Here is a 57671-nt window from a genome sequence, read left to right as displayed (position 1 = left end):
ATATGATACTGAAAACGATATTTATCTTATTGCGCGCGATCATATGGGAATCTGTCCGCTTTATCAGGGCTGGGACAAAAACGGAAATTATTACGTTGCTTCAGAATTAAAAGCACTTGAAGGCATCTGTAAAAAAATAGAAACATTCCTGCCTGGCCATTTTGTTTACAGCAAAGACGGCGCTGAGCTTCAGCAATGGTATGCAAGAGACTGGGACAGCTTTGATCATGTAAAAGACAATGAGACCGATATCTCAAAACTGAGAAAAGGTCTTGAAGATGCCGTTCACAGACAGCTGATGAGTGATGTTCCTTATGGAGTGCTTCTTTCAGGAGGTTTAGATTCATCTGTCATTTCTGCCATCACAGCGAAATTTGCCCGTCAGAGAATAGAAAGCGGCGATACACAGGAAGCCTGGTATCCGAGACTTCACAGTTTTGCAGTAGGATTGGTGGGTTCTCCGGATCTTGCAGCGGCTCAAAAAGCTGCAGAACACATTGGATCTGTTCACCATGAGGTTAACTTTACTGTTCAGGAAGGTCTGGATGCCGTACGTGATGTAATTTATCATCTCGAAACTTATGATGTAACCACCATAAGAGCATCCACCCCGATGTATCTTTTAGCAAGAGTCATCAAATCTATGGGAATTAAAATGGTTCTTTCAGGAGAAGGTTCTGATGAATTGTTCGGAGGTTATCTATATTTCCATAAAGCTCCTGATGCAAAAGAATTCCACGATGAAACAGTGAGAAAACTGGGCAAACTTCACCTTTATGATTGCTTAAGAGCTAACAAAGCCTTGATGAGCTGGGGAATTGAAGGAAGAGTACCATTCCTTGACAAAGAGTTTATGGATATTGCGATGACCATTAACCCTCAGGATAAAATGATCAATACGGCTGAAGGAAAAATTGAAAAATGGGTCTTAAGAAAGGCTTTTGAAGATGTTCTTCCGGATTCTATTGTATGGAGACAGAAAGAACAGTTCTCTGATGGTGTAGGATATTCATGGATCGACACTTTAAAAGAAGTAGCCGAAAAAGAAGTAACGGATGAAATGATGGCGAATGCAAGATTCAGATTCCCGCTGAACACTCCTCAGAATAAAGAAGAATACCGATACAGAACTATTTTTGAAGAACATTTTCCAAGTGAAACTGCTGCCGCCACTGTTCCGTCTGTTCCATCTGTGGCATGCTCCACACCTATTGCTTTGGAATGGGACGAAGCCTTCAAAAAAATGAACGATCCAAGCGGAAGAGCAGTGAAGGTGCATGAAACTTCGTATTAGAAAGGAAAACTGATGAATAGTCAATCCGCTGCGCTTGTGAATTTGTTGCGGGATTCGGGTTTTCGAGATTATGAGTTTAATATTCACATACGAAGCAAAAATTCACTATTGACCATTCACTTGTAAAGCAAAATTCGTTATTAACATGTATATTTTTCACATTTAAACATCTAACTCTCTCAGTTATAATTTATCAATCCTGTAGCAATACAGGATTTTTTCTTGAATTAACAATAACAATATGGCATAATTTAACTCACAATCCAAAATAATATCTAATAAATAATTATATTTGGAAAACGAAAATATCAATTATAAAAAAATGAGAAGAAACCTTACTGTTTTATTTGCCTTATTAGCCATAAGTTTTGCTTTTGGACAGGGAAAATATGGCAAATATCTGAATTCAAAGAAGCTTGCTTTGGCTTATAAGAGTGTGAAAGACCAAGATAAGGATGACTACTATCAACAATTCTACTGGCTGGTTAAAGCAGAGCAACTGAAAACTTATCCTCACCTTAAAGATATAAAGCCTGTCGTTTTATATGAATTTGTAAAATATGTAAACCCTCAGAACCCGACAAAAAAACTGGATGCAAGAGGTAAAGAGCTGAGAGCAACTGCCGAATTATCATTAAATCAATATTTTAAAAATAAAAAATTTGAAAATAATTCTGTTTTAATGTATAACCTTGAAACATATGTAGATCCTTCAAAAGGTCAGTATTATACTAAAGTAGATCCGGAAAAAATCAAGGAACTTGTACCGAAGGAATTATTTGCTTTCAACTCATTCAACAGAAATATAGGAGAAGAAAAAACATATTACCTTTGGATTGATAAGAAAAAGGATGATCTGAATATTGTAGATATCATCCCTAGCGAAAAAGAAGACAAAGCTTTCTACACAAGATTGAAACAATATCTTCCAAGCTATAAATTTTCAAAATACGTTCCTTCTGTAAAAAAAGGAAACAAATCTGATAAAACAGATATCGAATATTACTATATCATGCCATTTGAGCAGAATACCGATAACATCGAATATAAAACAAAGGATTTCAAAACTTTTACCTTAAGCCAGTATAGAAAAGCCGGTGATGAATGGAAAGGAGTAGAAAAACCTAGAAAATAAATCAAAAAGTCCTGTGAAATCTCGCAGGACTTTTTTAATTTTATATGGATTTCATGATCTAAGGATCAGACCGCTTAAAGCAAACAAGTTCTTCAAATAAAAATAAGCCTGGATATTTTCAATGTTCAGCCTATACAAAATGACAGAAACAAGCATACAACAGACATCCATAAAAAAAATACTTCCCCTGATTCTAGCCACTGCTATTTTTATGCAAATGCTGGATTCAACTATTCTGAACACTTCCCTGCCTGCTATTGCTAAAGACCTGAAAGAGTCTCCGCTTAACATGCAGAACGCCATCATCAGCTATGTTCTGACATTAGCCGTTTTTATGCCCGCCAGTGGATTTCTGGCAGACCGGTTTGGAACAAAAAAAGTATTTATCTTTTCATTAATCCTCTTCAGTTTAGGCTCACTATTTTGTTCCCTTTCTCAAAACCTCACCCATTTGGTTATTTCAAGAGTTGTTCAGGGAGTTGGAGGAAGCCTGATGACTCCTGTAGGAAAACTAGCATTGATCAAAACATTTGACAAAAATGAACTGCTCAAAGCCATGAATTTCGCTATCATCCCGGCACTTATCGGTCCTGTACTCGGTCCATTAGTAGGAGGTTATATGGTAGATTATCTTTCCTGGCACTGGATCTTTCTGATCAATATTCCAATTGGTTTTTTAGGAATTATTTTAGGATTGAAATTCATGCCCGATTACAAATCCGATGATGTTGATTTTGATTTAAAAGGTTTTCTGATTTTTGCAGCTGCTTCCCTCCTGCTTTCTGTCTCATTGGAACTCTTTGGAGACATGCAGAATATTACACCGGTCTTACTGGTGTTTATCATGGGATTTCTGTTTCTGTACTATTATTACAAACATGCAAAAAGAGGAGGAAATCCTATTTTCCCATTAAATCTTTTTCAGGTAAGAACTTTCCGTGTGGGTATTGTAGGAAACCTGGCCACCCGATTGGGAATCAGCTCTGTTCCGCTATTGCTTCCGCTGATGATTCAGGTTGCCTATAAACAGTCTGCAGTAACTTCGGGCTGGATCATTGCTCCCATGGCTTTAACGGCCATCTTCGGAAAATCCTCTGTTATAAAAATTTTAGATCAATACGGCTACCGTCAGACTTTAATGGTGAATACATTTATCATCGGAACATTAATATGTCTTCTCGCCATTCCGAACATTCATACTTCCCTATACTGGTTTGTTCCCATTATTGCGGTGTTAGGCTTTTTCAACTCGATACAGTTCACCTCCATGAACACCATTTCTATTGCTGATCTTCGAAATTTTCAGACCAGCAGCGGAAACTCATTAATTTCCGTTAATCAGCAATTAGCCATCGGTTTCGGAATTGCCTTTGGACTGATTGTTTTAAAACTATTTGAAAATACAGATCTGATTAAAGGAGAAATTCACAACGCATTCCGGTTAACCTTTCTCACGGTAGGAATACTGACAATTTTGTCCGGATTTGTTTTCAGAAGACTGCATATTTCGGATGGAAAGAATATGAAATCTAAGGAAGAATAGCCCCAATCCGACCTTTTACTTTTCATATTTTACTCCCCTACGAACTTAACACAGATCAATGCTTTTCGCATATAACAATGGTAATTTTGTTTACATAAATCAACAATGTGATGGCAACTAAAAAAATAGAAATCGTAGTATCTCCAAGACCTGCACACTTTGTAGGCGACGGATTCAGGGTTCATAATTTCATTCCTGGAATACCTGGATTGGATATGAAAAGAATGGATCCGTTTATTATGCTGGATTACAATTCAAAATTTCATTTCAACGGATCAGACAGGCCGAGAGGTGTCGGAGTGCATCCTCACAGAGGTTTTGAAACGGTAACCATAGCCTATAGCGGAAAGGTAGAACACCATGACAGCGCTGGCGGCGGCGGTATTATCGGTGAAGGTGATGTTCAATGGATGACAGCAGCCAAAGGAGTTCTTCACAAAGAATACCATGAAACAGAATGGGCAAAAGAAGGAGGAATCTTTCAGATGGTTCAGCTTTGGGTGAATCTTCCGGCAAAGGATAAAATGAGCTGCCCAAAATACCAGGCTATAGAAAACGCAGCAATGGAAAAAGTTGATCTGGGTGAAAATGGCTACGTAGAGGTAATTGCCGGAGAATATAATGGTCATAAAGGACCTGCAAGCACTTTTACTCCGCTCCACATGATGAATGCAAAGCTTAAGACAGGAGGAAAAGCGGAATTTAATTTCCCTGCCCATTTCAATACTGCAGCTTTGGTAATTGAAGGAAGTATTATCATTAATGGAGAAGAAACCGTTAAATCCGATCATTTTGCCTTGTTTAAAAATGAAGGTGAAACGTTTACCATTGAAGCGAAAGAAGATGCTGTTGTTTTAATCATCAGCGGAGAGCCTATCAATGAACCTATTTATCCTCATGGTCCTTTTGTGATGAATTCCAGAGAAGAAATCATGCAGGCTTTCGAGGATTTTAATACCGGAAAATTCGGATACCTGGAAGATTAAAAAGAATTAAATTTATCTTAATCTTTGATTATTCCTTTTTTTATTAACTTTATATAATGACAAACCTTATAGGTTTTATAAACCTGTAAGGTTTAATTGTTTTAATACGCAATTTCCTTCTATATAGGAAACATAGCATTTTTAGTACAAATATTATGAAACCAGAATTTGAAAATATACCTCTTGTAAAAGCCGAAAAAAGATTTGAAATAGAATTCAATGGGCATTATGCATTTATTGATTACCGTGAAACCATGCACCAGATTTCTTTAGTACATACAGAAGCAGAACCGGAACTGGCCGGAACAGGTGCAGCTGCTGCGGTAGTAGAGAAAACATTGAATTATATTGAAGAAAACGGAAAAAAGCTTCTTCCATTCTGTCCTTATGTTTTCGCTTTTATCAAAAAACATCCTGAATGGAAACGCATCGTGGATGAGAAATTTGAAGGCTATGATAAACTTTAAATCTTCATCAGAACTCATCAATTGATTAAAAAAACAATATCTTAAAAAGTATCACATTACCATGTCAAATATTGGACTTATTATTGAAGAAAAAGCAGCAGATATCGGAAATTTCCTGGTAGGAAGACTTCTTCCTTTCCGTGAGAAAAGAGCGGTTGGCCCTTTCGTGTTTATAGACCATATGGGCCCTTCAGAATTGAAAGAATATCAGAATCTTGATGTTCCGCCACACCCGCATATCGGATTATCTACATTAACTTACCTGCTGGAAGGTTCCATCTTTCACAGAGACAGTATTGGAAGTGCTATAGAAATAAAACCGGGTGCTGTTAACTGGATGACTGCCGGAAAAGGAGTTGTACATTCAGAAAGAACGCCTGAATATTTAAGACACAGTGATAAAAGACTTCACGGTTTTCAGATCTGGGTAGGTCTTCCGAAGCATCTTGAGCAGTCTGAACCTACTTTTCATCATATTGAAGCGGATGAAATTCCGGTTTGGGAAGAAGATGGTATTCAGTATAAATTAATTGCCGGCGAAGCGTTTGGAAGAACGTCTGCGGTTCCGGTGCACAGCAAATTATTTTTCCTTGAAATCAAGACAAAAGAGACGAAGAAAATAAGCATCGGGAAAGATCTTTACGGAGAAGCAGCTATGTATGTTCTGGATGGAACCGTAACTACTGATGGAAATTCTTATGGTTCAAAACAGCTGATGATCGCCAAAGATACCAAACTTTGCGAATTTGAGATGAGTGAAAACGGAACGGTATATCTTTTCGGTGGTGAACCATTTGATGAAGAGCGTTTTATATTCTGGAATTTTGTTAACTCTGATAAAGAATTAATTGAAAAGGCAAAAGTAAACTGGAATGACCAGAATCACGAAGCATTTCCTTTGGTTCCGGGTGATGAAAACGAATATGTTCCGCTTCCAAAGGCTATTTTAAACAGAAAATAATTTCAGCTCAGATTAACATGAAAATATTAGCATTTGCCGGAAGTACGTCTTCCACTTCTATCAACAGGGAACTGGTAAAATTTGTTCTGAAAGATTTTCAGGATGAGGAAATCAATCTGATCGACCTCAACGATTTCATCATGCCAGTATTCTCTGTAGACCTTGAAAAGAAGGGTTTTCCGGAGGAAGCCCACCAGTTTTTAAAAGCTATTGAGGAATGTGATGTGATCATCTGCTCGCTGGCGGAACACAACCGTTCTTACAGCGCCGCTTTTAAAAATGTCTTTGACTGGTCTTCGAGGATTAATGTAAAAGTATTCCAGAACAAGCCCATGCTGCTGATGAGCACCTCTCCCGGAGGTTATGGCGGCGGAAATGTAATGAATACGGCCAAAACGTTTTTCCCCCAGTTTGCAGCAGACATCAAGGATACTTTTTCACTGCCTAAATTTTACGAAAATTTCGATTTGGAAAGCGGTGTGATCAACCCCGATATGCTGAATGATCTGAAAAGTAAAATACAAAATTTTAAAAATCAAGTTAAAACGAATGACTAAAGGAAGACTTGAGGCTTTCAGTGACGGTGTTCTTGCTATTATCATCACTATTATGGTACTTGAACTTAAAGTACCGGAAGGAAACAGCTGGGCAGACCTCAAACCTCTCCTTCCTAAGTTTCTGGCCTATATTTTCAGTTTTATTTATGTAGGAATCTACTGGAACAATCATCATCACCTGTTTCAGACGGTAAAGAAAGTAAATGGAGCCGTCCTTTGGGCTAATCTTCACCTTCTGTTCTGGCTTTCTCTGATGCCTGTTGCTACGGAATGGATCGGGGCTACCGGTTTTGCAAAAAATCCTGTTGCGGTCTATGGTATCGGTCTCATTATGTCGGCTATTGCTTATACGATTCTGGAACATAGCATCATCAGGTTTGAAGGTGAAGAATCAAAGCTGAAAGAAGCTATTCATTCGAAATATAAAGAGTATATCTCCATTATATTTTATGTCCTTGGAATCGCAACTTCATTTTTTTATCCTTATATTGCCATAGGTTTTTATTATATCGTGGCTCTTATATGGCTGATTCCGGACCGAAGAATTGAAAAAATATTAAAAGAAAATTGATATGGAAACACACGAATATCCTAACGGTAACATTACCGTCATCTGGCAGCCTAAGAAATGTACTCACTCTGCCATATGCGTAAAAACACTTCCGAAAGTCTACAATCCTAAAGAAAGACCCTGGATAAAAGCAGAAAACGCCAATCCCGAAGAACTAAAAAATCAGATCGACTTATGCCCTTCCGGTGCATTAAGTTATAAATTCAATACAGAAAAATAATGGCGATAACCGTAAAAGCAAGTCTGGGAAAAACAAAATATTATACAGAAGTAACAGCCGGCGAAAATACAATCATTACGGATGAACCGATTGATAAAGGCGGACAGAACAAAGGTCTTAATCCTATGGAAATCCTGGCTACATCACTGGCAAGCTGTACAGCAGCTACCTTGAGAATGTATATTGAAAGAAAAGAATGGGACGTGGAAAACATTCATGTTGAAGTAGAGCTTGAAAATTTTCCATTAACAAAAAGAGCCGTATTCAAAAGAGACATAAGTTTTGAAGGTGTTCTGGATGATGAGCAGCTGAAAAGACTGCACACTATTGCGGACGCATGCCCTGTTCATAAAATATTAACCAACGACATAGAAATACTAACTAAATTCTCATAACATGATCGAAGTAAAACAAAACAACGACGAAAAACACGGAAGTTTTGAAGCTTTCACAGATGGAAGACGCGCAGGAATGATGACGTATACCTGGGCCGGAGAAGAAAGATTTATTATAGACCACACCGAGGTGGAAGAAGCCTACAACGGAAAAGGTGTGGGCAAGGAAATGCTTCTGGCTGCGGTAGATTTTGCCAGAAAAAATAATAAGAAAATTATTCCCCTCTGCCCTTTCGCTAAAGCAAGTTTTCAGAAAAGTGAGGAACTTCAGGATGTTTTAGTGAATTAGTCACTGTATTACACCCTTACAATACAACCCTTTCAGAACAGTCTCTGGAAGGGTTGTATTTTTAATAAAAAACATTGACTGAAAGCAAATTAACAATTGCAATCTGTTATGAAATGAACAGGATTTTAAATTCATGAGCCACGACTGATCTTTTTTATATATTTGCTAAAATTTAAAAATCAAGAATGAATCCAGGAACTATCCTTTTGTTATTTGTTTTCGTCTATTTTATCGGTCTTTTGGTGATTTCTTATTTCACCAGCCGGAATTCGGACAACCAGTCTTTTTTTATCGGTAACAAAAAGAGTAAATGGTGGCTCGTAGCATTCGGTATGATAGGAACCAGCTTAAGCGGGGTTACTTTTATTTCCGTTCCGGGAACAGTCGGAAAAATGACCGGCTCCGAATATATTTACGGAGGTTTTGAGTACTATATGATGGTGATCGGTTTCTTCATCGGATATTTTATTGTTGCAGCAATATTGCTCCCACTCTATTATAAGATGAATCTGACGTCTATTTACACGTATCTGGGAAAAAGATTCAATGTGGAGGCGCATAAAATAGGTTCTATCTTTTTTATTATTTCAAGAGCCATTGGAGCTACTGCAAGATTATATCTGGTAGTGAATGTTTTACAGATATTTTTACTTGAAGGATTGGGAGTTCCGTTCTGGGTAACTTCTCTTGTACTTCTGTTAATGGTACTTCTGTACACTTTTGAAGGCGGTGTAAAGACCATCGTTATTACAGATACGCTGCAGACTTCTTTTATGATCATCAGTCTTGTAGCATGTATTGTTTATATTTTATCCAATCTGAATCTATCTTTTGGGGAAGCGTATACCATTCTGGAACAGAAAAATTACACTCATTTCATCAATTTTGATCCTAATTCCAAAACTTTTTTCCTGAAAACAATTCTGGGTGGAATTTTCATTACCATTGCTATGACAGGATTAGATCAGGAAATGATGCAGAAAAATATATCTGTGGACAACCTTAAGAATTCAAAGAAAAACATGCTGACCTTTGCGGGGACGCTTCTTATTGTGAATCTTGCATTCTTATTTCTGGGAGGATTGTTATACCTTTTTGCACTGCAGCATGGTGCAGAATATGGAACTATAAACGGTGAAACAGTCACAAATATTTTCGGATTTAAAGATACTGCCGGAAACATTAAAAACGTAATGGGAGACGATCTTTTCCCGGCTTTATCACTTCAGGGATACTTCCCTATGGCTATTTCTGTTATTTTCATTATTGGATTAATTTCTGCTTTATTTCCGTCTGCAGACGGAGCTTTAACTGCTGTAACTAGTTCATATTGTGTAGATCTATTAAACCTTAATGAGGATAAAACCAAAACTGAAAAAGAGAAGAAACGTCTCCGTATGAAAGTACATTTAACATTCACTGTCGTTTTCTTCATCCTGATCATGGTTTTCAAAGCATTGAATGATAAATCTATTGTGTATCTGATCATGGAAATTGCAGGATATACCTATGGACCGCTTTTAGGGCTTTTCGCCTTTGGAATTTTCACAAAGTTCCAGATTTCAAGAAAATATTCAATTCTTGCGGTGACTATTTTAGCCCCAATTCTGACGTATTTAATCAATCTTGCTGTTACCACTTATACAGATTATAAAATTGGTGTAGAACTGATTGTTCTTAACGGATTGCTGACCTTCATCGGTCTGTGGCTGGTAAAAAACAAACAACATTTAAAAGTCGTTTAATACTTTATAAAGCATAAAAAAGGCTGTTTTCAATGAAGACAGCCTTTTCTTTTGATGGGAATCAATTGAAACAGATTATTCTTTAATCCACTTAATTGTTTTCTCCAAATTCTTAGATTTAACCTTGATCAGATAGTCGCCTTTAACCAAATGAGATAAGTCAAAAGTACCTTTCTTATCATGATTCAATTTATTATTTGCCTGAGTGAATACTAATTTACCGCTTACGTCGTATACTGTAATATCATATACTTCATTTGAACTGGTGAATTTCACATTCAGTAATCCTTTACTTGGATTAGGATATACTACAAACACATCTTTATTGGCAACAGTCTCGTTCACACCCAATGTCTGAGTGATAGTGAAGTTAACAGGATTAATATTATAGAAGACGTTCGTTTCTGCCGCCACCATAATTCTGGCCTGTGTAGTATTTACGTTTGGAATAGTGATTGTCTCAGAACCATCATTTGGAGTGGAAGCCAGGATCAGGATAGGATACGTAAGACCACCGTCTGTGGAAAGGTAAATATTAACAGTAGCTGCATTCACCGGAGATGCAGTTGTATTGGCTACATTCCATGTTACTGTCTGAGTAGAATTACCTATCCAGTTTACGGCTGTAGCAGGTGCAGTTACGTTAAAAGGCCCCGAATTTCCATCAACGGTAATAACAGCATCATCATTGGCTACTCCTGCACAACCCGCATTATTATCTCTTACAGTCAGCCTGAACTCCATCGTTCTGGCATAAGATGGTCTAACCTCTCCTTTGGAAACAGTACCATTAATTACATCGGTAAGTTTCGGGAAATATCTGTAAGGAACGGTTACAGGCATAAATGATCTGAATATAGCAGCATTTCCTGATGGCGTATTCCAGTCCCCTGCCGGCCCTGCATCATTCTGCTCCCAGCAATAGGTAAGTGGATTATTTTCAGTATCTGTTGCAGAGCCTGTTAACTTAAATGGGGTTCCTTTTGGGATTGTATAATCATTTCCTGCATTAACAGCAGGCGCAGTATTAGCCACTGCTGTTGTCACTTGACATGTGAGAGACTGAACTTCTGAAGTAATGGATTCAAACGAGTTCGTATGAAAAATAGGAATACTATTAGAGCCTAAATCATTGGTACTTCCACAAATCCCGGCATATGCCATAATCGTAATTCCACTTCCGGGTTCTACAGCATGGGAAGCCTCACGATTTCCTCCTCCACAGCTTTCTGTTGTTGCATTAAAAGTATGCGGAGCCCCAAACTGGTGTCCCATTTCATGGGCTACATAATCAATATCGTAAGGATCACCCACTGGGTTTTGTGAACCGGTAATTCCGTTGGCCTTGTATGAAGAATCACATATACCCGAACCAGCTAATCCACCACCTCCGGTACTAAAGGTATGTCCTATGTCATAATTAGCTGTTCCTATTATTGAGTCGATTACCGTTTGACTTTCATCAATTAGTATACCTGCATCATCATTTCCTGTGAAAGGATCATTTGTATTACTTACAAATATAATATTGTTTTCAGTAGGAATGAGGATCAATCTTACAGCAACCTCTTGTTCGTATACTCCATTTACCCTGTTTACAGTTGTTACAATAGCAGACAAAGTTTGTGCAATAGTAGGAGCAGCTGATCCTGTTGCTGCTTCTGCATATTCGTGCGTACAGGCTACCGCTAACCGAAAAATCCTAATTTGATTTCCTACGCCTGGAGCTATTGTTTTTTGGACATTTTTTTTTCCTGATTTAAAATTCTCATCTTTTGATCCACAGCCTCTTTGCTTTTTATCAATTAAATCACCTGTTTTGTAAATGATATAATTATTGATATCCTGTTTTGCGTAAGGATCAATGTAAGTATCTTCTGATACTATTGATTTTATCTGAGCGTGGAATCCTAACTCTGTAAAATCGAGTTTTATAGTAGCATATTGATCATCTACACCCTGCCCTGTCAGCGTGATAATTTGGGGAAACTTACCGGCTAACTCCGGAGCCATTACTGAGGATTTCCATATTCTGAATTTAGCTTTAGTTCCATCAGACATTGGCAAAACAATAATTGGGGCATTATCTTTACGTTCATTATCTCTCAGCTCTGGAATTGAAGCCAGATAGCTTTTCAAGCCAGCTACATCCAACTTATAGGTAAGAAATTTTTCGGGCTGTACCGTTCTGCTTTTAAATTCTGTTTTAAGTGTACGTTCACTGATTTCAGTAAAGAAATCCTGAGCTTTTCCTAGAGAAATTGATAAAATGAATATCCCTAAATAAAATAATTTTTCAATTTTCATATGATAATGTTTTAAAAAATTTAAATATAAGAATAAAAATCATAACACAATGAATAACAGTATTTTACAAGCAAAAACCTCTATAATCAACATAAAATATAGCAAATACTACGATTCGAAAAATAATTATCCATTAATTCACATTAATCATTAAAATCTTTTAAGCTTGTATTTTCTGAAAAGCCCCCAAAAACCAGATTTCCCCATGGGTTTCAATTCAAATAAAAAAGACTGCTTTCAATTGAAGGCAGTCTTTTTTACTTTGATCAAATGAAATAGATTATTCTTTAATCCATTTGATTGTTTTCTCCAGATTCTTAGATTTAACCTTAATCAGATAATCTCCCTGAACAAGGTGCGACAAGTCAAAAGTACCTGTCTTATCATGATTCAATTTATTATTTGCCTGAGTGAACACTAATTTACCGCTTACGTCGTAAACTGTAATATCATACACTTCATTTGAATTGGTAAATTTCACATTCAGAAGTCCTTTGCTTGGATTAGGATATACTACAAACACCTCTTTATTGGCCGCGGCCTCATTAACGCCCAATGTCTGAGTGATGGTAAAGTTGATTGGATTAATGTTGTAGAAAACATTCGTTTCTGCCGCCACCATAATTCTGGCCTGTGTAGTATTTACGTTTGGAATAGTAACAGCTTCAGAACCGTCATTGGGAGTAGAAGCCAGAATCAGGGTAGGATATGTAAGACCGCCATCTGTTGAAAGATAAATATTGACAGTAGCAGCATTCACAGGAAATGCAGTTGTATTGGCTACATCCCATGTTACTGTTTGCGTTGAATTACCCGCCCAGTTTACTGCCGTTGCAGGCGCAGTGACATTAAAAGGTCCGGAATTTCCATCAACGGTAATAATAGCATCATCATTGGCTACCCCAGCACAACCCGCATTATTATCTCTTACAGTCAGCCTGAACTCCATCGTTCTTGCATAAGATGGTCTAACCTCTCCTTTGGAAACAGTACCATTGATTACATCGGTAAGTTTTGGAAAATATCTGTAAGGAACGGTTACAGGTACATATGATCTGAAAAGAGGAGCATTTAATGTTGGAGCATTCCAGTCACCTGCCGGTCCTGTATCATTCTGTTCCCAGCTGTAAGTAAGTGGATTGTTATCAATATCCGCAGCAGATCCTTCTAATCTGAACGGTGTGCTTTTAGGAATGGTATAATCACCTCCCGCATTTACTGTAGGAGCGAAATTGTTGCTGGGAAGTGTTACCTGACATGTTGTTGACTGAACTTTTGTCGTAATAGATTGGTATGATTTGGTATGGAACGTAGGAATACTGTTAGCAGCTAAATTATTAGTACTTCCACAGATTCCTGCATACGCCATAATGGTAATTCCACTTCCTGGCTCTACTGCATTGGCAGCATTACGGTTTCCATTACAACTGCCTGTAACAGCATTAAAAGTATGAGGACCTCCAAACTGATGTCCCACCTCATGAGCAACATAATCAATATCATATGGATCTCCCACTGGATTAGGAGAACCGGTAATTCCTCTTCCTTTATTGGAGTTGTTACAGATTACTCCCAATCCAGCCAATCCGCCACCTCCGGTACTGAAGGTATGACCAATATCATAATTGGCATTTCCTATCAGTAAATCAATCTGAGTCTGGCTTTCGTTAATTAATGTTCCGGCATTATTATTTCCGTTAAATGGATCTGTAGCTGCATTGGTAAAGACTACATTGGCTTCGTTATCCACTAATATCAATCTTGAAGCTACTTCCTGTTCATATACTCCATTTACTCTGTTTACTGATGTTACAATGGCGGAAAGGGTCTGCGCAACAGTAGGTGTAGCTGAACCTGTTGCTGCTACCGCATATTCTCCTGTACAAGCCACCGCTAGTCTGAAAACTCTAATTTGCGTTCCTACGCTTGGAGCTGTGGTTTTCTGAGCGTTTTTTTTTCCGGCTGGGGTATCATATTCATCTTTTACTCCACATGATCTCGGATTTTTATCAATCAAATCACTTTTTTTGTAAATGATATAATTATTGATATCCTGTTTTGCATAAGGATCTATATAAGAATCACCAGCTACTATAGATTTTATCTGCGCATGAAAGCCCAATTCTGTAAAATCAAGTTTTAGAGTAGCATATCTGTCATCAATTCCCTGTCCTGTAAAAGTAACAATCTGAGGAAACTGGCTGGCTAATCCCGGAGCCATCACTGAAGATTTCCAGATTCTGAACTTTGCTTTCGTACCGTCAGGCATTGGTAGCACAATAATCGGGGCATTATCTTTACGATCACTGTCTTTCAATTCCGGAACTGAATTAAAATAACTTTTCATTCCCGCCACATCCAATGTATAGGTGAGTGACTTTTCCGGTTGTACGGTTCTGTTTTTAGGTTCAGCTTTAATAGATCTTTCATTAATTACCGTAAAAAAATCCTGTGCTTTTCCGAAGGAAACGGATATAATAAATATCCCCAAATAAAATAATTGTTTAATTTTCATATATAATGGTATGTAATTTTTATTAATTTAATCCTTAGAGCCAAAAGCTAAAGAATAATTAGTTAAAGATTTATAATTCAAACGCTATTGAATTATAAAATTAGTTAATTTTATCAAATATTACATACTAAAATTCAAAAAAAAATGATATTCCGTAGCAAAAAAACAACAATTAAGCTACCACAAAGCATTCAGCTCAATACGTAACTTTTCTTTATTAAAATAACCGGTTTTATAGACTTTTGTATTGTAGTTATCTTTGATCCGAATGATATAAACACAATCAAAAATTAAAGAAAAAGAAATTAAAAAACCATGAAAAAAATATCTTACTCTTCATTCACATTTACAGACATCAATACTCAGGAAAATTTGAAGTATCAACATTATGAATAGAACCGTTTAAAGTCTTTAAGCCAAAGGTTGAGGCTGAAAAAGCTGCAGAAACAAAACTTATGAGCTCTGGTAGAGAGAAGAAAAACATTATAAAGGCTGTTAAAGGCAGAAAAATTATCAGATCATATTCAATCCGGGTTTTTACATCCGGATTTTTGTATTTCCGTAAGCCGGCAAAAAATTGTAAATTCGCATGCAAATAAATCAGATATAATGAGTAAAAGTATTGAAGAGTTAAAAACTCTTACTACGCAGATCAGAAGAGACATTTTAAGAATGGTTCATGCTGTAAATTCAGGACACCCTGGTGGAAGCTTAGGTTGTACAGAATTCTTCACAGCCCTTTATGGCAGAGTGATGAACTATAAACTTCCTTTCACAATGGAAGGCAAAAATGAAGATCATTTTTATCTATCAAACGGACACATTTCTCCGGTATTCTACTCTACTTTAGCAAGATTTGGTTTCTTCCCTGTGGAAGAACTGAGTACTTTCAGAAAATTAGATTCAAGATTACAAGGGCATCCAACTACTCATGAAGGACTTCCGGGAATCAGAATCGCATCAGGATCTCTTGGACAAGGACTTTCTGTAGCTCTGGGAGTGGCTGATGGAAAGAAACTGGATGGTGATCAGTCTCTTGTTTACTCTCTTCACGGAGACGGTGAGCTTCAGGAAGGTCAGATCTGGGAAGCATTGATGTATGCAGCTGCCAAAAAAGTGGATAATATCATTTCTACAATTGACTATAACGGTCGCCAGATTGATGGTGATACAGATGATGTATTAAGCTTGGGAAATCTTCATGCTAAACTGGAAGCATTCGGATGGATTGTTCTGGAAGAAAAAAATGGTAATGATCTTGAAGCTGTGATTGCAATCCTTGAGAAGGCAAAAACAGAAACCGGAAAAGGAAAACCGGTAGCCATTCTTCTTCATACAGAAATGGGTTACGGAGTTGATTATATGATGGGATCTCATGCATGGCATGGTAAAGCTCCTAATGACGAACAGTTGGAAACAGCATTCAAGCAATTATACCTAGAAGCTCCGGCTGATTACTAATATCTTAACCTCTCTATTAATAAAATAAAAATGAAATATACATATACAGAAAAAAAGGATACTCGTTCAGGATTCGGGGCAGGATTAGCTGAACTGGCTGACAAAAATCCTAATGTAGTAGCACTTTGCGCAGACCTTATCGGTTCTTTGAAGATGGAGAAATTCATTGAGAAGGCTCCGGAAAGATTCTTTCAGATTGGTATTGCAGAAGCAAACATGATGGGAATTGCGGCTGGTCTTAGTATCACAGGAAAAATTCCTTTTACAGGAACTTTCGCTAACTTCTCTACTTCAAGAGTATATGACCAGATCCGTCAGTCTATCGCTTATTCTAATAAAAATGTAAAAATCTGTGCATCTCACGCAGGTCTTACTTTGGGAGAGGATGGAGCTACTCACCAGGTTCTTGAAGATATCGGTATGATGAAAATGCTTCCAGGAATGACAGTAATCAATACTTGTGACTACAACCAGACTAAAGCTGCGACTCTTGCGATTGCAGATTTTGAAGGTCCTGTATATTTAAGATTCGGAAGACCGGTAGTTCCTGTATTCATCCCTGAAGATATGCCTTTCGAAATTGGAAAAGGAATTATGCTTCAGGAAGGTACTGATGTAACGATTGTTGCGACAGGACATCTTGTATGGGAATCTCTTGTAGCTGCTGATGAGCTTGAAAAAGAAGGTATTTCCTGTGAGGTTATCAACATTCACACGATCAAACCTCTTGATGAAGAGATCATTTTAAAATCTGTTGAAAAAACGGGTAAAATTGTAACAGCTGAAGAACATAACTACCTTGGTGGTTTAGGAGAATCTGTTGCGGGTATGCTTGCAAGAAAAAGACCTACAAGACAGGAGTTTGTAGCGGTAAATGATACTTTCGGAGAGTCTGCCACACCGGCAGAATTGATGAAGAAGTATAAAATTGATGCTGCTGCAGTAAAAGAAGCTGTAAAGAAAATTTTAGCTTAATATAAGTCTTTTATATAAAAAAAATCCGGCGCTTTCCTCCGAAACCGCCGGACTTTTTTTTACGCATAGCCTCTTCTGGTCCGAATATTCTTTTTCCAAAAGGTTTCAGCACATCATCTTTCAGATTTTTCACTTTTAAAGATTATGACAAAAACAATTCAAGATGTTTGGGTGCATTAATTTCTTTAATCCTTCTTTGATGATTTTATAGAACTCTGCTGGCCAGCCGGAATTCCAGACAAACTGTGAAAAATTCCGTTTTTATGAGTGGTATGATATCCCAATAGCTGGTGATTGAATCATCAGACATATCATGCTGTTCAATTCCTTTATTCAAGTAAAAGATTTACAACAGAAATATTGGAGTTAATAATTTCATTAGGGTCATTACTTTTATAAGAGGCTTCTGAGGCAATTATTTTACCGGGCTTCATATCTATATATTTGAAGTGTTTTTTTAATTCTTCATATTTTTAATTGCCCCAGGTAGCCATCCAGTTCAGATATTCACTTTTGTATTCATTATCATTAAGTCTGATGATAAGATCTTTAAGATCCTTCTTCTCAAATTCATAATCTGAAACCGTGAAAATCAGGAAAATATCTTTTCCTGTGATCCCGGTAAAAAAGTTCTCATTTTTAAGCTTTTCCAACACTTCAATGCAGGTAGAATATAACTTAGCCTGAAAGCCATCAAACCACAGATCATCGTCATCGTGTTTCTTAAGTTCTTCTCTCAGTTGAGTGCAGATCAGATCAAATTCTCCATTGGCTCCTACCATTTCGTAAGTCCATTCTGCCGGTTCATATTTATAATAAAGAGCATCGTCCTCATCTGCATTCTCCATTACTTTCAATGTATTGGCAGCAGGACAAACCGTCATTGCTCCCTCATCACTGTACAGAGCAAAACTGTAAACTCCCTCTGCCCCATGTTTTTCATACACTTCTAAAAAAGCTTTTCTGGCTGCATATTCAATCTGTTGTTTCACAATTTCAAAATTCATACTTCTTTTCTTTTTTAAAATGGGTGGTAAAATTACCTTTATCCTTTTGATTCAGCACATTATCTTCTTATAAAGGCTGTTCAATTTCATGATTATGGCTATCTTATTTTAGGACTTTTGATGGATTTGGAATGAAAAAGTATCAAAACTTAAATTTTCTTTGTAGGGATTCATAAGTTTTCACAAAGAATTCGGCAATCATTTTTTTGTATTTTTTATATGCAAATTCATATATAAATTGTGATCCTATTTGCCCTGTATGCAATTCTTACACATACTCAAGTTGATGAAGTATTTTGCACAATAGAAAATAATTCAGTTTCTATTTCACTTGTTACAAATTCATTTTTTTAGTATATCTATAAGGCTCTTATAATTTTAAAAGAATTCATTTTTTATTAAAATTCTTTTATATAAGCATAAGTGCAATCTGTACAATTGTACACATAAAAAAGCAAACTGAAAAAAACAAAAAAATTACACATTTTATCCCATATAAGTGATGTAAATATTTATAGTTTTATCCCATCAACGTTGATGAAATACATTCTTAAAATTTAAAGTGCAAGTGTACAGTGCATAATAAATAGGTAGAATTATCCGCCCTAAGCCAGGGTTTATTTAACACAAATGAATAACATAAACAACAAAATTACCAACATGAAAAAATTAAAAGGAATGAAGAGCAACTTCTCTTCTTTAGAAAACAAAAAAATGAAAAATCTACAGACTATTAAAGGTGGGGAAACTGCTATCAACTATGTTGCTACAAACAATGGAGACTGCTATGATAAAGAAACATGGAGAGATCACAAACTTGAATCTACTTTGGAAATCTGTTAAAAGTTATCATTAAACTTATTATCAATTTATAAAGGGAGGAACATAATTCCTCCCTTTACAAATAAGAGCATCATCAATCCAATAAATAATGGTTACCTAATGAAACAAAATTCAATTTTGATATACCTACTCATTATTATTTTCATTGCTCTTTCCTGTAAAAGCAATGATTATATTGTTTATTATAACAAAGTGAATGAAATTGATAGTCTATACCGGATAGCTAACCAACCCGAAAAAGCTATAAAGCAATACCGAAAGTTGTTCAAAAAATACACTCCTAAAAATCAGGAACGCATTAAAGAATATGAAACTTATATTAAGTTGGCAGATCAACATCAAAAAGATTTTGGAGGAAAGAAAAGTCTATACAAGCTTATTCCTCTTATTGCACCTTACGAAGGATCATATGGAAGTTATTTCGGATTGTTTAAAAAGTATGGCATAGATAGCACCGAAGTAAAACAAAGAATTGCAGACTGGAAAAAAGGTTTAAATAAGCGACTGGTAGATTCTTTTAGCATTGCTTTTGTACGTGATCAGGCGGAAGGCAGGAGAAATCCACAGCTCATGGAAAAAAATGACAGAATAAATGCACAACTTTTGAAATGGACCTTTGAAAACTATGGCTATCCTTCAGTACAAAGAATCGGGCTCATCGGAAATGACGGTGTATTTATGCCTATGCACCCATTGTTCAGTCATATGATAGGTGAAAAAGAATATTCTTATTTCAAAACTAAAATGCTGGAATATATAAAATCCGGAGACTGCATTCCAAAAGACTATGCTAATATGGTAGACCGCCACAATCTGCAAATAGATAAAGTCGAAATGCCTTATGGCTCTTATCCAAGTTATAGTGCTATTATTGATACTATAAAAGTAAACCGTAATAGGAAAAAAATAGGCTTGCCTGCTTTAAAACGTATATCTAAGGTTCAAAAAAAATGACAGCATGATTCTTATTATTTCCAACAACAATGAAAGAACCACTAATAAAATTATAGAATGGCTCCTTGAAATGAAAAAGGAATTCATCCGTATCCATGAAGATGAAATTTTTGAAATTGCAGTGGAGAACAAAAAAATTCTTTTAAGGAGTAACAGAAATTCTTTTTTTCTGGATAAGATCACAAGCGTATGGTACAGAAGAGGCGGATTAAAAATCAAACGTCTAAATTATGAAAATCCTTCTGTAAATGCCCATATGAATGAAGTACAGCATTGGTTGGAAGATTATGTAAGAACAATACTGGAGTCTAAAAAACATATCAACAAAGAAAGTAATAGTGATGTTAATAAGCTTTTGGTATTGGAAGAGGCTAAAAAAATAGGGTTAGAAATTCCTGAATATTTTCTGGCAGACAACACAGATCAGGTATCTTTGGATAAAACAATCGTAAAAACAATTGGAGGGAATCCTATATTAGATGATATTGATACGGATTTAAATGGGATTATGTATACCTCTGTTGTACATAAGAGAGAAAAAACGAAGTTCTTTATTACATTCTTTCAGGATAGGATTGATAAGGAATTTGAAATCAGAACATTTTATCTCAACGGGAAATGTCACTCGATGGCAATATTTTCTCAAAATGATGAACAAACAAAAACTGATTTCAGAAAGTATAATTTAGAAAAGCCTAATAGGAATGTTCCTTACAAACTATCCTCTGACATTGAAGAAAAAATTAAGCTTCTGATGAATTCCTTAGATCTTAATTGCGGATCATTAGATTTTATCAAAGGAAAAGATGGAAAATTTTATTTTTTAGAAGTCAATACTATTGGGCAGTTTTTAGGATTGTCTCGTACTTGTAATTACTCCGTAGACAAAAAAATAGCAGATTACTTATGAAAATTAAAGTTAAAGAAAAAAACAAGCTTCCGCTTACCTTCAAACATATAGAGCCCTTCAATGATCAGAAGCTTAAAAAGCCTAATGATGTCGTCTATGTTTTAGAGTGCAAAAAATATCAGACCAATTATTATATCAGAGAAAGACCTACAAAATCATTGAACCGGCTATTATGAAATACTTTAATTTATTCTCAAACATTCTCATCACCAAAGGCTCCACAAGAATTCTCATTTCGGATTTACAGAGAAATGTATCAGAACTGTATCCGCTGGAGTTGTATGGAATTATAGAAGAATTAAAAATAAACTCTATAGACGAAGTATTGTCTGAATATGATGATGAATCCAAAGAAATTTTTCAGCAGTATATGAATTTACTTTTAGAAAAAGAATACGGATTCATTACAGAAAATGATTGGGATAAAAACTTCCCTCCTCTTTCATACGAATATCATGAACCCAATCCAATAACAAACCTTTTTATTGAATTAGATAATATTAAGATCCTGAAAAAAATATATCCATCAGTGGAAAACCTCGGAATCAGGCATTTGGTCATTTACAGTCTGAAACCATTAACAGTAAAGGAATTCATAGAAATTGACAAAACTTTTAAAACCTCAGTTTTATCAGGAATAGAAATTTTCTCACCATTTCACCAGGAAGTCAACCTATCTTTTATACAGGCTCTTCAACAAAATACAGTCAGAATATACCGTCTCATTTTTTTCAATTGTTCGAAACCTCCTTTCAAAGCTAAAGATGAATATAGATTCTCATTACATTTTGTGAAAGATGATCTGAAGATATCTGCATGTGGAAAAGTGGAACTGAAGTACTTCAATACCAATATTAATAAAGTGATAGAAGCCGTTAACCATAATTCCTGCCTGTATAAAAAGATAGGTATTGATAAAAAGGGCAACATCAAAAACTGTCCGCTGATGAATGAGAGCTTTGGAAATATCCATCAACAAAACCTTGAAGAAGCTATCAATCACCCTGATTTCAGAAAATACTGGAACCTCACTAAAGACCAAATTGAAATATGTAAAGACTGTGAGTTCCGTTACATCTGCACAGACTGCCGGGCATATACTGAAAACTCTCTAAAAAACAAAGAAGGACTAAATATATCAAAACCTCTGAAATGCGGTTATAATCCCTATACAGGCTTGTGGGATGACTGGTCTGAAAATCCTTTAAAACAAGAAATTTTCCATGCTCTTGAACTCAGATAATTTTTTTTTCATTGCCCTTGTTAATTGAGAACCGCTTTTAAATTTAATTTAAAAGCGGTTTGTTATATTATTCTAATTAAGCTTTACTTAAAAAACTTCCATTTCGGGATAATGGCAAGCATTCCGAAACCTGTAAACAGGAAAAGATTGGTAACATCCGTATACAGAAATGTAGACAGGTAGTAATTGTGCATAAAGAAATGCAGCACCAGTAAAGCCGGAAACATAAAAATTCCTGCCTTTCTGTAGAAGAACATCAGCACCAGCCCTATCATCATCAGTACATCAATGGAAAAAATCACATAGAAGTACCACCTCGGAATCTGAAGGTATTCATGCTGCAGATATTCATCCACATCTATTCCAAGTCCCATTATAGTAAACAACATTAAGGCCGCAAACGCCAGTATAAATCCCCATCCTTTTTTCGGATCTTCGTCAAAATAGCTGTATTCTTCCATATCTACAAAAATAAAGAACTTATGAGAGATTTCATAAGTTCTTTTATAATTATTCGTTTAAAATTTGACTTACACAGAGATTGCGTTGATCAGTCTGTTTTTGTCACTTAAGAATTCCTCCATAGAGATCATACTTTCAGTTCTCATTACATCCTGAATATCGTCGATCTGGTAAATAATTCTTTTAGCATCATCAGTATTCTTAGCTCTTACTTTACAGAAAATATTATATTTTCCTGAAATAACGCTAGCCTCTATTACGTTAGGGATAGTTGACAATTCTTTCAATACTTCCTGAGTACGGTTGGATTTTGTCAAAAGGATACCTATGAAAGCTGTAAAGTGATAATCCAGCTTACCATAATCAATGTTAAGAGATGATCCCAAAATAATACCTGCATCTTCCATCTTTTTCACTCTTACGTGAATTGTTCCAGCAGAAACATCCATCTGCTTTGCAATTTCAGTAAAAGGCATTCTTGTGTTTTCTACTAAGAAATCAAGAATCTTCTTGTCTATTTCGTCCAGTTGATAGTTCATATTAGTTAAATTACAATTTCTTTAAAAAATCTATGTATTTTTTGCAAATTTACGAAAAATAATTTAACTAAAAAATATATATCAAATATTAACAATAATTAACACAGATGATAAAAATCATTAAAATATTCTAATTATTTACCATTCGATTTTATTGAATCTGTTTTTATTTCACCTTTTGCATCTGAAGTTTTTTTGTCTTTTTTCTTCTTTTTAAACAAAGAATTGAAGCTTTTACTCCACACTACCCCTCCGCCATAAGCTTGATTAGCAGAACCGTTTGTACTCACCATTCCGATGTTTGTAGGTTTGGAATACGCACGTATTACCAAAGAACCGTCATTCTTTTTAGACAGATCATATTCTACAGATCCTTCCGTGGAAAGATAATTATTCTGTGCCCCATCTGTTTTTGATAATGGAATACCCAAACCAGTCTTGATATTGACTCTTGGCGAAAGCGCTACACTCACACCGGCATTGGCTCTGTCTCCAAAATTAGAGTTCTGATCTCCTTTTACATAATTAAGGTCTATCTGGAATTCGTTACTCATTGTATTAAGAACAGATCCCAGCTGTTTCAAAAGCATATTATATCCGGAAGATTCTGCTACATTTCCCACATTTACATCAAATCCACCTGTATTGGATACGTTAAAGGTACTCAATAGCAATACAGATCCGAACTGGAGAACCTTCTCTCCTTCCTGGCTCATTTTCGCGGCCAGTGTTTCTCTCACCTGGCTGGATACATCCATTGCCGTTACATTAAGATCAATCTGAGGGTCTACCAGCGATTGGGTAATATGAGCCTGCAGCAATATACTGATGGGCTGTAGTTTTCCCATACTTAGATATTCTCCTGCATTGGATACCATTCTGACATAGTTGGCATTAATATCCAGCATAGGCTTCATTGCATCACCATCCCATCTGATACTGCTGTTTCTTTCAATCTGGAATGTCTTATTAAGAATAGCCTTAGAAACAAATGTTCCGTTATCTACTTTATAGGTACCGTTCATGGCTATATTGCCCTGTCTGTTCATATGGAACCTCAACGGATCAGCAGATCCTTTTACCGTAATATTCCCTACATCATCTCCTACCAGTACATTTACAGTAGTTCCTTTATCAACAGCCAGATTGAAGTCAATGTTCATATTGGCTCCTGTTTTTTTCTTTTCCTCCAGGGTAATCAACCCATCTTTTCCTTCTTTCAGGAATCTCAGCATTTTAAATTCTTCTACATTGGAAGTAGAACTGGAATTAAAGGTAAAGGTACTTCCGTTAAGTGCCTTCATATTAGGAGTTGTTATACTTAATCCCGAAACAGGTCCGTCTACGTAAAGATCTCCCTGCCCATACACTCTTCCCCAGAAGAGGTCAAAATCTTTTTGTGTGGTATTCAGCATCAGCAGGTTGTCTGCTCTCATTACGAGAGACACCCCCATTGAAGAAAGGGTTTCAAACTGAATTGCCCCGGAGATATTCCCTTTGGAATTGGTTCTTCCGTCGTGTACTTCAACATTATTGAGGATCGCAAGTCCTTTGGTAAGCTGAATCACAGTATCATCAAATGAATAATCTACTCCGGTAAACAAAAGTTTTAATCCAAAATCTTTTAGAGCAATATCTCCGCTATAATCAAGATTGTTAAGCTTTCCATTGATTTTAAGATCTCCTGTTGCTTTTCCACGAAGGTTGCCAAAAATAGTCTGCACAAACTGCTGTGTAAATGCCAGGTCAAAATCACGCATTTCTGCAGTAAGATCAATAATCGGCGAAGAGGTATTATTATTAACCGTTCCTGTCAGATTAAGGCTGTTGTTTCCAAGTACTCCGGCAGAATGAACTTTCACATCAATATCATACACGTTCAATGAGAATCCATTGGTGGCAGAAATAGAGATATCCCCCATATCATTGCCATTCATCTTAATTTCATCAATATTAAGATCTACCAGTGGCTGCAACGTGCTTTTATCCATTTTAATCTTAACACTTCCGTTGGCAAGACCTTTAATGTCCATTGTATTTCCTCCGGATTGCATGTCCAGAAGTTTTTCCACTGCAAAATCATTAATATCCGCATCTATGTAAAAGTCTTTTGCTGATTTAAACTGTGCTTCTTTAATAAATAGAGCACTTTTATCAGAATAAACCCTCAGATTCCTGATATCAAAATCACCGGTTTTCTTTCTGTAGGTAATGGAGTGATTCAGCTCAGGACTTGTATCTATCGCCCAGGTAACTTCATTGAATTTTACCTCCGTAGGTTCAAACCTGAATACATAATCACCAGCGGCATCCGTAGACTGATCTACATTGATGGCATATTCCTTAAGCTTTTCATTAATCTCATCATCAGGACTTCCATGCTTAAATACAGTAGCTAAATGAAGGGTATTTCCGTTTTCATTATTTCCTTTAAGCTCAAAATCTTTGATCACATTTTTATTATAAATGACTCTATTGATCTTAGCGTACAATTGCTGATTAAGGTCTGCTGTGTTAATTCTAATTTTAACACTATCTACCATCGCACTATCTCTGCTTACATTCTTACGGTCATTAATTTTATAATCAGGATTGGAAGATGCCAGTGCCTGATCAGCATCTGTAATTTCTTCCTCCTTAGTCATAATATATTTTAAAGACGCTGCATCGAGATTCAGAACCAGATTGTTTGAGTTCCCGTCATATTCTCCTTCTACAAGAGCTCCTTGATTCAGTCTCAATTCAGGTAAGAAATAATTTACCAATCCCTGCTGGACATCAAACTTCAACGCAAAGTTCTGCCCACGATACAATTTCCTTGGCGGCGGTCCTACTAATATTTTCCCTACTCCATTTTCTACCATTCCTGCAAGATCTGCAAGATTGTATTTTCCCGAGATCTTGCCTGTGGCTGCTCCCGGAGCATCTACATCAATCACGCGGCCGCCCGCTTCTATAAATGTTTTTAACTTGGCATTCGGAATATTGTATTTTTGGGTGGCTGTAGCAAAGTGAAGGTTATTGGCATTCACATCCACCGTAAGATCGTTGATAGAAGACATCGCCATTTTACCTTCTATCTGGCCACTTACCACCTGATTACCAGGTTTGTTGGTGAAGTAATTCATGTTCAGATAAGTGACATCTGCATTCACATCCATAGCGATTCTCGAAGTACTGAAATCTATCAATCCTTTCACTGTAGCTTTTGCCTGTTCATCATTAACAGTGATGAGTCCGTTATATTTTTTATGATCCAATAAACCATCCAGATACAGATTATTGATCGTTTTATCCATGATTTCAACACTTGTAATCTGTGATTTTGTCGTCAGACGCATGGTATTAACATCAAAGCTTTGTCCGTTAAGGTCAAATTTACCGGAAATTAAACCTACTGCTTTATTCTTTGTAATGACAGAGGTATTAAGGTCTTTAACATCAAGATAACCGGAATATTTTGGCATTGCAGTACTGTAGCCTGTTAGAGCAAGCTTGGAAATTTTCGCCTGTCCGATTCCCGTCATCAGATTTCCATTGTCTACGTAAATCTGATCCGGATTTACTTTTGCCGTTCCATTATATTTCAGTTTTCCGAAATCATCTGCAAAATTCTTCATCTTTGTGGAGATGAATGAAGGCATCATAGCTTTTAAATCCTTATACGTAAAATCTGTGGAAAGATCTTTTGTTTCAATAGCAAAATTTCCTTTCAGCAGATTGTCTACCTTCATCGTTTTGGTGGCAATATTAACGTCAGGATTTCTGATCAGAAAGTTTTCCAGATGGAATTTATTCAAAGGACCAGTCATAACCCCGGAAAGATTGAAGGGTTTGATATTATCCCAGTTGGTTACAAAATAACTGATATCATAGCCGCTTAACTGACTTCCCTGTTTGATATTCATATCCCAGCGTACTTTGTCTGCAAAATCGGCCCAGGATCCGTCATGAAGATTAAATTTGATATCTCCCTGAAGCAAGGTATGATCCGTATTCAGCGTAAGGTCTTTTAACGACAAAAACTGCTTCGTTAGAGACAGTTCTGTTGAAAAAGTATCTACAAAATGAGATTTCCCCCACCTTGAAGTTACAAATGACATATTATTAATTAATGCCGAAACATTCGGTCCGTTAACTTTTACGTTGGGTGCTTTTAGGTTGAATTTAGTTGCAGTAAGCCATTTTCCCTGCTCTCCGGGAGAGTTTTCATTAATGATGGAAACTTTGGAATCAATGATCTGAATTCTGGAATTCAGTTGAAAAGGAGGTTTCTTAGGGTCTCTTTTCTTCCCGTCGTCGAAGAGGTCAACAAATCTGACAAAATTGGATATACTGTCCCTTTTATAAGTAATCACCTTTACATCGGCATTCACAAGAGCCAGAGAATTAAAACTTAAAGAATTGCTGTTTCCTGAAATGGCATTCACCGCCAGAGACATCCAGTCTGAATCAGCACGAAATTCACGGGCTGTAATAAAATTAAATCCTTTATAATCTTTTACTTTTAACCCTTTTATCGTGACATTACCGAAGTAATTTACCTCTACACTTTCTGTAGAAAAATCAGATTTAAAATCATTGTTAACAAGCTTAAGAGCCTGATCAGCGGCCCATTTTTTCGTTACCGGCAGATTGATGGCAATAAGTATTCCACCTACAAGGAAAATACCCAGCCAGAAGAGAATCAAGAGAAGTTTCGCCCACCATGTGTAGCTGGTAACATCTTTTACAGCCTGTTTCCCAAACTCTTCAGCTGTTTCTACAGGATGATGTATGGCATCTGAAGCCAGCTCAGATGCTTCTTTTATTGTTTCCCGTACTTTTCCCTCTACATTTTCAACAGTTTTCTGTACCTGATCACCTAGGTTTTCAGCTACTGATTTTTTATTCTCATTCTCGTTATTATTCTCTAACTTTGCCATTATTATGAGCGACTCTATAATTTTAGGTATTGAATCGTCCTGTGACGACACCTCAGCAGCTATCATCAAGGGAAATTCTATTCTTTCAAACATTGCCGCGAACCAGGCCATTCACAAAGAATATGGCGGCGTTGTCCCTGAATTGGCTTCACGAGCCCATCAGCAAAATATTATTCCCGTTGTTGAAAAATCTTTTTCCAAAGCAAATATACAACAAAATGCGATCTCTGCTATAGGATTTACTCGCGGACCGGGACTTTTAGGATCTCTTCTTGTAGGAACATCATTTGCTAAGTCTTTGGCTATGAGCCTGAATGTACCTTTAATTGAGGTAAATCACCTTCAAGCCCACATTCTGGCCCATTTCATCGAAGATGCAAATCCTGTGCCGCCTACCTTTCCTTTTTTATGCCTTACTGTAAGCGGCGGACATACCATGATTGTATTGGTAAAAGATTATTTTGATATGGAAATTATCGGAAAAACCATAGATGATGCCGCAGGAGAAGCTTTTGATAAAATCGGAAAGATTTTTGACCTTGATTATCCTGCAGGACCTATTATCGACAGGCTTGCCAAAGAAGGGAATCCCGATGCTTTTAAGTTCAACAAACCAAAGCTGGAAAATTACGATTATTCTTTCAGCGGTATTAAAACTTCCGTTTTATATTTCATTCAGAAAGAAGTAAGAAAAAATCCTGATTTCATCAAGGAAAATCTTAATGATCTTTGTGCTTCGGTACAGAAATCTATTATTGAAATCCTGATGAATAAGCTTGAAAAAGCAGCCAAAGATCTCAATGTAAATCAGGTAGCGATTGCAGGAGGTGTATCTGCCAACTCTGCACTCAGAAAAGCAATGGAAGATAACAGAGAAAGACTGGGCTGGGATATTTATATTCCAAAGTTTGAATATACAACAGATAATGCAGCCATGATTGCCATGGTGGCAAAACTGAAGTTTGAGCGGGGAGAATTTACAGATTTAAGAACTTCCGCAACGGCAAAATACGATTTATGAAAATACTCTTAGAAGAAAAAGTACTGGGAACGCAGTCTAAAAAGAATTCAAAATATTACTGGGTATTGGAAACGATCACAGGAAGACATGAGGGATCAGAGACTTTTTCAGATTTTACCGGAGAAAGTTCTGAAACAGGATATATTCAGGATATCAAAGATGAAGTGTTACAATTAATCAATTCTGAACATCTTTTTAGTTTTCCCTATACTCCAAAGGAAGGAGATTATTTATCGATCAAAAATAATCTGAGAAAACAGGAATATTTAAATCTGATATTTATTAATAATACCTGGATAGAAGAAATATACATGTGTTCTTACCGGGAATGTGATACAGACATTTACACAACCATCAAAACAGGAGTTGCATTTATAAGTCAGGATGTATGAAATTATTTTACGGAGAGATAACAGATCAAAAAGTCATCATCAACGATGAAGAACAACAGCATATCGTAAAAGTTCTTCGCATGAGAGATGGAGAAGATATTCATGTAACAGACGGCAATGGAAAACTGGCTTCCGGAAAACTTATGATAGAAGGCAAGAAAGCCGGAATTGAAATTTCTGAGATCAAAGAAAATCTGCCGGAATTCAATCCTAAACTTCATATTGCGATTGCTCCTACCAAGAATATTGACAGAATCGAATTCTTTGTGGAAAAAGCAGTGGAAATGGGTATCTCAGAAATAAGCATTATTATCACTGAGAAAACGGAGCGTAAAAACATCAACATCGATAAAATCAGAAAACAAGTGATCGCAGCATCCAAGCAAAGCCTGAGATTTCATTTTCCGGTGATCAATGACGCTGTAAAGCTAGGTGATTTTCTGAAAAATATTGATCCGGAACACACATTTGTAGCACACTGCCATGAGAATCTGGAAAGAATTGATCTTAAAAATATCCCTCAACTTCAACAGGTTATATTTCTAATAGGTCCTGAGGGTGATTTTTCAGAAAAGGAAATTGCATTTCTGGCAGAACATAAAGTAAGAGCAGTATCTCTGGGAAATCAAAGGCTCAGAACAGAGACAGCCGGTGTCTTTGTAGCGGCATGGAATTATTATAATATGATATAAACAAGAAAGAGAAGGCTTATCAACCTTCTCTTCTTTATTTTCTGACATTATTTCCAGTCAATATTATTTTCGCGCAGGTATTTTTCAAAAATCTGCTGTCCGCTTCTCATGGAATTCACAGCCCAAAGGATTTTCATCCTCAAAAGTTTTTCCTCATTTAATTTATACTCAATATCAGACCTGATCAGTTTTTGCTTCAATTCATACATGCAAATTGATGCGGCTACAGAAACGTTGAAGCTTCTTGTAAAGCCATACATCGGAATAGCAAGTGTTTCATCTGCAAAATCTAAAATTTCCTGGGAAACTCCTTCCATTTCAGTTCCGAAAACCAGAGCAATAGGTTCTGTAATTTCATATTCAGGTAACATTTTAGCATTATTTTCCAGTGAAACAACGACTATTTTATACCCTCTGTCTTTAATATTTTGGAAGGATTCCATATTTCGGGGAAGTTTTTCCACCTCAACCCAGGTATCGGCGCCTTTTGTTACCCGAAGATTGGGTTCAAAACTGTATTCTTCCTGCAAAGCCACTACTTTATGAAAACCGCAGGCCTCCACAGAACGTACGATGGCTGCTGCATTTCTGAACTGATAGACATCTTCTACTACCGGAAGTACAAAGTCTGAACTCTCCTGAGAAAAATGTTCAATTTTAGCGAGTCTTTCTTCGGTTAAAAACTTTTTTAAATATTCATAAGTTTGCGTTAAGTCTTTCATCCGCATTTAGTTATTTTTTCAATAGCCCTGTGAAACGCCAGCAAATATCATCATATTTTCACAAAATTTTACGATAAGCGTTTCATTCATTTTCAAATCTTTGCAAATTAACGTAATTTTGACCTATGAACCCTAATCGGGCTCCAATTCTTAATTAAAAACAGTACATGAAGCGAAAAGTCCTGCTCATCTATACCGGTGGAACCATCGGAATGGAAAAAGATTACGAAACCGGAAGTCTCCGTGCCTTTGACTTTGGTAATATATTTGAAAAAATGCCTGAAATGAGGCTTATGGAATGTGAGGTTTTTGTTCATCCTTTTGCCAAGCCACTGGACTCTTCGGATATGGGGCCTGAAGAATGGAAAGTAATCGCCAATTATATTCAAAAAAATTATGATGATTATGACGGCTTCCTGATCCTTCACGGAACAGATACCATGTCTTATACTGCATCAGCATTAAGTTTCATGCTAAAAGGATTAAGAAAACCCGTCATCATGACCGGTTCTCAGCTTCCGATTGGTGACCTGAGAACAGACGCCAAGGAAAATCTTCTTACCAGCCTTTATTATGCCAGCCTTTATGAAAATGACGAAGCAGTGATTCAGGAGGTTGCCGTTTACTTTGAGTACAAATTATTAAGAGGAAACAGAACGTTGAAATATTCTGCGGAGTATTTTGATGCCTATTCAAGCCCGAATTACCCTATTCTTGGACAATCCGGAGTTCATCTGAATATTATTAAAGATAACCTGTTCCGTTGTGATCCGGAGGTGGAATTTCATGTGGATGAACATATTTCTGAGGATATTTTATTCTGGAGAATTTTCCCAGGTATGCATCTAAGCCACTTCAAAGAAATCCCTAAAATGAAGGTTCTAATCCTTCAGGTTTTTGGTTCAGGAACCATTTTCAGCAGTGCCAAAACGCAGGAAACCCTTCAGGAAATCCGGGATAATGGAACCGAAATTGTGGTGGTAAGTCAGTGTATTTCAGGAGGAATCTCATTCGGAAAGTATGAAAACAGTAATATCTTCTCCAGGATCGGAGCGATCAGCGGAAGAGACATGACAGCGGAAACAGCGATCACCAAAGCCATGCACTTAATTGATAATCCAAGTTACTCCGGAAGCTTTGCTGATAATTTCACCAAAAGCCTTTGTGGAGAAATTACAGATTAATTTGTAAGAATAATTTGGATATTCCAGAAAATACACTATTTTTGCAATCTCAAAAAGAGAGGTGTCCGAGTGGTTGAAGGAGCTACCCTGGAAAGGTAGTATACGGGTAACTGTATCGAGGGTTCGAATCCCTTCCTCTCTGCAAGAAACCAAAGCCTGTGCTAATGATTAGCACAGGCTTTTTTTGTGATTAAGATTCGCGGTTTATTCTGCATTCAATTCTATAAGTATTTATACCCAGTTTCATAATTGGTAATTTATACGCTACAGTATATTATTTGTTCTTCGTTACTTTGAAATACAATCTAATCACCTAAAAAACAAATCAATATGACATCAACAAGTGTAAATGCAAATTCTTCAGGCCAGTTGGTTCTAGGAAACGGAGCGCAATTCTGGGTGTATCTTTCCCCACAAAACGATACTTCTAAAATGATTTCTACATGGCGTGTAACTTTTTCACAGGGAGACTGGAGTGATTTCATCTCAAGTGAAAATCCTACCAAACAGATTCAGACTCCCAATCTTTCGGGTATCTTTGAAATTAAAGTAGAATTATTAAGCGGTTCTACCGGTACATGGCGCCAGATCCCACCTCAGGCCGGAAGTCATAATGAAATAGGCTGTAACTCCAACTGTGCTTCTATGGTAGGAATTGTTGCAGACAGTACAAATCCTCCTATCGGAGCTATCAATGCTCACTTCTGGACAACATGGGATGCCATGTGCGGAGTAAGGCAGAATTAACAGGTAAATAAACCAAGTCCATAAACCATTTTGCCACAGTATTTATATTGTGGCAATTTATTTTTTTGCACATATACCATAGAAAATCAAATAATTACACAACAACCCCCAAAACTACAAAAGGACTTTTCCACAAATTACTAAGAAGTTATTCACACTTTATCCACAATTAATATATTATTGCAACCCTTCATTTTTCCTATAGAAGATTTTATTCCTAATTCTATCCCAAATCAGAGCTTTCCTTTGTCTTGTTTTTAAACAGTATTACAAGATTTTGAATAAACATTCTATGAACAAAGCTTCTAATTTTGCTATCACAAACTATTCTCTCTGCGTATCAACAGTATCCTTATCCGTTTCATGGTTTCGCATTCATTTAAAATTAACAGTAAAACAGCTATCCATACTATTGAGCATGAAGAAATTTTTTGCAGGATTATTTTTATTGGGATGTATAGGAACATCGATAAAAGCACAGATCAGCCCACCTGGATTGGGAGATGCCAAAAACGCTTTCTGGGGAGCCTTCGGAGTGAAGCGACAACTTGACTCTTTGGGTAAAAAACAAGCTTTGAGCTATGTAGCCATCGGGAGAAAAAGCAGTCCTGATGATCATAACCCGTTTTCGAAGCAGGCTATTATTGTTTTAAATCATGAAGTTTATCATTCCTTTGCTCCACACCAGCAGTACAGCTATGCTTTAAGTTACCGCCGTCAGCCACAGTATGAAAATACAGCTCCTTATGCTAAGGAAAATACGGAACAGGAATTCAGAATGTATGGAAGATATGCCTATACTTTTGATCCTGGCCGGAAATGGAAACTTAAAAGTACTATACGGCAGGAATTCAGGAAGTTTTTTGATGCAGAATTTCATCAAGCAGAGGAAGATTTTCAATTCAGAACACGTATCAAAAGTCAGCTTACCTATAACTTATCTCCTAAAAATAATCAGAAACTGGCCTTAAGTGCAGAAGCCCTGTTTTCTATAAGCCATCTCAATAAGCCGGATGCTGAGTGGAGTTCGTTTGGATATCGTGAAATACGTGTTGCTGCTTATTATATGTTTACGATTCCCAACTCTCCTTTTACCGTAGATATAGGATATATGGATGACCTCATCAGAGGCAGCAGAAGTATTCATCATGAAGGTGTTCATTATCTGGCCGCTGATCTGATATGGAATATTCCTTATAGAAAAAGCAGGTAGTATAATAATGTAATTATTTATAAGCTTTTAATACAAGATCCCGTTCATTACTGACCGGGATCTTGGGTTGAAAAACATAAGTTTTCGGCAATATAATTAAGTATGAATGTTTGGTGTAAAATTTTAGTTGCACAATGTGAGAAACTGACGGCTCAACTGTACGTTAAATTTCGCTTCCGCTCTAGAGCGTGCATAAATAGTCTGTTTAAAAGCATGTACTGTTTTCAGTTTCTGGTCTATAAATTCTGCAATCTGAACAACAGAAAAAAGAAAGTCTCTGTATACCGCCATATTCACGGTCTGACCATAGTAAGGAAGATAAGCTTTTAAAAAAGGAATGGCTTTCTGATGGCGGTTATAGCTGATACAATACCCTACACCTTCCATTGAAGTAATAATGGTGTAATTATTAATATAATCCTGAATATTTTTGTGGCCATCCAGAGCGTGGGCATTTTTTGAACAAAATTTATTGATCTTATCCAGAATATGCTGGGCATACTCCATCATGGAAATATTTTTAAATTCAAAAACCTGGTTCATTCCTTTGGATGGGGAAATTCCGTTTTCACTATCAATACAGAAAGAGATCCCGATTTTTTCATGATAGGGGAAAAAGCAGTCTTTCACTTCAATGGAGGCATCCGGCTTTAGCATATCATCTGCAAAGTTATAATACACATAGGGCCTGTAAAGCTCAGCAAGCGCTTTCAGATAATCTGTTTCGCTGGTATTATGATATTCTTCAAACCATTTTTCAAGGTTATCGTAATAATTACTTTCAAAGTCGTTAAAGTTTAAGTAAAATGGCAATTCCATAGCTCTGTAATTTTGATATGACAAAGCTATATCCGTAATGCGACAAAACTTGACGCAATATATTTTTTGTGAAAGTTTTTTGATGTTTAGTTCGTGAATGGTCAATTTTTGCTTCGCAAAGTCAATCGTCAATCATTATTAACGCTAAGGTTCGCAAGGTTTGTTGGATAACGTTTATATTTTGTTCGCAAGGGCACTTCGTTCAGCCAAGAACTTACTGTATACATTGCTAAGTGAAACGACTCTGCGATCGAAAGAAATTAAACATCATAGAAAGCTTTGCGAACGCTGCGTTTAATAATAGGCATGTGTATTAAAAACCTGACATATTATATTTTTTGTGAAAAGATTTGAAAGATTGTTAAGTCAATAGTCAATTTTTGCTATGCAAAATCAATAGTCAATCATTATTAACGCTAAGGTTCGCAAGATTTGTTGGATAACGTTTTATATTTTGTCCGCAAAGGCACTTCGTTCAGCCAAGAACTTACTGTATACATTGCTGAGTGAAACGCCTCTGCGATCGAAAGAAATTTAACATCATAGAAAGCTTTGCGAACACTGCGTTTAATAATATACGAACTTACATTAAAATTCACAAGCGCAGCGGATTGACTATTCACTATTGACATTTACCTGTCGTAATTCTTCATGATGTACTCAAAGTAGTGAATCATCTTCAGATAGTTTTCAATGCTAAGGTATTCATTGGTGCTGTGAATGCTCTGTTGTTCGGCAGTGTTGATCTTGATCGGCATGAATCTGTAGACATTTTTGCTTACAATTTCATATTTACCGGCATCCGTTCCAGCCATAGTAAGATAAGGGGTAACAATGGCTCCGGGATGAATTTCTTTCACGCCGGCTTCTATTATTTTAAAAGCTTTGGTATTGGTTGGAGAAATAGCAGAGGCTTCCCTGGTATTGTCAATTTCTTCTACCTCAACATCAAAACCTTCAGTGGCTTTAGCAATATGGTCTCTTACATCTTTCACCGAATTTCCGGGAAGCAATCTGAAATTGACAACAAATTCCACTTCGGGAGAAAGTACATTGGTACCGTCACTTCCCTTCATCATCGTTAAAGCTGTTGTGGTTCTTACCAAAGCATTGGTTGTATTGCTTTTAGTAAGCTGGGAGATCAATACCGGTTTTAAAAGCCATTGATTGGCCAGTGCCATTCTTGTGGTAAAAGGCATTTCACCTCCAATATTATTAAAAAATTCTTTGATTAAAGGGGTGATGACAGGCTTCATCTGATGATCTTCCAGACGCTGCATGATAACAGCTGCTTTTCCGATAGCGCTTTCCATAGGAGGCATTGATGAGTGCCCGCCCAAACCTTTTACTTTTATTTTCGCAGAAAGAAACCCTTTTTCAGCACATCCTACTACCGCTACATCTCTGTCTATGCCTGCTACATTTCCTTTTCGCATAATTAATCCGCCTTCATCATAAACGGCATCGAACTTCAATCCTTTTTTCTTAAAATAATCTGCAATCTGCATTGCTCCTTTTTTTCCGCCCACTTCTTCATCAAAACCGAATGCCAGATAAATATCACGTTGTGGAATCTGCTTGTTTTTAATCATAGAATTCATGGATTCCATTAGAGAGAATAACATTCCTTTCATGTCTATTGCGCCTCTTCCATAGATTCTTCCATTGGCAACTGCTCCTGAAAAAGGGGCAAAATCCCAGTCTTCAGCAACTTTTGAAACAGGCTCCAGCGGTTTATCATCCGGGCGGAATACATTTTCTTCATTGTTCTTTATATCAGCATCTCCGGGAGGCACAACATCCATATGGGAAAGGAATAAAATGGGTTCCAGCGCAGGATTACTTCCTTTAAGCCTGAACACCAAGCCATATTGATTGACTTCAACATTTTCGGTATTCTGATAGACTAATGGATAAGAGGTTTTTAAATAGGATTTGAACTGTTCAAACGGCGCATAGTCGAATTCCCCCAAACTCCCTGTAGAAACGGTTGGCACTTTTATTCCTCCTGAAAATCTCATGACTGCAGAATCATTTTTTACCGGTTTCCAGCCCTCGCCTGCCCCGGTATTATTTTTCTTAAACGGATAGGTGTAAGTTTTGATCAATACTACAGCAGCCAGAATAACAATGATTCCTAACAGGATTAAAAGAATTTTTTTCATAACAAATAGTTTGTGAGGTGATTTTATTCTATAAATATAACAAAGTATTTGCTGTTTAGCAAGTTAAAACCCTACTTTTCAACCGTTTAATCAATGAGACAGTGATTGAAAATTTTCAAAAAATGGGGAAAATCGATCTGTGATTATGATTTTTTTTGACAGATCATAAACGTAAAGTTTTTAACAGTAAGAATTTAGGCAAGAAATAACAAGTAGGGAATCGACCATCTGATCAGATGAAGCTTCATCAATAAAAAAACTACTAATTATTTTGTGTTTAAAACAGGGAGATAAGGATTTTCATTGTAAAATGTAAGAAAATCAAAGAATTTTCAGCAATAGAATGACCAATAAGATCAGGTATCCTGATTATTCATATCTGCCTTTACAAAGGATTGAATAAAATTAATTCAGGATTCCGTTCATTTCGGTTAAAATGATTGGCTTTCCATCGGTGATTACAATGGTATGCTCGTGCTGGGCCATGTAACCGCCTTTATTGCCTACCATAGTCCAGCCGTCATTTAATTCTACTGCAAGATTGGAATCCGTGGAAATAAAAGTTTCAATAGCCACCACAGAGTTTTTCTTAAAACGTCTGGAATCATAGCGGTTTCTGTAGTTCAGTAATTCATCAGGCTGCTCATGTAAACTTCTTCCTACTCCATGGCCTGCAAGGTTCTTAATGACTTTAAGACCTTTTTTCTTTGCTTCTGTTTCCATTAAGTGTCCTATATCTGATATTTTTACGCCGCCTTTTATGTTGTCTATAGCTTTTCTCAGGATATCTTTGGAGGCTTCCACCAATTTTTGATGTCCGTGAATATCTTCTCCGATCACGAAAGAACCTCCATTATCTGCCCAATATCCGTCCAACTCTGCAGAAACATCAATATTAATCAGATCTCCTTCTTTCAAAATCCTTTGATCTGTGGGAATACCATGGCAGAATTCATTATCTACGCTGATGCAAGTCCAGCCCGGGAATCCATATGTCAGATAAGGTGCTGATTTTGCCCCGAAACCTTCAAGAATTTTGGCCCCATACTCATCAAGATCTTTTGTGGTGATGCCGGGTTCAGCATAATCCATCATTTTCTTCAGCGTATAGGCAACGGCTTCACTTACTTTTTGCATTCCGATCATTTGATCTTCGCCGGTAATTGACATATTTATTTGATTATTATTGATTCTTACAAAGTTAGGAAATTAAAATATTTTAAACTGATCTGTTTTCATTCACCAGATCCAATTATTGAGAATGGAGTTACCCCCTTCACCAACTCCCTCTACCCCCTTGGGTAAGGGGCTATACCCGGTTATATAAGGGGCTAAAAGGTGTTACATAACGGTCTCCGACTACTTGGATACGGCGTGACAGGGACTTATAGAACGGTATGGAGACTGTTCAGAAAGGGGTTGAAGGCTTTTCCGAAGGGGTTGAAGGGTGTTCTAAAACGGTCTCCAGCTGCTTGAGTAAAAGGCTGTAGGAGGTTATGAAAACGTTTGAGGCGGTTGCAAAATAGCTATACCTATTTGATAAAGTGCCCGGAGATACTTACCAAAGTGTGTGAAGGCATTTCTTAAATGGCTTCAGGCAGTTTACGAAATGGCTATAACCAATTAATGAGCAGCTGCAGACACTTTCTATAGCAGCCGAAAACACTTCCGAAGCTGCTGAAGACAGTTGATACACCAGTTCCCGGCACTTTAACAGGTATAACAGGATATTTTACCGGATATTTTTTAACTTTTACTTTACAGAATGTATTATCTTTGAGTCTTCACAAATTGATTAAAGAATGGACTACAAAATACATCAGGGAAGAAATGTAAAACGTTTCAGAGAAATGCTGGGCATCAAGCAGGAAGCATTGGCGATGGATCTGGGCGATGACTGGAACCAAAAGAAAATTTCTTTACTTGAACAAAAGGAAACCATTGAAAACCAGCTGCTGGAAAAAATATCCGAAGTACTGAAAATTCCTGTAGAAGCTTTTCAGAATTTTGATGAGGAACAGGCTGTGAATATTATTTCTAATACATTTAATATTGATAAAGATGCTTATATAGGAAATTCCAAACCTACTTTCAACATCAATCCTATTGAAGAAATTAAAAAGCTTCACGAAGAAAAGATAGCTTTGTATGAACGTATGCTGAAGGAAAAGGATGAAATGATGAGCAGGCTGGAAAAGCTGCTGGATAAGTAAGAACGTTTATAAGAAATATGCTTTTAATAAAACGAAAAGAGGCTGTCCAAACTTTTTGGACAGCCTCAATTTTTGCTGATTTTATTCGTACCCTTATACAGGAGGAGTATATGAATATTTGATTCTCAGAGGGTGTATTCGATTTTTAGGACACTCTCTTTGTTTATCTGCCACACGATACAATCGTGCGGGAGCGGGGATTACACCTCAAACACAGATATATCATTAAAAAGTAATAACTTTTTTTGAAAACTTATAATTACTAAATCCCTTTTTATTTGCAATTATATCATACTCTTTTGTATCTTTTGGTAATGCCTTGAAGATTTCTTCTTTCATTTTACTAAAATACAAATATAAATACGTTTTATTTATTGTATTCGATATAGGGATATTCTTTAATACAACCTTAGTTTTACCCTTGGGTATGATAAAAAGAGTAAATGATTTATTTGTATTTTGTACAGGAAAATCATTCATAGGATCTTGAACAGAATCTTGAATAGAATCTTGAATATAACTGATACGATCTTTAAAGAAAAAATTATAGTCAATAATAGTTTGTTTATCTTTCTCAATGACTTTTGGGTAAGTCTCCTTTTCTTCAAAGTCATCATAATTATATAACATTACATATTTATCATCGTTATTATTTTCTACTGAAATTGAAATATTATATAATGCTTTTTTCTTTTCAACTGATAAAACTTTAACGGAAAGCTTATCATCTCTATCTTTTTCATTCATGATTTTATCTTTCTTGCATGAAAATAAAACCATAAACAGTATTATTATACTTTTACCTAGTTCGACCTCTAAAAACTTCATATGATGCTCTTGATTTTAGTCCATGTTCTTTTCTTATTTTATTTTCTGAATATCCATCCTTACCTAAAAATCCGGAAAATCCAGATGCTCTAAATTCAGATTTAGGATATGTTTCTGTTAATTTTTTCCCTTTCAAATCTGAATAATCATGTATGGCATTAGTTTTATTCAGTGTTCCATTAAAATGATCTTTAGCATGTATTAATTCATGTCCTAATATAATAAAGTTTGGTGCTGTTTCGTACATAGTTTGTCCATCTTCTCCAGAAACCCGTACATCTTGTTTCCCTTTAGGGTTAAATGTTATATCAGAATCTGTTCCTACGCCATTTGATGCTAATTTCTTATTTTTGGCTGTAGCAAAACTAGCATCCCCAATTCTTATATCAACATTATGTTCATCAGTTATTAAATCTCTTATTAATTGAGTTCCATTTTCATAATTTCCATTTTTTTCAAACTTGTCTATTACAACATGTGTTTTTCCATTAACACCTTTAACAGTGGTTAGCTTATCTCTAGTCAGCTTTTGAAGGTTTGCCATTATAGCATCAATGCCTTTTTGATCAGTTCCGCTTGGAATAGTAATATCCTTATTTTCCCTTCCATCCGGGTAAATAAATCTTATAGGATTATTAAATGCATATGTGTAAGTACTCCATCTTCTGGAAGTTTCCGCCAGCGGATCCACCACACCCCATCTTCCAATATCCGGCATATAGAATCTGGCTCCATAATCATACATTCCCGTCTCTTGGAGTTCTTTACCGTTGTACTTGTAACTGTAATACCCTCCAAAATTAGAACTACTAAGCATCCCTTCAATATGATTTAATCCAAATGGATAATAATTGTTGGTATCTATAGATTCAAGCGCTCCAGCATTATTTTTAGCAAAAGTAACTCTTGTATTTCCTAAATGGTCTTTGTACTGGTAAATTTTATCAACATTTTTGAATCATTATCTTTAGCTTGATGCATCTGTTAGCATATAAAGTAGAATCATTGTAATTATCATTAATAGTGAAAATAAGATTGCAGTAATAAAAAAAAAGATATTTAAAGACTTGGATTTAAATAATTTAAACTTAGATTTTATTATCATAATCATTGATACTAAATTTAATATTATACAAATTAAGAATATCATTTTCATTGCCATATTATATTCATAAGTAATAAAAAAAATAGCAGTTACCACAAACGACAATATTTGTGAAAAATAAACTAACTTATTGGGAAATAACTTTTTGGACATCCTTTATTATTTGATCATTAACCTTTTTATTATTGTCAATTGTTGTATGCGTAGTATTAGGAACCAGAGTGTTGTTAATCAGTGTATTATTATTTCCTTTTACCTTTTCTATTTTTGTACCACCAACTGAAAATATATTATCTTGATAATAATTATCAGCTGAATTAACATTCTTAGATAGTTTATTATCAGCTTTTCCAAGAGGCTCTGAAATATCTATTGTTATAGTTTTATCTACTTTTACATTTTGATTATCATTGACAACGTTAACAATGTTATCAGCTCCTAAACTATGTCCTGCCAAAATCAACTTTCCATCAGGACTTGTTTCTCTAAAGTCTTTAATAGATGTTGAAATATCATTAGGTGTTCTAGAATTCATTGATCCATCAAAAACAGCAACTTGAGTATCACTACGGCTACCAAATGCTTTTTGTAATGCTCCAACAAAACTAGTTTTATCATAATGTTTTGTTTGTGTTTTTCCAGGATCTGGATTTCCTCCTTGCCATCCTTTAACTGCGATTATCAGGTTTTTCGCTCCCTTGTTAATTTCAACAGGTTCCAAACCTTCTAATTCTCTCGCATCAATAACCCTATTACCACTAAAAGCATAGGGAGTCCAATATGGATATTTCTCCGCCAACGGGTCTACATTTAAAAATCTACCCACATCCGGCATATAGTTTCTCCATTTAAAACTATACCATCCTGTCTCTTGTAACTCCTGCCCTTGGTACTTGTAGTTATAATAACCTCCAAAGTTTGAGTAAGAAGACCCTCCTATATGGTTTAATCCAAATGGATAGTAGTTATTGGTATCAGTTATTTCAAGAACCCCTTCGCTGTTTTTGGAAAAGCTTACCCTGGCATTCCCAAGGTGATCTCTGTACTGGTAAATATAACGGTTTTCTGTGAAACTATAAAATCCTTCAGATGTGGGGAAGAATTTTAATGTAGAATTTACATACTGAAAACCATCCAGGTAATCGTTTGTTTCTGTACCGAAAACCTTTCTTACCTTCACGTCGTCTGCTCTGTAAATATAATCTGTTACTTTGGAGTTTTGGGCAACTTTTCCTAGTAAATTTAGATAATTATATTGGATGAGAAGTATAATTATTAGAACTTATTTATGCACACAAAAACCACTGCAAAAATAGCAGTGGTTATTATTTCACCACACGAAAGGATTCGTGCGGTAGCCGAGGTTTGAAGGCATTTCTTAAACGGCTTCAGACAGTTTACGAAATGGCTATAACCAATTAATGAGCAGCTGCAGACACTTTCTATAGCGGCCAAAAGTACTTCCGAAGCTGCTGAAGACAGTTGATACACCAGCTCCCGGCACTTTAACAGGTATAACAGGATATTTTACCGGATATTTTTTAACCTTTACTTTACAGAATGTATTATCTTTGAGTCTTCACAAATTGATTAAAGAATGGACTACAAAATACATCAGGGAAGAAATGTAAAACGTTTCAGAGAAATGCTGGGCATCAAGCAGGAAGCATTGGCGCTGGATCTGGGCGACGACTGGAACCAAAAGAAAATTTCTTTACTTGAACAAAAGGAAACCATTGAAAACCAGCTGCTCGAAAAAATATCCGAAGTACTGAAAATTCCTGTAGAAGCTTTTCAGAATTTTGATGAGGAACAGGCTGTGAATATTATAGCGAACACTTTTTCTTTAGATAATGGTTCAATATTCAATGCCCATAATACTAATCCTATATTCAATCCAATAGAAACTATCCTTAAACTTCACGAAGAAAAGATAGCTTTGTATGAACGTATGCTGAAGGAAAAGGATGAAATGATGAGCAGGCTGGAAAAGCTGCTTGAAAAGTAAGAGCGTTTATAAGAAATATGCTTTTAATAAAACGAAAAGAGGCTGTCCAAACTTTTTGGACAGCCTCAATTTTTGCTGATTTTATTCGTACCCTTATACAGGAGGAGTATATGAATATTTGATTCTCAGAGGGTGTATTCGACTTTTAGGACACTCTCTTTGTTTATCTGCCACAAGATACAATCGTGCGGGAGCGGGGTTGCTAAAAATATTGCAAAGATTTTAGGAACTACAGTTGGTTATCTTTTGGGAGAGACAGAAGAAGTAAATATCTTCAAAGATCCTGCAATGCTCAACCGTTTTAACGACATCGAAAAACTTGATCCCGAAAATAAAAAGCATTTGCTTTCTGTTGTGGATGGCTTTATACAAGCTCTGAAATTTAAAAATATAGCAGCATTGTAATAACAAAGAAGCCACTCATTCGAGTGGCTTCTTTGTTATAAGTTAATCAATATTTTTTTTATAATTTTTAAAATAATACTCATAATGTTCTGGAAAGGTATATAGTAATTCAGATTTTTTATTAAATATTAAAGTAATATTAAAAGGATCATAATTTAATTCTTTTATGTGGCTTTTATTGATATCTTTATAAGGAATGGGAGTAAGTAATGATTTGAAAATTTTCAAGGAATCCTTTGAAACAATAACAATACCCCCATAAGAATATAATTTTTTGTAATTTAATCCATATGTCGATTTACTATCCATAATAGTAATACCTAAACCAAATTTTCCATTCTTATAAAATACTGTATCATTGACATATGCAGATGATAGAACTATAAAGTTATCATTATAAATGCTATGATTTTCTTTATAAATTTTTAAAGCTGTATTTAAAATATATTTTGTATCCTTTTTACTAATTTGAGATTTACAATTTAATAAAAAGACAACAAAAAAAGTTAATAATAATATTCTTTTCATTTTGTTTTTCCTTTATAAGTTGCATTTTGATTATCATATTGAATATATCCACCTCCGAGTCGATTTTTCAAACTTGAACTATACATATATTTTGTTAGCCCTTTTATTTGAGGATTTCCTCTATCTCCTCCTGATCCATGAAAAGGATTAATTCCATACTTTACTGTTCCATTAATAAATAAAGCAGCAAATCCTGAAGGAGCATAATCCCCATTACCAGGATGAGAATGTACATTTTCAGTATGTGTTCCATCTTGTATAGTATGTCCTCCAAAAATATATGGAGCCAACATGTCAGCCGCATTAAAAACTTGATTAACGGAATGATTAGTACTTATAATACTGGTACTATATCCATCTTTAAAATTAAATGTGTCCTGAGCAAACTCTACTTTTGTATTTTCCGAAGCAAACTCAAAGAATTGATTTGCTACATCATAATTTTGTATTTGCAAGTAACTATATGTTGAGCTTGCACTTCCTTCCACTCCATCATTTTGAGGCACATTATAGGGAAACGATTTTGCTTCTCCTATCTGAGAATCTCCTGTAGGGTTTTTCTCTGTTACATTTGTTCGTGCAATTTGAATAGATTTAGACTCATCTTCATTTGTAACAGTATCATAGGTATTATTATCTTTTGTTCTTTCTATATTACCATTATTAAAAAGTTTGATTTTATCTTCTGCTTGCCTTCCATCCGGGTCGATAAATCTTATAGGATTGTTGTAGGCGTAATTATAAGGCGACCAACGTCTAGAAGTTTCTGCCAACGGATCAATCACACCCCATCTTCCTAAATCCGGCATATAAAATCTCGCGCCATAATCATACATTCCCGTCTCCTGCAGTTCTTTCCCGTTGTACTTGTAACTGTAATACCCTCCAAAATTAGAACTACTAAGCATCCCTTCAATATGATTCAATCCAAATGGATAATAATTGTTGGTATCTGTAACTTCAAGAACCCCTTCGCTGTTTTTGGCAAAGCTTACCCTGGCATTCCCAAGGTGATCTCTGTACTGGTAAATATAACGGTTTTCTGTGAAACTGTAAAATCCTTCTGCTGTGGGCAGAAAATCAAGTCTCCATTGTGGAGTTAAGTCAATATCAGGGAACAGAAGCCCAGTATTTTTATAGGCCTGATGTTTAAAAGCTGTTTAATCTGATTAAAAACTATAAAAGCATTATTTCTTAAGAAGTTACTTTTGAGGATAAACCGGATTTTAAGAAACCTGCTTAATGGGGGAAGCTCAATCAATGATCTTTAAAATGGCAGATCAAATACTTATACTTACTACCAAAAATTTAAAAACTTATTTTAATAAAAATGCGACTGCTTTATAAAACATAAAACCCTCGCAATTTTGCAAGGGTTGTTTTTTTATCTGCCACACGATACAATCGTGCGGGAGCGGGGTTTTCTTTATCACCAACACTCATAGTGATCTTTCCATTTCTTACTATTAATTATTTTAGTTTTATCAAATTTAAAATAGTATTTGATAATTGATCCGCAATATCTAGGCTTTCCCACAAAAAAAGGAACAACATCCACCCTTAATTGATTATCCTTAATTTCGGAAAATATAGCTGCATTTAAAGGTCCATTTGGGATTTCATTATATTGAACAATATTCTTGAACACGGTATTAAATGGTTTACTTAATTCCCAGTTATTATTTAAATTTTGATCAGATAAATCTTCCAGATTTTTATCTTTTCCTAATGGTTTTATTTCTTCTTTATCGGATAAAATGTTTTTATAAATATTGCTATAATCTTTCTCGTTTAAAGGATTTGGATAAATTGAATCATAAATATATAACCCTGAAATATCTTTTCCAAATTCTTTTAAAGAAGCTTCTTTACTAAGAAAATCTTTACTTACTATTTTATATGCTGCATTATATCTAACTTTTGACGTAGAATTACAACTGATAGAAGTGATAATAATTATAGAAGATATTAGTATTTGTAATGCTTTCATTCTCTATTATGTTTGTTATTTTCGAGGAGTTTTAATATACAAGTCTTTCTTAGGATCGACTTTAGAAGGTCCTAATGTCTTCGAACTGTCACTAAATGGATAAAAATTAACTCCCCTTACATCTAATGGAGAATAAGATTTTCGTTGACCAAATGGCAACGTCCCACTAGAACTAGAAGCATCCAATTCAGTTCTAATAATATTCATCTTTTTAACATTATCTCCTTGTATACCATATATGGTTGAAGCTTGATATTCTGTTCCGTCACTACCAACAGAACCGTCGATTAAATTATTATACTTATGGCTAACTTCATGAAGAGTAATCATCCCATAACCCATAGTTAAAGGATTTAAAGCTGCACTAGTTCCTTTAATAAAATTATCTATTTGATCCGTATTTATATTTAAATCATAAACATGTGTATATCCCGCGACTCCATCAACTTTTTCTCCCCTGCCTCCAATTTCTTGTATAGAAGAACCTCGTGTATTATCTGAATTAACTTGGTAATCAGTTCTGTGATTATCTATAGCTCCTTTTAACATATTACGAGCAGTTTCACTTCCTCCCATATTTTCTGTCTCGGCATAAGAAAGTTTACCATCACTTCCTACAGATAAAGTCAAACCAGTTTCTTTTTCTAAATCACTTACAATTTTATTTTGTGTATCAGCAGAAACACTTTTCCCAAATGTTATATCTTTATTTTGCATTCCATCGGGATCAATAAACCTCAAAGGATTATTAAATGCATAAGTGTAAGTGCTCCATCTTCTTGATGTTTCAGCAAGCGGATCCACAACGCCCCAACGTCCGATATCCGCCATATAAAACCTTGCCCCATAATCATACATTCCGGTCTCTTGCAGTTCTTTACCGTTGTACTTGTAACTGTAATACCCTCCAAAATTAGAACTACTAAGCATCCCTTCAATATGATTCAATCCAAATGGATAATAATTGTTGGTATCTGTAACTTCAAGAACCCCTTCGCTGTTTTTGGCAAAGCTTACCCTTATGTTTCCTAAGTGATCCTTATATTGATAAATGTACTGATTTTTCTGATAATCATAAAATCCTTCAGAAATAAGCGAAAACTATTTACCATTTAAAATATAAAGACTTCTTTAATAAAAATGTAGCTGCGCTATAAAAACAAAAACCTTGCAAATTGCAAGGTTTTTGTTTATCTGCCACACGATACAATCGTGCGGGAGCGGGAGGATTAAAAAATACTCTATTCGCTTTTATCGCAGTCGCTCTCCATAAAAATCTGAGTTCTATTAAAATCTAGAATGAATTTTTTATCTACGAAATAGAGTGCTCTTTCATCAATTGTTGATTGCCTGCCTTTCTTTAAATTAGATATATCTTGATTTGTTTTCTCAAAAAAAGAATCGAAAAAATTAATAATCTGCTGATCTTTTTCTTCACCCAAGTCAAAGATTATTAAAGAGCCTTTATAGTTATAAGTCTTAATCCTGTTAGAGAGATTATCATTATAATCCATTTTTGCAAAGCCGAACAGATATTGATTGTTACATTTTTTAATTAAGCTTATTTCAAAAAAGGCAAACTCCTTTTCAGCAATTATTTTTTCTATGTAATTATAAAAATCCTTCTTTTGGTGAGTCTGAGCAGAGCAGCCAAAATTCAATAAAAGGATGCATAGTAAGAAAACTATTTTAATTTTTTTTAAATTTTCCTTCATAAGCTTTAATTATTTGAGAACTATTATATATAATGGTTGTATTGTGTGCCGGAGCGTAAATAAAATTCACTGCATTAGGCATAGTTTCCGCAGACACTCTATCTCCACGATTAGTTTTACTCATTATCTTAGAGGTAAAGCCATTTTCTTTTAGTGGAAATTTTGACATTAGAAACCCACTAGGATTTAAGGGCCCTGAAATTTGTTGGGGATTCCATGTCCCAGGATGCAAATGTCCTTGTAATTTAACATTACTCCCATCATAAACGGGACTTGTAAACGTTTCCTGATTAGATGTATATACAACAGTATTATCTTTGCCATTTACTTCGGCTGTCTGCATTCCAAATTCCACATTTACTTCTCCCGATTTCATCCAATCTCCTACTTGATTAAGATAATCCATACCTTTTGCTTCATCTTCTTTAAAATCCAAATATGTCTCTCCAGTTGTTGAATATTGATGAGTATTCTTTTTGATAAAGCCTTTTTCACCAACTTCAAATCCACCATCATTTTCAGTCTTTAGATTTCCACTACTATCAAAATTCTTTTCAGTATAAATCATATCCGTTTTAGATTCAGCCATCCATGTAAGATTGCCACTTTTATCCATTTTGTATATATCCGTTGCTTGCCTTCCATCCGGGTCGATAAATCTTATAGGATTGTTGTAGGCGTAATTATAAGGCGACCAACGTCTAGAAGTTTCTGCCAACGGATCAATCACACCCCATCTTCCTAAATCCGGCATATAAAATCTCGCGCCATAATCATACATTCCCGTCTCCTGCAGTTCTTTACCGTTGTACTTGTAACTGTAATACCCTCCAAAATTAGAACTACTAAGCATCCCTTCAATATGATTCAATCCAAATGGATAATAATTGTTGGTATCTGTAACTTCAAGAACGCCTTCGCTGTTTTTGGCAAAGCTTACCCTGGCATTCCCAAGGTGATCTCTGTACTGGTAAATATAGCGGTTTTACAGGATAAAAGAATAAAACCACCGCAATTGCAGTGGTTTTGTTTTTATTTGGCCAGCTCAAAGTCGGGAGACTTTGCGCAGCAGGAAATTGTTTACGGCAAATCTTTCGTAACTTTAGAAAGACAAGAGTTTTCCATATAATTTGAAAATAATTGTTCAATACACCAAATAGTTTTTTCAGAACATATATTTTTATCTTCTCCAAATAAAATTATTTCTTGAATTGATTTAATGAATGATTCATCTGAATCCATTTTCAAAAACTTAATATCATTTCCATTTAGGATAAAATAACTATTATTAGAAACACTAGAATTTATATTAACATAACTATAAATTCCTTCTTCCAATTTTTCTTTCTCATTAATACCAAAATATACACTTAACTCGCTAACTGCAATGTTTTCAATTTTTTCAAGTTGCAAATTTTCTTCTTTTAAATCCTCTTTCTGCGCAATTTCGGTAATAATTTTACTCTTAATTTCATTTAAATAAAATGTACTTGGTATTCTTTTTTCTCGAAATTCACAATTTTTATTAAACAGATCTCTTGGATTTCTATTAAAACTGTAATGTGTTCTAATCAATCTCTTTACATAATCAACAATAATTTCTCTACAATATCTTTGTTCAAATAAATAAACCATTTGTGTTCTCATTGATTCTAAAAAATTCTTGAAAGAATAAATATCTAAAAAAATAATTTTATTTCGCTCGTAAATAAATTTGAATTGAGGACTATGATTTCCTAAATAAAGATCATATATACCATTTCGTAACTTTTTTTCATCAACTTTTCTTTGATAAGTTCCATAAATAGTAAAACCTTTTTTTTGAGAATACTCATTTTGTGATATATAACCTTTTTGAAAAAGTGTTTCTCTAATATTATTTTCTAATTGAGAAAACGTGGTGATACTTTGAGATTTACAACAAGTAACTAAAAAAAGTAAAACAATAATAAAGTACTTATTCATAATTATTTATTTTTAATTTTATTATCTCTCAATTCTTTAAGAATCTGTTTTCCTATAACTGTTGGCGTTGTTTCGCTGTTATTTTTAGGGTCAATAATACCAGTTTCTCCCTGTTTCTTAAGTAGTTGATGGTTTTTTTCATTTGCATGGGCAATCTCATGACCAAAAGTTGAAGTTGATATATCAAAAGCACTTAAATTTCCCTTCTTCACATTATCTGCTTCGTCAGAATTTAAAACTTTGTCTGGATTTTTAAATGCATCTTCACTAGATCCCTCATATATTGTAATCTCAAAACCTACAAGTTTGCCATCTTTCTCAATTGGATGCGTCTCTCCCATTGAAAAAGGGTGGTTTTCGTTACTATATTCTACAGTAGTTGGTAACTTTGAAGTTACTAATTGATCAAATTGCGTGGCACCTGTATTACCTGAATTTTTCAAACCATCTCCATATGCTTTGTCTTTATCAGTAGCAAACTTTGTATACGCTCCTTTTCCATCGTTAGCTTTGGGGTCATAAACTAACTGTCCATTTTTGTTTCGCCAATCATCTGCTTGTCTTCCGTCTGGGTCGATGAACCTTACAGGATTATCAAACGCATAGTTATAAGGACTATGACGACGCATTTTCTCCGCTAAAGGATCCACAGAAAGCCACCTTGCTACATCCGGCATATAGAATCTGGCTCCGTAATCATACATTCCGGTCTCCTGCAATTCCTTCCCGTTATACTTGTAACTGTAATACCCTCCAAAATTAGAACTACTAAGCATCCCTTCAATATGATTCAATCCAAATGGATAGTAGTTATTGGTATCAGTTATTTCAAGAACCCCTTCGCTGTTTTTGGCAAAGCTTATCCTGGCATTCCCAAGGTGATCTCTGTACTGGTAAATATAACGGTTTTCTGTGAAACTGTAAAATCCTTCAGATGTAGGGACAAAATCAAGCTTCCATGTTGGAGTTCCACCAATGCCAGGAAAAGTATTGAGTTTTTTATATGCCTGTTCCTCAAAAGCTGTTTCAGTACGACATTCAAGGCATATTCCGCCACCTTCTCTGTAAGAGTACTGGAAGCCATCCAGATAATCAGTCATAATAGTCTTCGTCAGCCCACGTGGAGGAGCACTGGAATACGTTTTGCGAAGTTTTGTACCATCTGCACGGTAGAGATAATCCAAGCTACTATTTGAAGTCTGACCATTTCCAAACAAATCTGGTTGGGTGATAAAAAAACTTCTGGGGAGATTAAGGTAGTTGTAAACGATGCTTTGAATCCCCTTATCCTTCATATTGATCATATTTCCGTTAGAATCATAATCTATGATATTATTTCCGCCTTCATAGCCGGAATCGTTTAATGAGCTTTCAATGATCTGATTCAAACGGTTGCCGGTATATTTATACTCAAGATTATCTACCACAGTAGAGGTTGAACCGTAAACAGGAATCGCGTTTCTTTTTAAGAATGTGATATTTCCGTTGACATCATAGCTCAAACGTTCATCAAAATTCTTGTTATGCGGATTGGTTGTCTCCGGTTCTGCATATTCAGCATCTGTTAATCTGTTTAGCTTATCATAAGTGTAATTATATCTTTTCAGGTTATTGACTGTTGACATATTCCAGTCTATTTCTGCAATATTCCCATTATATCTGCCGGGAGAAATATTTGAATAGACAGGATCTGTATACTTTACTTTATATCCAAAAAGCTTTCCATTTAAAACGGCAGGATCATTAATCTGGGTCATCCAGCCCCGGATATTATACTTGTAATCAATCTGCTGAAGCGGGGAAGAAGCCGTAACTCCTCCTACTTTCTTAGATTCCAGCTGGGAAAGTTCATTGTATTTATTCTGGGCAAGAATTTCTACCGGATTACTATCCACCTGATGCTTATGTGCCAGCAGCCTGTTCTGATGATCATACTCAAAGGTTTCTGTAATGATTCTTTCAACATCGGTATCTAAACGCTTATGCCTGGTGACAGTTTGCAAAGGAAAGCCTGAAAAATCAAGCAGAAATTCCTTTTTTGTATATCCACCTAAATGGTTCCAGCTTTTCTCTGCTACCTTTAGCCCTTTGGTGTTGTAATAGAAATAAGTTTTCGTCCAGTTATCGTCCTCAATGTTTTTTACATAAGAGGCTGTAGGGAGACTCTGAGTTGAAACCCCACCGTTAAGTGCTTTGTCATCGTTGATCACATACTGATCCTGGATTTTCGCAGGAGGAAATTCTTTGGTATCTCTTGGATAAGAGTCATAGTAATTAACAGAAAGAAGGGTCTGAAAATTAGTAAAAAAGGTATTGGTGTAATACACCATAATCCCGTTTTTGTTAAAACCTGTGGCAGTAGGGGTTTCACTGATCACCTGAGAAGCAAGCTGGCTTTGCATGGCGGCTCTTTCTCCACCGGCAATAAGTCCGGTATAGGCAACGCGGCCAAAGGCATCGTACTTGGTCAAAAGCCACTGTCCTTTATTCTTCAGGTTCACATCCTGGGTAAGCACCGGGCGGTCTGCGGCATCATACACCACAGATTCCCAATCGTCTCTTCCGGGTAGTCTTTTCTCCACCTGCCTGTTCAATCCATCATATCGGTACTGGTAACATAGAGAATTTACAATATCAGTGGTAACCACATTGCTATTCTGTTCAATTTTCTTTACTGCCAGAGGGGAAATTACAAATGCTTTTTGGCCGTATTCATTGTAGACATAATAGGTATCGATATTCTGCGATCCGTCTGTTCTGCGTACAAGTACGGTTTCACCACGCCCATTCTGAAACTCTGTTACAGGAGTTCCGTCTTCATCCGTTACAGTGTTCTTGTATAATGTTCCCGCATTATAAAACAGGCTTCCCGGCGTCAGTGATAAAGAAGAAACCGTTTTATTATCTGTTCCTGTTGTACTGGTAGTTGTATTGGTGATGAATTTCTTAACTTCTGATCCCTGGTTTACTTCATATTTATACTTTTGGGTATGTCCGGATGTCATCTTCCATGGTTCACCCGGCTGGGCCACTTGCAGCACCCTGTTCAATGGAGAGTTTTCAATCTCTTTTTCGGTGTAAGCATTAGCTGTGCCGTAATAAGAGTTTGCTGTGCTCTCATTCACAATCCCGGTATGGATTGCCGAATTGAGGGTATTGGCAGGAACAGGAAGAATATCCTTGGCCTGTCTTCCAAATGCATCATAGGTAATGGGAGTAACCAAATCCTTTCCTGTAGTGGTGGCTTTTACACTGATAATCTGTTTGGGCCTTCCTAATCCGTCAAAATAGGTGACTGTTTCTGTTTTCCTGCTGCAGTCACCATTTAAACAGGTTTTGGAATGTATATAGTTTTCTGTGGTACTTTGTGCAAAGGTCATCATCGCTGTAAACAGCAGACCTAAAAGTTGTATTTTTTTCATGGTGTGTTTACGGCTTATAGTTATACTTAAACTCTTTAACAACCTTATAGCTATAGGTTCCTGTGTTGTCTCTTTCTCTTACCTGAACCTGTTTCAATCGGTTGGCACTGTCATAGACATACAGCTCTCTTATTCCTGATGGTGGTGTGATGGTAGTTACTCCTACTAAAGGATCGTAAGTATATTTGGTGACCATCCCCACAGGCTGAAAGGCATCAAGAGCCAGCAGCAGATCAGCTTCTTTAGTAGGATCAGCAGCATCTTCATTGGATTTGGCTACGATAGTACTGATCATCCCTTCGATTTGACTATAGGTAGAGCCTACCACTTTGGCAATAGGCCTGGTCTTGTTATAACCCCAGACAATACTCACCGGAGTGCCGTCTTTCTCCCTGTATTGAAGAATATTTCCTTTTTCATCATATTTTTCATAGGTGACCTCTTTAGAGGAAACAGTTGGGTTTAAAGTATCATAAGAATATTCAGATAATGGAAGTACTAAGTTTCCGGTGATTGCATGAGGCAGAGCAGTGGGATAACTCGTTTCTTCTCTTGATGTTACTTTGGTGATGCCGTTTGTTGTCTGCTGGGTTTTGGTTTCCAAAGGAATCCCTATCATGTTTTTGGAAATCATCAGCTGGTTGTTTTTCTCTTTAGCATATTGATAATAGCTTGAATAAGTATCCCCTCCTAAAACACTTTGTGTTTCAGATAATGGATAATCTTCAGTATTATATATATAATCAGTCATGGTAATTAATTTATTCTGAACTCCATTTTCGTAGAAATAAGAAGTTTCTTTCCTTTTGGAAGGTAAAGTAACTCCAAACTTCTCAAAGTTTTTATAAGGTGTAGTAAGAGCTATCGATATTCCTGTTTGGCTTAGAGCAAATTGATAATTAGTAAAACTAAAAAACAGGGAAATCATTGAATTGTAAAAGTTATCAATCAGTTTTACCCCGTCATTTTTAATAAATTCCGACGTAGTATATTCCGTATTCGTTTCTAAAAGTATTTTTCCTGCTTCATTATATTTTTTTTCTGAAATAACCTGTCCTCTAAGGTAATCTTCATTGGGAATTGGACGAATCGGCATCTGAAGAGCCATTGTGGATGTATTTGGATAATCCAACGGTGATCTGTAAGTATATACCGTCTTTCCATTTGTATTTTCATCTTTATCAATCTCCTGTACCGTTACATATTTATATCCCACATCAGCCCCTTGAGTCTTTTGAACAGGGAGAATATTGTAATCAGTTGTTACGTCAAAATTAGCACTGTAAATAAGAGTAGGATAAACATGTTTATTCTTGTACGAATAGCTATATGTATATTTATTGATTGGTTCAGGAAATACCAGTGAACCACTGCTTTTCTGTGCATTTTCAATATTTTTATAATTGTAAACATATTTTTTCGAAGGATCTGCCGAAGAAGCATCGGCAAAATAAGCAATGCTATTAATCCTTAAACCTCCTCCTCTACGTACTTTTTCATCAATAAAAACATCTTCTACGGTTGTTGCCTCAAATCCATCTGCCGTATCACCCGGAATTGATACAGAAAAATTACCTTCCAAAGAAGCGTAATAAACACCAGGTTCAAAATAAACATCGTAATTATATTCTGAGTGGATTTCATTTCCTTCATCCACTCCTCCTGTCATACAGGTAGGAGGAGGTCGGTTACAGGCTTGGCTTCCATTACCTGCTTCATAAACTTTTACAAAAGTATTATCTCCTGTCTTTTTATATATCTTAAAGATCCAGTTATAATAAATCAGATTCCCCAATATATAATGAAGCTTAACATATTGTGCCGTATTTACTTTGAAAAATGGTTGTTTGTAAGTAGTACTAAATTGCCCAAAATTGATATACGTCTCAAACGGGTGGGTTTCTGTATGACCCGTAACCTCTTCCATTACTGCACCATTATAATAATGGCTGTAATCATTCGAATCAAAATCAAAAACGATCTTTCCTTTTGTTGGGTAAGTTAAAGATTGGAGAACATCTGTTTTAATACCGCTACCTTCACCTTTGTAATATCCCCATTGATCTTTCACAAGATTACCAGTTGGAAGAGTATATTCCATCTTATATTCCAGATTTTGTCCGTTAGGGGTTATTTTTGTTACTTTGTTCAACAGCATTTTGTTTTCTGTTTTCTGTTGACCACTGGCTTGCTGGTAAGTAGTGTTAGTGTATTTATAATCAAACACATACTTATCAGTGTACTGAGAAATACTCTGACCAGCATAGTTAGATTGAATAGACTTCAGTTTATACATTTCTGAAGATTCCTTGTAATTTGTATCTAATCTTCCTTTTTCATAGTTGAGATAAATCGTTCCTTTTCCTATCACCTCAACGCTTGTAAGAAGCATTGTCAACATCTCATTATTCACCGTTTGAGATTCAATAGCACCAGGCATGCTATCATCAGGATTATCTAACCCTCCACTAGTATTATTGGCTGTATTATAGTAATAAACATCTTTAGCGAGTCTACGGGTTGTGGTGGGTGGGTCTTCAAACTTTACTACTGAAGAAAGTTCATATTTGAAAACAGCTAACGTAATATTATTTTGATCTTCAATCTTTGTCAAATGAAAAGAAGCCCAATAATTATCCATGTCATAACTTGAATCAATATTCGATTGCAAATTGACTAACCCTGTTTTAACTGTTGTAATCGACTGATGTGATTTTTCCATTGGACTGAAAATATATCGTATTCCTTTGTCGTCCACTATCGTAAAAGAATTAACCACTCCTTGAGAGTCTGGTGTACAGATGATCTGAAGATTATTTTTATCCAGTTTTTCTATTTTATAGTTTCCTCCTGCATCTTTCGCAATATAAAACCGACCTGACTGACCCATAAAATTATACTGATACAAATCATATTCTGTATCAAATTTCCCCAATCCTGAAGCATATTTATATTCATTTTGATCATAGGGTTCATCCCTCATCAATTTACCCGTAGGGTTATAGACTTCGTTATAAATACCAAATTTTACTTTGGGTGGTGTTGAAAATCCAATAGTTACGTTTTTTTCATCAATACCCCCTCCTCTAATAGTTCTGGATATTGTCCCACCTGCTATTAAACTCCACCCTAAACCACTTTCTCCTGATCTGTCCTCTGGTTTGGCACTTAAAGGATGGTATTTAAGCTGTACTCCAATTTCTGTCCCACTGGTTGACATACCTATCAATGGAATACTGATGTCAGGAATTCCTGTATAATAACTTACCGGAACTTCTTCGAACTTCATTAGATTGTTCGCAGTAGGTGCCGCAGCAAACATCTTATTAATATCACCTACATAACTTTTACCTCCACTTCCTGGTGAGGTTTGAGCATAAAGCGTATGGCTCCAAAAAGCTATTAACAAAATAATAGCTGGAATATTTTTTCTCATAAAATATGTTTATTTTTTGATCAGCTTTGCGCTTACTGTTTTATTATTATCCGTTTTTATCGTCACCAGATAAGCCCCCTGAACCAAAGCCTGGGTATTCATCTTAGTCACTTTGTTCTTTGTTTTTAGCTTCTGAAGCTGTCTTCCACTCATATCATACAAAAGAATATCGGCTTCTTTAAAGTCAAAACCAATTTCCACATACGCATAATCAGAAACAGGATTTGGATAGATCTTAATATCGTACTTTTCAATTAACTGATCAACCTGCTTATCGCCCAGCTTTACAATCTTCCAGTTTTCTTTCCCTAATTCTTCAGCACTGGTTCCTGCCAGAATAATAGAGCCGTCTCTGTTCAGTTTTAAGTCAGAAAGCCTTTCTTCTTTTTTTCTGGATTCTCCGGTGATATGTTTTCTCCACTGTTCATTGCCGTTTGGATCAAGGTACAGCATCCAGAAAGTTTCATCATCGGTTTCTATTCTTCCTTCAGCCTGGGTATAGCCTCCCAGCAGAATGCCTTTAGACTTCTCGCTTCCATCTTCCATCTTCCCGCTTATCACACTCATTCCCATCAGGATATCTCTGTTTTTAAAATTGTAAGATTTCTGCCACTGTTCTTCCCCTCTTTCATTCAAAGAGATCAGCCAAAGGTCCGTTCCTTCTTCAATGCCTACAGTTTTGTTGCCTGATCTTTCTGATCGGGATTCTCCGCCAATGATAAATCCATTGGAACTTAAAGCCAGGGTTCTCAAATGATCATCACCTTTCCCTCCAAAATTCTTTTCCCATTCTACTT

The 57671-nt window shown here is 35.9% G+C and carries 51 protein-coding genes and 1 tRNA gene (1 of these 52 running past the window's edge); 29 read left to right on the top strand and 23 right to left on the bottom strand.

The features are described from left to right. From asnB to C8D70_RS15095, 12 genes are all read left to right on the top strand, one after another. On the top strand, positions 1-1294 hold the 3' portion of the coding sequence (gene asnB / locus C8D70_RS15150) for an asparagine synthase B (protein ID WP_110367836.1). Its footprint begins 374 nt before the window's first position; the window shows 1294 of its 1668 coding nt (coding positions 375-1668); its start codon lies off the left edge, out of view; the stop codon is at positions 1292-1294. A 292-nt stretch (positions 1295-1586) separates the two neighbouring features. Continuing rightward, complete coding sequence (locus C8D70_RS15145; protein ID WP_034697012.1) at positions 1587-2429, top strand: hypothetical protein; 843 nt, start codon at positions 1587-1589, stop codon at positions 2427-2429. A gap of 139 nt (positions 2430-2568) precedes the next feature. Next, positions 2569-3972: an MFS transporter gene (locus C8D70_RS15140; RefSeq protein ID WP_110367835.1), complete on the top strand. Its 1404-nt coding sequence runs from the start codon at positions 2569-2571 to the stop codon at positions 3970-3972. A 110-nt stretch (positions 3973-4082) separates the two neighbouring features. After that, complete coding sequence (locus tag C8D70_RS15135) at positions 4083-4958, top strand: pirin family protein (RefSeq protein ID WP_110367834.1); 876 nt, start codon at positions 4083-4085, stop codon at positions 4956-4958. 155 nt (positions 4959-5113) lie between these two features. Further along, positions 5114-5425: a GNAT family N-acetyltransferase gene (locus C8D70_RS15130; RefSeq protein ID WP_076596192.1), complete on the top strand. Its 312-nt coding sequence runs from the start codon at positions 5114-5116 to the stop codon at positions 5423-5425. Positions 5426-5486: 61 nt separating this feature from the next. Then, on the top strand, positions 5487-6386 hold the full coding sequence (locus C8D70_RS15125) for a pirin family protein (protein WP_110367833.1): 900 nt from the start codon (positions 5487-5489) through the stop codon (positions 6384-6386). A gap of 17 nt (positions 6387-6403) precedes the next feature. Then, positions 6404-6943: an NADPH-dependent FMN reductase gene (locus tag C8D70_RS15120; protein WP_110367832.1), complete on the top strand. Its 540-nt coding sequence runs from the start codon at positions 6404-6406 to the stop codon at positions 6941-6943. After that, on the top strand, positions 6936-7514 hold the full coding sequence (locus tag C8D70_RS15115) for a TMEM175 family protein (RefSeq protein WP_076596189.1): 579 nt from the start codon (positions 6936-6938) through the stop codon (positions 7512-7514). Before C8D70_RS15120 ends, C8D70_RS15115 begins: the two co-directional genes overlap by 8 nt. Position 7515: 1 nt before the next feature. Further along, positions 7516-7734, top strand: a complete 219-nt coding sequence (locus C8D70_RS15110) for a (4Fe-4S)-binding protein (protein WP_076596188.1) — start codon at positions 7516-7518, stop codon at positions 7732-7734. Next, on the top strand, positions 7734-8129 hold the full coding sequence (locus C8D70_RS15105; protein ID WP_076596187.1) for an OsmC family protein: 396 nt from the start codon (positions 7734-7736) through the stop codon (positions 8127-8129). The genes C8D70_RS15110 and C8D70_RS15105 overlap by 1 nt, the downstream gene beginning before the upstream one ends. Before the next feature lies 1 nt (position 8130). Next, on the top strand, positions 8131-8418 hold the full coding sequence (locus tag C8D70_RS15100) for a GNAT family N-acetyltransferase (RefSeq protein ID WP_170872074.1): 288 nt from the start codon (positions 8131-8133) through the stop codon (positions 8416-8418). A gap of 185 nt (positions 8419-8603) precedes the next feature. Beyond that, a complete protein-coding gene (locus tag C8D70_RS15095; protein WP_076596186.1) occupies positions 8604-10163 on the top strand; it encodes a sodium:solute symporter in 1560 nt (519 codons plus the stop codon). A gap of 75 nt (positions 10164-10238) precedes the next feature. Here C8D70_RS15095 and C8D70_RS15090 read toward each other — a convergent pair whose 3' ends face one another. Then, positions 10239-12470 carry a reprolysin-like metallopeptidase gene (locus tag C8D70_RS15090; protein ID WP_110367831.1) on the bottom strand — a complete coding sequence of 744 codons (2232 nt, stop codon included), beginning with the start codon at positions 12468-12470 and terminating at the stop codon, positions 10239-10241. Positions 12471-12750: 280 nt separating this feature from the next. Then, positions 12751-14985, bottom strand: a complete 2235-nt coding sequence (locus C8D70_RS15085) for a reprolysin-like metallopeptidase (RefSeq protein ID WP_110367830.1) — start codon at positions 14983-14985, stop codon at positions 12751-12753. A gap of 576 nt (positions 14986-15561) precedes the next feature. On the opposite strand from C8D70_RS15085, the gene C8D70_RS15075 reads away from it, so the two are divergent. Further along, a complete protein-coding gene (locus tag C8D70_RS15075; protein WP_228402540.1) occupies positions 15562-16446 on the top strand; it encodes a transketolase in 885 nt (294 codons plus the stop codon). Positions 16447-16476: 30 nt separating this feature from the next. Continuing rightward, complete coding sequence (locus tag C8D70_RS15070) at positions 16477-17421, top strand: transketolase family protein (RefSeq protein WP_076596181.1); 945 nt, start codon at positions 16477-16479, stop codon at positions 17419-17421. A gap of 473 nt (positions 17422-17894) precedes the next feature. On the opposite strand, the gene C8D70_RS15065 is transcribed toward C8D70_RS15070, so the two are convergent. Beyond that, positions 17895-18428: a DUF4303 domain-containing protein gene (locus C8D70_RS15065; RefSeq protein WP_110367829.1), complete on the bottom strand. Its 534-nt coding sequence runs from the start codon at positions 18426-18428 to the stop codon at positions 17895-17897. Between the two features lie 660 nt (positions 18429-19088). Between C8D70_RS15065 and C8D70_RS15060 the strand changes: the two genes are divergently transcribed. The 5 genes from C8D70_RS15060 (at position 19089) to gwsS (ending at position 22378) form a co-directional block, all read left to right on the top strand. Beyond that, positions 19089-19271, top strand: coding sequence for a TIGR04139 family peptide modification target (locus tag C8D70_RS15060; RefSeq protein WP_170872073.1), 183 nt, complete (start codon positions 19089-19091; stop codon positions 19269-19271). A 117-nt stretch (positions 19272-19388) separates the two neighbouring features. Next, a complete protein-coding gene (locus tag C8D70_RS15055; RefSeq protein ID WP_228408037.1) occupies positions 19389-20225 on the top strand; it encodes a hypothetical protein in 837 nt (278 codons plus the stop codon). A 4-nt stretch (positions 20226-20229) separates the two neighbouring features. Then, positions 20230-21135 (top strand): grasp-with-spasm system ATP-grasp peptide maturase, encoded by a 906-nt coding sequence (gene gwsG, locus C8D70_RS15050; protein ID WP_076596177.1) that lies wholly within the window; start codon positions 20230-20232, stop codon positions 21133-21135. Then, positions 21132-21311 (top strand): hypothetical protein, encoded by a 180-nt coding sequence (locus C8D70_RS15045; protein ID WP_076596176.1) that lies wholly within the window; start codon positions 21132-21134, stop codon positions 21309-21311. Before gwsG ends, C8D70_RS15045 begins: the two co-directional genes overlap by 4 nt. Next, a complete protein-coding gene (gwsS, locus tag C8D70_RS15040) occupies positions 21308-22378 on the top strand; it encodes a grasp-with-spasm system SPASM domain peptide maturase (protein WP_110367828.1) in 1071 nt (356 codons plus the stop codon). The genes C8D70_RS15045 and gwsS overlap by 4 nt, the downstream gene beginning before the upstream one ends. An 83-nt stretch (positions 22379-22461) precedes the next feature. On the opposite strand, the gene C8D70_RS15035 is transcribed toward gwsS, so the two are convergent. The 3 genes from C8D70_RS15035 to C8D70_RS15025 form a co-directional block, all read right to left on the bottom strand. Continuing rightward, complete coding sequence (locus C8D70_RS15035; RefSeq protein WP_076596174.1) at positions 22462-22839, bottom strand: hypothetical protein; 378 nt, start codon at positions 22837-22839, stop codon at positions 22462-22464. Positions 22840-22908: 69 nt separating this feature from the next. After that, complete coding sequence (locus C8D70_RS15030) at positions 22909-23379, bottom strand: Lrp/AsnC family transcriptional regulator (protein WP_002984446.1); 471 nt, start codon at positions 23377-23379, stop codon at positions 22909-22911. 134 nt (positions 23380-23513) lie between these two features. Continuing rightward, positions 23514-28304: a translocation/assembly module TamB gene (locus C8D70_RS15025; protein WP_110367827.1), complete on the bottom strand. Its 4791-nt coding sequence runs from the start codon at positions 28302-28304 to the stop codon at positions 23514-23516. 4 nt (positions 28305-28308) lie between these two features. Between C8D70_RS15025 and tsaD the strand changes: the two genes are divergently transcribed. From tsaD to C8D70_RS15010, 3 genes are read left to right on the top strand one after another with little or no spacing between them, the layout of a single operon-like run. Further along, positions 28309-29325: a tRNA (adenosine(37)-N6)-threonylcarbamoyltransferase complex transferase subunit TsaD gene (tsaD, locus tag C8D70_RS15020; RefSeq protein WP_110367826.1), complete on the top strand. Its 1017-nt coding sequence runs from the start codon at positions 28309-28311 to the stop codon at positions 29323-29325. Continuing rightward, positions 29322-29717: a hypothetical protein gene (locus tag C8D70_RS15015; protein WP_110367825.1), complete on the top strand. Its 396-nt coding sequence runs from the start codon at positions 29322-29324 to the stop codon at positions 29715-29717. The genes tsaD and C8D70_RS15015 overlap by 4 nt, the downstream gene beginning before the upstream one ends. Continuing rightward, the gene (locus C8D70_RS15010; protein WP_076596170.1) at positions 29714-30409 is read left to right on the top strand and encodes an RsmE family RNA methyltransferase; all 696 of its coding nucleotides are present in this window, start codon (positions 29714-29716) and stop codon (positions 30407-30409) included. The genes C8D70_RS15015 and C8D70_RS15010 overlap by 4 nt, the downstream gene beginning before the upstream one ends. 47 nt (positions 30410-30456) lie before the next feature. Here C8D70_RS15010 and C8D70_RS15005 read toward each other — a convergent pair whose 3' ends face one another. Beyond that, positions 30457-31137 (bottom strand): TrmH family RNA methyltransferase, encoded by a 681-nt coding sequence (locus C8D70_RS15005; protein ID WP_110367824.1) that lies wholly within the window; start codon positions 31135-31137, stop codon positions 30457-30459. Between the two features lie 161 nt (positions 31138-31298). Between C8D70_RS15005 and C8D70_RS15000 the strand changes: the two genes are divergently transcribed. The 4 genes from C8D70_RS15000 (at position 31299) to C8D70_RS14985 (ending at position 34275) form a co-directional block, all read left to right on the top strand. Beyond that, complete coding sequence (locus C8D70_RS15000; protein WP_110367823.1) at positions 31299-32315, top strand: asparaginase; 1017 nt, start codon at positions 31299-31301, stop codon at positions 32313-32315. A gap of 55 nt (positions 32316-32370) precedes the next feature. Continuing rightward, a tRNA-Ser gene (locus C8D70_RS14995) sits at positions 32371-32457 on the top strand. A gap of 188 nt (positions 32458-32645) precedes the next feature. Continuing rightward, positions 32646-33062 (top strand): hypothetical protein, encoded by a 417-nt coding sequence (locus tag C8D70_RS14990; RefSeq protein WP_034696971.1) that lies wholly within the window; start codon positions 32646-32648, stop codon positions 33060-33062. Positions 33063-33480: 418 nt separating this feature from the next. Continuing rightward, positions 33481-34275: a DUF2490 domain-containing protein gene (locus C8D70_RS14985; RefSeq protein ID WP_181416138.1), complete on the top strand. Its 795-nt coding sequence runs from the start codon at positions 33481-33483 to the stop codon at positions 34273-34275. 123 nt (positions 34276-34398) lie between these two features. Here the strand turns inward: C8D70_RS14985 and C8D70_RS14980 are convergent, their stop codons facing one another. From C8D70_RS14980 to map, 3 genes are all read right to left on the bottom strand, one after another. Continuing rightward, the gene (locus tag C8D70_RS14980) at positions 34399-35094 is read right to left on the bottom strand and encodes a hypothetical protein (protein WP_110367821.1); all 696 of its coding nucleotides are present in this window, start codon (positions 35092-35094) and stop codon (positions 34399-34401) included. 632 nt (positions 35095-35726) lie between these two features. Further along, positions 35727-37259 carry a M20/M25/M40 family metallo-hydrolase gene (locus C8D70_RS14975; protein WP_110367820.1) on the bottom strand — a complete coding sequence of 511 codons (1533 nt, stop codon included), beginning with the start codon at positions 37257-37259 and terminating at the stop codon, positions 35727-35729. 405 nt (positions 37260-37664) lie between these two features. Then, the gene (gene map / locus C8D70_RS14970; RefSeq protein WP_110367819.1) at positions 37665-38429 is read right to left on the bottom strand and encodes a type I methionyl aminopeptidase; all 765 of its coding nucleotides are present in this window, start codon (positions 38427-38429) and stop codon (positions 37665-37667) included. Positions 38430-39061: 632 nt separating this feature from the next. Here map and C8D70_RS14965 point away from each other — a divergent pair. Next, positions 39062-39472, top strand: a complete 411-nt coding sequence (locus C8D70_RS14965; protein ID WP_110367818.1) for a helix-turn-helix domain-containing protein — start codon at positions 39062-39064, stop codon at positions 39470-39472. 225 nt (positions 39473-39697) lie between these two features. Here C8D70_RS14965 and C8D70_RS14960 read toward each other — a convergent pair whose 3' ends face one another. The 3 genes from C8D70_RS14960 to C8D70_RS14950 form a co-directional block, all read right to left on the bottom strand. Then, complete coding sequence (locus C8D70_RS14960; protein ID WP_110367817.1) at positions 39698-40219, bottom strand: hypothetical protein; 522 nt, start codon at positions 40217-40219, stop codon at positions 39698-39700. A gap of 52 nt (positions 40220-40271) precedes the next feature. Beyond that, on the bottom strand, positions 40272-41165 hold the full coding sequence (locus C8D70_RS21270) for a M91 family zinc metallopeptidase (RefSeq protein WP_317047798.1): 894 nt from the start codon (positions 41163-41165) through the stop codon (positions 40272-40274). A 367-nt stretch (positions 41166-41532) separates the two neighbouring features. Continuing rightward, on the bottom strand, positions 41533-42585 hold the full coding sequence (locus tag C8D70_RS14950) for an RHS repeat domain-containing protein (protein ID WP_181416137.1): 1053 nt from the start codon (positions 42583-42585) through the stop codon (positions 41533-41535). 417 nt (positions 42586-43002) lie between these two features. On the opposite strand from C8D70_RS14950, the gene C8D70_RS14945 reads away from it, so the two are divergent. Continuing rightward, complete coding sequence (locus C8D70_RS14945; protein WP_110367814.1) at positions 43003-43413, top strand: helix-turn-helix domain-containing protein; 411 nt, start codon at positions 43003-43005, stop codon at positions 43411-43413. 159 nt (positions 43414-43572) lie between these two features. Next, entirely contained in the window at positions 43573-43818 is a 246-nt protein-coding gene (locus C8D70_RS14940; protein ID WP_228408035.1) for a hypothetical protein, read from the top strand. A gap of 42 nt (positions 43819-43860) precedes the next feature. On the opposite strand, the gene C8D70_RS14935 is transcribed toward C8D70_RS14940, so the two are convergent. The 10 genes from C8D70_RS14935 to C8D70_RS14890 form a co-directional block, all read right to left on the bottom strand. Then, complete coding sequence (locus tag C8D70_RS14935; RefSeq protein ID WP_110367813.1) at positions 43861-44346, bottom strand: hypothetical protein; 486 nt, start codon at positions 44344-44346, stop codon at positions 43861-43863. After that, positions 44343-45377, bottom strand: a complete 1035-nt coding sequence (locus tag C8D70_RS21265) for an RHS repeat-associated core domain-containing protein (RefSeq protein WP_317047797.1) — start codon at positions 45375-45377, stop codon at positions 44343-44345. The genes C8D70_RS14935 and C8D70_RS21265 overlap by 4 nt, the downstream gene beginning before the upstream one ends. 398 nt (positions 45378-45775) lie before the next feature. Next, a complete protein-coding gene (locus C8D70_RS14925) occupies positions 45776-46336 on the bottom strand; it encodes a hypothetical protein (RefSeq protein ID WP_076598006.1) in 561 nt (186 codons plus the stop codon). A gap of 15 nt (positions 46337-46351) precedes the next feature. Then, positions 46352-47359 (bottom strand): RHS repeat-associated core domain-containing protein, encoded by a 1008-nt coding sequence (locus C8D70_RS21260; protein ID WP_317047796.1) that lies wholly within the window; start codon positions 47357-47359, stop codon positions 46352-46354. 218 nt (positions 47360-47577) lie between these two features. Continuing rightward, positions 47578-48051, bottom strand: a complete 474-nt coding sequence (locus C8D70_RS14915; protein WP_110367811.1) for a hypothetical protein — start codon at positions 48049-48051, stop codon at positions 47578-47580. Continuing rightward, complete coding sequence (locus tag C8D70_RS21255; protein ID WP_110367810.1) at positions 48026-49027, bottom strand: RHS repeat domain-containing protein; 1002 nt, start codon at positions 49025-49027, stop codon at positions 48026-48028. Before C8D70_RS21255 ends, C8D70_RS14915 begins: the two co-directional genes overlap by 26 nt. Before the next feature lie 104 nt (positions 49028-49131). Beyond that, the gene (locus C8D70_RS14905) at positions 49132-50016 is read right to left on the bottom strand and encodes a hypothetical protein (protein WP_076597997.1); all 885 of its coding nucleotides are present in this window, start codon (positions 50014-50016) and stop codon (positions 49132-49134) included. Between the two features lie 2 nt (positions 50017-50018). Further along, a complete protein-coding gene (locus C8D70_RS14900) occupies positions 50019-53438 on the bottom strand; it encodes a DUF6443 domain-containing protein (RefSeq protein WP_228408034.1) in 3420 nt (1139 codons plus the stop codon). 7 nt (positions 53439-53445) lie between these two features. Next, entirely contained in the window at positions 53446-56874 is a 3429-nt protein-coding gene (locus C8D70_RS14895) for a hypothetical protein (protein WP_110367809.1), read from the bottom strand. Positions 56875-56883: 9 nt separating this feature from the next. After that, positions 56884-57671, bottom strand: a 788-nt coding sequence (locus C8D70_RS14890) for a T9SS type A sorting domain-containing protein (RefSeq protein ID WP_146212889.1), incomplete at its 5' end; no start/stop codon positions are given.

The sequence above is a fragment of the Chryseobacterium sp. CBTAP 102 genome (assembly GCF_003201365.1).
GTDB classification, from domain to species: Bacteria; Bacteroidota; Bacteroidia; order Flavobacteriales; family Weeksellaceae; genus Chryseobacterium; species Chryseobacterium candidae.
The sequence above is the reverse complement of the archived record's forward strand: the minus strand, read 5'-3'. Positions and strand labels throughout refer to the sequence as shown.

What these genes read in the sequence shown, in the direction of transcription:
- C8D70_RS15140 (WP_110367835.1), top strand. Translation starts at nt 2,569, where the DNA reads ATGACAGAAACAAGCATACAACAGACATCCATAAAAAAAATACTTCCC.
- C8D70_RS15135 (WP_110367834.1), top strand. Translation starts at nt 4,083, where the DNA reads ATGGCAACTAAAAAAATAGAAATCGTAGTATCTCCAAGACCTGCACAC.
- C8D70_RS15130 (WP_076596192.1), top strand. Translation starts at nt 5,114, where the DNA reads ATGAAACCAGAATTTGAAAATATACCTCTTGTAAAAGCCGAAAAAAGA.
- C8D70_RS15125 (WP_110367833.1), top strand. Translation starts at nt 5,487, where the DNA reads ATGTCAAATATTGGACTTATTATTGAAGAAAAAGCAGCAGATATCGGA.
- C8D70_RS15120 (WP_110367832.1), top strand. Translation starts at nt 6,404, where the DNA reads ATGAAAATATTAGCATTTGCCGGAAGTACGTCTTCCACTTCTATCAAC.
- C8D70_RS15115 (WP_076596189.1), top strand. Translation starts at nt 6,936, where the DNA reads ATGACTAAAGGAAGACTTGAGGCTTTCAGTGACGGTGTTCTTGCTATT.
- C8D70_RS15110 (WP_076596188.1), top strand. Translation starts at nt 7,516, where the DNA reads ATGGAAACACACGAATATCCTAACGGTAACATTACCGTCATCTGGCAG.
- C8D70_RS15105 (WP_076596187.1), top strand. Translation starts at nt 7,734, where the DNA reads ATGGCGATAACCGTAAAAGCAAGTCTGGGAAAAACAAAATATTATACA.
- C8D70_RS15100 (WP_170872074.1), top strand. Translation starts at nt 8,131, where the DNA reads ATGATCGAAGTAAAACAAAACAACGACGAAAAACACGGAAGTTTTGAA.
- C8D70_RS15095 (WP_076596186.1), top strand. Translation starts at nt 8,604, where the DNA reads ATGAATCCAGGAACTATCCTTTTGTTATTTGTTTTCGTCTATTTTATC.
- C8D70_RS15090 (WP_110367831.1), bottom strand. Translation starts at nt 12,470, where the DNA reads ATGAAAATTGAAAAATTATTTTATTTAGGGATATTCATTTTATCAATT.
- C8D70_RS15085 (WP_110367830.1), bottom strand. Translation starts at nt 14,985, where the DNA reads ATGAAAATTAAACAATTATTTTATTTGGGGATATTTATTATATCCGTT.
- C8D70_RS15070 (WP_076596181.1), top strand. Translation starts at nt 16,477, where the DNA reads ATGAAATATACATATACAGAAAAAAAGGATACTCGTTCAGGATTCGGG.
- C8D70_RS15065 (WP_110367829.1), bottom strand. Translation starts at nt 18,428, where the DNA reads ATGAATTTTGAAATTGTGAAACAACAGATTGAATATGCAGCCAGAAAA.
- C8D70_RS15060 (WP_170872073.1), top strand. Translation starts at nt 19,089, where the DNA reads ATGAAAAAATTAAAAGGAATGAAGAGCAACTTCTCTTCTTTAGAAAAC.
- gwsG (WP_076596177.1), top strand. Translation starts at nt 20,230, where the DNA reads ATGATTCTTATTATTTCCAACAACAATGAAAGAACCACTAATAAAATT.
- C8D70_RS15045 (WP_076596176.1), top strand. Translation starts at nt 21,132, where the DNA reads ATGAAAATTAAAGTTAAAGAAAAAAACAAGCTTCCGCTTACCTTCAAA.
- gwsS (WP_110367828.1), top strand. Translation starts at nt 21,308, where the DNA reads ATGAAATACTTTAATTTATTCTCAAACATTCTCATCACCAAAGGCTCC.
- C8D70_RS15035 (WP_076596174.1), bottom strand. Translation starts at nt 22,839, where the DNA reads ATGGAAGAATACAGCTATTTTGACGAAGATCCGAAAAAAGGATGGGGA.
- C8D70_RS15030 (WP_002984446.1), bottom strand. Translation starts at nt 23,379, where the DNA reads ATGAACTATCAACTGGACGAAATAGACAAGAAGATTCTTGATTTCTTA.
- C8D70_RS15025 (WP_110367827.1), bottom strand. Translation starts at nt 28,304, where the DNA reads ATGGCAAAGTTAGAGAATAATAACGAGAATGAGAATAAAAAATCAGTA.
- tsaD (WP_110367826.1), top strand. Translation starts at nt 28,309, where the DNA reads ATGAGCGACTCTATAATTTTAGGTATTGAATCGTCCTGTGACGACACC.
- C8D70_RS15015 (WP_110367825.1), top strand. Translation starts at nt 29,322, where the DNA reads ATGAAAATACTCTTAGAAGAAAAAGTACTGGGAACGCAGTCTAAAAAG.
- C8D70_RS15010 (WP_076596170.1), top strand. Translation starts at nt 29,714, where the DNA reads ATGAAATTATTTTACGGAGAGATAACAGATCAAAAAGTCATCATCAAC.
- C8D70_RS15005 (WP_110367824.1), bottom strand. Translation starts at nt 31,137, where the DNA reads ATGCGGATGAAAGACTTAACGCAAACTTATGAATATTTAAAAAAGTTT.
- C8D70_RS15000 (WP_110367823.1), top strand. Translation starts at nt 31,299, where the DNA reads ATGAAGCGAAAAGTCCTGCTCATCTATACCGGTGGAACCATCGGAATG.
- C8D70_RS14990 (WP_034696971.1), top strand. Translation starts at nt 32,646, where the DNA reads ATGACATCAACAAGTGTAAATGCAAATTCTTCAGGCCAGTTGGTTCTA.
- C8D70_RS14985 (WP_181416138.1), top strand. Translation starts at nt 33,481, where the DNA reads ATGAAGAAATTTTTTGCAGGATTATTTTTATTGGGATGTATAGGAACA.
- C8D70_RS14980 (WP_110367821.1), bottom strand. Translation starts at nt 35,094, where the DNA reads ATGGAATTGCCATTTTACTTAAACTTTAACGACTTTGAAAGTAATTAT.
- C8D70_RS14975 (WP_110367820.1), bottom strand. Translation starts at nt 37,259, where the DNA reads ATGAAAAAAATTCTTTTAATCCTGTTAGGAATCATTGTTATTCTGGCT.
- map (WP_110367819.1), bottom strand. Translation starts at nt 38,429, where the DNA reads ATGTCAATTACCGGCGAAGATCAAATGATCGGAATGCAAAAAGTAAGT.
- C8D70_RS14965 (WP_110367818.1), top strand. Translation starts at nt 39,062, where the DNA reads ATGGACTACAAAATACATCAGGGAAGAAATGTAAAACGTTTCAGAGAA.
- C8D70_RS14960 (WP_110367817.1), bottom strand. Translation starts at nt 40,219, where the DNA reads ATGAATGAAAAAGATAGAGATGATAAGCTTTCCGTTAAAGTTTTATCA.
- C8D70_RS14945 (WP_110367814.1), top strand. Translation starts at nt 43,003, where the DNA reads ATGGACTACAAAATACATCAGGGAAGAAATGTAAAACGTTTCAGAGAA.
- C8D70_RS14935 (WP_110367813.1), bottom strand. Translation starts at nt 44,346, where the DNA reads ATGAAAAGAATATTATTATTAACTTTTTTTGTTGTCTTTTTATTAAAT.
- C8D70_RS14925 (WP_076598006.1), bottom strand. Translation starts at nt 46,336, where the DNA reads ATGAAAGCATTACAAATACTAATATCTTCTATAATTATTATCACTTCT.
- C8D70_RS14915 (WP_110367811.1), bottom strand. Translation starts at nt 48,051, where the DNA reads ATGAAGGAAAATTTAAAAAAAATTAAAATAGTTTTCTTACTATGCATC.
- C8D70_RS14905 (WP_076597997.1), bottom strand. Translation starts at nt 50,016, where the DNA reads ATGAATAAGTACTTTATTATTGTTTTACTTTTTTTAGTTACTTGTTGT.
- C8D70_RS14900 (WP_228408034.1), bottom strand. Translation starts at nt 53,438, where the DNA reads ATGAAAAAAATACAACTTTTAGGTCTGCTGTTTACAGCGATGATGACC.
- C8D70_RS14895 (WP_110367809.1), bottom strand. Translation starts at nt 56,874, where the DNA reads ATGAGAAAAAATATTCCAGCTATTATTTTGTTAATAGCTTTTTGGAGC.